The 55,234-nt window shown below is 63.8% G+C and carries 63 protein-coding genes and 1 pseudogene; 59 read left to right on the top strand and 5 right to left on the bottom strand.

Translation table 11 applies throughout. The annotated features are described in order from the left end of the window. Window positions 1–280: 280 nt before the first annotated feature. From rpoB to ASC68_RS08830, 5 genes are all read left to right on the top strand, one after another. Entirely contained in the window at window positions 281–4,429 is a 4,149-nt protein-coding gene (gene rpoB, locus ASC68_RS08850; RefSeq protein WP_055877950.1) for a DNA-directed RNA polymerase subunit beta, read from the top strand. Between the two features lie 81 nt (window positions 4,430–4,510). Next, window positions 4,511–8,713, top strand: coding sequence for a DNA-directed RNA polymerase subunit beta' (rpoC, locus tag ASC68_RS08845; RefSeq protein WP_055877948.1), 4,203 nt, complete (start codon window positions 4,511–4,513; stop codon window positions 8,711–8,713). A 190-nt stretch (window positions 8,714–8,903) separates the two neighbouring features. Beyond that, a complete protein-coding gene (locus ASC68_RS08840) occupies window positions 8,904–9,803 on the top strand; it encodes an SPFH domain-containing protein (RefSeq protein WP_055877945.1) in 900 nt (299 codons plus the stop codon). 145 nt (window positions 9,804–9,948) lie between these two features. Continuing rightward, a complete protein-coding gene (locus tag ASC68_RS08835; protein ID WP_055877943.1) occupies window positions 9,949–11,259 on the top strand; it encodes an esterase-like activity of phytase family protein in 1,311 nt (436 codons plus the stop codon). Between the two features lie 120 nt (window positions 11,260–11,379). Then, the gene (locus tag ASC68_RS08830; RefSeq protein WP_055877940.1) at window positions 11,380–12,045 is read left to right on the top strand and encodes an O-methyltransferase; all 666 of its coding nucleotides are present in this window, start codon (window positions 11,380–11,382) and stop codon (window positions 12,043–12,045) included. Between the two features lie 21 nt (window positions 12,046–12,066). On the opposite strand, the gene ASC68_RS08825 is transcribed toward ASC68_RS08830, so the two are convergent. Next, window positions 12,067–12,543: a YbjN domain-containing protein gene (locus tag ASC68_RS08825; RefSeq protein WP_055877938.1), complete on the bottom strand. Its 477-nt coding sequence runs from the start codon at window positions 12,541–12,543 to the stop codon at window positions 12,067–12,069. A gap of 521 nt (window positions 12,544–13,064) precedes the next feature. On the opposite strand from ASC68_RS08825, the gene rpsL reads away from it, so the two are divergent. From rpsL to dld, 33 genes are all read left to right on the top strand, one after another. Next, window positions 13,065–13,436 carry a 30S ribosomal protein S12 gene (gene rpsL, locus ASC68_RS08820; RefSeq protein ID WP_055049779.1) on the top strand — a complete coding sequence of 124 codons (372 nt, stop codon included), beginning with the start codon at window positions 13,065–13,067 and terminating at the stop codon, window positions 13,434–13,436. Window positions 13,437–13,448: 12 nt separating this feature from the next. Beyond that, window positions 13,449–13,919, top strand: coding sequence for a 30S ribosomal protein S7 (rpsG, locus tag ASC68_RS08815; protein ID WP_055877935.1), 471 nt, complete (start codon window positions 13,449–13,451; stop codon window positions 13,917–13,919). Between the two features lie 16 nt (window positions 13,920–13,935). Continuing rightward, window positions 13,936–16,026 carry an elongation factor G gene (gene fusA, locus ASC68_RS08810; RefSeq protein WP_055877934.1) on the top strand — a complete coding sequence of 697 codons (2,091 nt, stop codon included), beginning with the start codon at window positions 13,936–13,938 and terminating at the stop codon, window positions 16,024–16,026. Window positions 16,027–16,105: 79 nt separating this feature from the next. Continuing rightward, window positions 16,106–17,296: an elongation factor Tu gene (gene tuf / locus ASC68_RS08805; protein ID WP_055877931.1), complete on the top strand. Its 1,191-nt coding sequence runs from the start codon at window positions 16,106–16,108 to the stop codon at window positions 17,294–17,296. A gap of 73 nt (window positions 17,297–17,369) precedes the next feature. Continuing rightward, entirely contained in the window at window positions 17,370–17,678 is a 309-nt protein-coding gene (gene rpsJ / locus ASC68_RS08800) for a 30S ribosomal protein S10 (protein ID WP_055049780.1), read from the top strand. Between the two features lie 86 nt (window positions 17,679–17,764). Next, window positions 17,765–18,469, top strand: a complete 705-nt coding sequence (rplC, locus tag ASC68_RS08795; RefSeq protein ID WP_055877928.1) for a 50S ribosomal protein L3 — start codon at window positions 17,765–17,767, stop codon at window positions 18,467–18,469. Then, window positions 18,469–19,089 carry a 50S ribosomal protein L4 gene (rplD, locus tag ASC68_RS08790; RefSeq protein WP_055877925.1) on the top strand — a complete coding sequence of 207 codons (621 nt, stop codon included), beginning with the start codon at window positions 18,469–18,471 and terminating at the stop codon, window positions 19,087–19,089. Before rplC ends, rplD begins: the two co-directional genes overlap by 1 nt. Further along, entirely contained in the window at window positions 19,086–19,379 is a 294-nt protein-coding gene (locus ASC68_RS08785) for a 50S ribosomal protein L23 (RefSeq protein ID WP_055877922.1), read from the top strand. Before rplD ends, ASC68_RS08785 begins: the two co-directional genes overlap by 4 nt. Before the next feature lie 14 nt (window positions 19,380–19,393). Beyond that, the gene (gene rplB, locus ASC68_RS08780) at window positions 19,394–20,233 is read left to right on the top strand and encodes a 50S ribosomal protein L2 (protein ID WP_055877921.1); all 840 of its coding nucleotides are present in this window, start codon (window positions 19,394–19,396) and stop codon (window positions 20,231–20,233) included. A gap of 3 nt (window positions 20,234–20,236) precedes the next feature. Then, window positions 20,237–20,515 carry a 30S ribosomal protein S19 gene (gene rpsS, locus ASC68_RS08775; RefSeq protein ID WP_055049075.1) on the top strand — a complete coding sequence of 93 codons (279 nt, stop codon included), beginning with the start codon at window positions 20,237–20,239 and terminating at the stop codon, window positions 20,513–20,515. A 1-nt stretch (window position 20,516) separates the two neighbouring features. Next, window positions 20,517–20,897, top strand: coding sequence for a 50S ribosomal protein L22 (rplV, locus tag ASC68_RS08770; RefSeq protein ID WP_055877918.1), 381 nt, complete (start codon window positions 20,517–20,519; stop codon window positions 20,895–20,897). Next, complete coding sequence (gene rpsC, locus ASC68_RS08765; RefSeq protein WP_055877916.1) at window positions 20,897–21,658, top strand: 30S ribosomal protein S3; 762 nt, start codon at window positions 20,897–20,899, stop codon at window positions 21,656–21,658. Before rplV ends, rpsC begins: the two co-directional genes overlap by 1 nt. 16 nt (window positions 21,659–21,674) lie before the next feature. Further along, entirely contained in the window at window positions 21,675–22,088 is a 414-nt protein-coding gene (rplP, locus tag ASC68_RS08760; RefSeq protein WP_055877912.1) for a 50S ribosomal protein L16, read from the top strand. A 5-nt stretch (window positions 22,089–22,093) separates the two neighbouring features. Further along, entirely contained in the window at window positions 22,094–22,330 is a 237-nt protein-coding gene (gene rpmC / locus ASC68_RS08755; RefSeq protein WP_055877910.1) for a 50S ribosomal protein L29, read from the top strand. A gap of 10 nt (window positions 22,331–22,340) precedes the next feature. Next, window positions 22,341–22,574, top strand: coding sequence for a 30S ribosomal protein S17 (gene rpsQ / locus ASC68_RS08750; RefSeq protein ID WP_055877908.1), 234 nt, complete (start codon window positions 22,341–22,343; stop codon window positions 22,572–22,574). A gap of 58 nt (window positions 22,575–22,632) precedes the next feature. Further along, a complete protein-coding gene (gene rplN, locus ASC68_RS08745; protein ID WP_055877905.1) occupies window positions 22,633–23,001 on the top strand; it encodes a 50S ribosomal protein L14 in 369 nt (122 codons plus the stop codon). Next, on the top strand, window positions 23,001–23,315 hold the full coding sequence (rplX, locus tag ASC68_RS08740; protein WP_055877903.1) for a 50S ribosomal protein L24: 315 nt from the start codon (window positions 23,001–23,003) through the stop codon (window positions 23,313–23,315). The genes rplN and rplX overlap by 1 nt, the downstream gene beginning before the upstream one ends. Continuing rightward, window positions 23,308–23,865 (top strand): 50S ribosomal protein L5, encoded by a 558-nt coding sequence (gene rplE / locus ASC68_RS08735; RefSeq protein WP_055877900.1) that lies wholly within the window; start codon window positions 23,308–23,310, stop codon window positions 23,863–23,865. Before rplX ends, rplE begins: the two co-directional genes overlap by 8 nt. A 21-nt stretch (window positions 23,866–23,886) precedes the next feature. Beyond that, complete coding sequence (rpsN, locus tag ASC68_RS08730; RefSeq protein ID WP_055877897.1) at window positions 23,887–24,192, top strand: 30S ribosomal protein S14; 306 nt, start codon at window positions 23,887–23,889, stop codon at window positions 24,190–24,192. A 13-nt stretch (window positions 24,193–24,205) separates the two neighbouring features. After that, the gene (gene rpsH / locus ASC68_RS08725; RefSeq protein WP_055877895.1) at window positions 24,206–24,604 is read left to right on the top strand and encodes a 30S ribosomal protein S8; all 399 of its coding nucleotides are present in this window, start codon (window positions 24,206–24,208) and stop codon (window positions 24,602–24,604) included. Between the two features lie 56 nt (window positions 24,605–24,660). Next, entirely contained in the window at window positions 24,661–25,194 is a 534-nt protein-coding gene (gene rplF / locus ASC68_RS08720) for a 50S ribosomal protein L6 (RefSeq protein WP_055877892.1), read from the top strand. Between the two features lie 12 nt (window positions 25,195–25,206). Beyond that, on the top strand, window positions 25,207–25,569 hold the full coding sequence (gene rplR / locus ASC68_RS08715) for a 50S ribosomal protein L18 (RefSeq protein WP_055877891.1): 363 nt from the start codon (window positions 25,207–25,209) through the stop codon (window positions 25,567–25,569). 22 nt (window positions 25,570–25,591) lie between these two features. Continuing rightward, on the top strand, window positions 25,592–26,119 hold the full coding sequence (gene rpsE / locus ASC68_RS08710) for a 30S ribosomal protein S5 (RefSeq protein ID WP_055877888.1): 528 nt from the start codon (window positions 25,592–25,594) through the stop codon (window positions 26,117–26,119). A gap of 22 nt (window positions 26,120–26,141) precedes the next feature. Then, window positions 26,142–26,330, top strand: a complete 189-nt coding sequence (gene rpmD, locus ASC68_RS08705) for a 50S ribosomal protein L30 (protein ID WP_055877885.1) — start codon at window positions 26,142–26,144, stop codon at window positions 26,328–26,330. Window positions 26,331–26,342: 12 nt separating this feature from the next. Beyond that, window positions 26,343–26,828: a 50S ribosomal protein L15 gene (gene rplO, locus ASC68_RS08700; protein WP_055877882.1), complete on the top strand. Its 486-nt coding sequence runs from the start codon at window positions 26,343–26,345 to the stop codon at window positions 26,826–26,828. Between the two features lie 32 nt (window positions 26,829–26,860). Continuing rightward, window positions 26,861–28,195, top strand: coding sequence for a preprotein translocase subunit SecY (gene secY / locus ASC68_RS08695; RefSeq protein WP_055877880.1), 1,335 nt, complete (start codon window positions 26,861–26,863; stop codon window positions 28,193–28,195). Then, entirely contained in the window at window positions 28,192–28,761 is a 570-nt protein-coding gene (locus ASC68_RS08690) for an adenylate kinase (protein ID WP_055877877.1), read from the top strand. The genes secY and ASC68_RS08690 overlap by 4 nt, the downstream gene beginning before the upstream one ends. A gap of 175 nt (window positions 28,762–28,936) precedes the next feature. Next, a complete protein-coding gene (gene rpsM, locus ASC68_RS08685) occupies window positions 28,937–29,305 on the top strand; it encodes a 30S ribosomal protein S13 (RefSeq protein WP_055877873.1) in 369 nt (122 codons plus the stop codon). 82 nt (window positions 29,306–29,387) lie between these two features. Further along, the gene (gene rpsK / locus ASC68_RS08680; protein WP_055877870.1) at window positions 29,388–29,780 is read left to right on the top strand and encodes a 30S ribosomal protein S11; all 393 of its coding nucleotides are present in this window, start codon (window positions 29,388–29,390) and stop codon (window positions 29,778–29,780) included. Window positions 29,781–29,883: 103 nt separating this feature from the next. Next, on the top strand, window positions 29,884–30,903 hold the full coding sequence (locus ASC68_RS08675; protein ID WP_055877867.1) for a DNA-directed RNA polymerase subunit alpha: 1,020 nt from the start codon (window positions 29,884–29,886) through the stop codon (window positions 30,901–30,903). A gap of 145 nt (window positions 30,904–31,048) precedes the next feature. Then, window positions 31,049–31,477, top strand: a complete 429-nt coding sequence (gene rplQ, locus ASC68_RS08670; protein ID WP_055877864.1) for a 50S ribosomal protein L17 — start codon at window positions 31,049–31,051, stop codon at window positions 31,475–31,477. Window positions 31,478–31,593: 116 nt separating this feature from the next. Continuing rightward, window positions 31,594–32,637, top strand: coding sequence for an NAD-dependent epimerase/dehydratase family protein (locus tag ASC68_RS08665; protein WP_055877861.1), 1,044 nt, complete (start codon window positions 31,594–31,596; stop codon window positions 32,635–32,637). 1 nt (window position 32,638) lies between these two features. Then, window positions 32,639–34,354: a D-lactate dehydrogenase gene (gene dld / locus ASC68_RS08660; RefSeq protein ID WP_055877857.1), complete on the top strand. Its 1,716-nt coding sequence runs from the start codon at window positions 32,639–32,641 to the stop codon at window positions 34,352–34,354. A gap of 124 nt (window positions 34,355–34,478) precedes the next feature. Here the strand turns inward: dld and ASC68_RS29425 are convergent, their stop codons facing one another. The 3 genes and pseudogenes from ASC68_RS29425 to ASC68_RS08650 form a co-directional block, all read right to left on the bottom strand. Continuing rightward, entirely contained in the window at window positions 34,479–35,582 is a 1,104-nt protein-coding gene (locus ASC68_RS29425; RefSeq protein ID WP_349236240.1) for an autotransporter outer membrane beta-barrel domain-containing protein, read from the bottom strand. A 198-nt stretch (window positions 35,583–35,780) separates the two neighbouring features. Continuing rightward, a pseudogene (locus tag ASC68_RS29315) lies at window positions 35,781–36,053 on the bottom strand (putative Ig domain-containing protein); the annotation flags it as partial. A 45-nt stretch (window positions 36,054–36,098) separates the two neighbouring features. Beyond that, on the bottom strand, window positions 36,099–36,635 hold the full coding sequence (locus tag ASC68_RS08650) for an AAA family ATPase (protein WP_248310514.1): 537 nt from the start codon (window positions 36,633–36,635) through the stop codon (window positions 36,099–36,101). Between the two features lie 484 nt (window positions 36,636–37,119). Between ASC68_RS08650 and ASC68_RS08645 the strand changes: the two genes are divergently transcribed. The 21 genes from ASC68_RS08645 to ASC68_RS08545 all read left to right on the top strand — a co-directional run bounded on the left by ASC68_RS08645 (window position 37,120) and on the right by ASC68_RS08545 (window position 53,959). Then, a complete protein-coding gene (locus ASC68_RS08645) occupies window positions 37,120–38,313 on the top strand; it encodes an ATP-binding protein (protein WP_055877853.1) in 1,194 nt (397 codons plus the stop codon). Further along, entirely contained in the window at window positions 38,313–38,906 is a 594-nt protein-coding gene (locus ASC68_RS08640) for a response regulator (RefSeq protein ID WP_197421194.1), read from the top strand. Before ASC68_RS08645 ends, ASC68_RS08640 begins: the two co-directional genes overlap by 1 nt. Window positions 38,907–39,012: 106 nt before the next feature. Continuing rightward, window positions 39,013–39,498 (top strand): heme-binding protein, encoded by a 486-nt coding sequence (locus ASC68_RS08635; protein ID WP_055877847.1) that lies wholly within the window; start codon window positions 39,013–39,015, stop codon window positions 39,496–39,498. Window positions 39,499–39,585: 87 nt separating this feature from the next. Beyond that, a complete protein-coding gene (locus ASC68_RS08630) occupies window positions 39,586–40,551 on the top strand; it encodes an NAD-dependent epimerase/dehydratase family protein (RefSeq protein WP_055877843.1) in 966 nt (321 codons plus the stop codon). Between the two features lie 45 nt (window positions 40,552–40,596). Continuing rightward, complete coding sequence (locus tag ASC68_RS08625) at window positions 40,597–41,424, top strand: AraC family transcriptional regulator (protein WP_055877840.1); 828 nt, start codon at window positions 40,597–40,599, stop codon at window positions 41,422–41,424. Window positions 41,425–41,426: 2 nt separating this feature from the next. After that, window positions 41,427–41,828, top strand: a complete 402-nt coding sequence (locus ASC68_RS08620) for a hypothetical protein (protein WP_055877836.1) — start codon at window positions 41,427–41,429, stop codon at window positions 41,826–41,828. A 103-nt stretch (window positions 41,829–41,931) separates the two neighbouring features. Next, the gene (gene eno / locus ASC68_RS08615; RefSeq protein WP_055877832.1) at window positions 41,932–43,206 is read left to right on the top strand and encodes a phosphopyruvate hydratase; all 1,275 of its coding nucleotides are present in this window, start codon (window positions 41,932–41,934) and stop codon (window positions 43,204–43,206) included. 48 nt (window positions 43,207–43,254) lie between these two features. Beyond that, on the top strand, window positions 43,255–43,860 hold the full coding sequence (locus ASC68_RS08610) for a nucleotidyltransferase family protein (RefSeq protein WP_055877829.1): 606 nt from the start codon (window positions 43,255–43,257) through the stop codon (window positions 43,858–43,860). Window positions 43,861–44,082: 222 nt separating this feature from the next. Further along, window positions 44,083–44,478: a septum formation initiator family protein gene (locus tag ASC68_RS08605; protein WP_055877826.1), complete on the top strand. Its 396-nt coding sequence runs from the start codon at window positions 44,083–44,085 to the stop codon at window positions 44,476–44,478. Between the two features lie 127 nt (window positions 44,479–44,605). Beyond that, window positions 44,606–45,616, top strand: coding sequence for a pyruvate dehydrogenase (acetyl-transferring) E1 component subunit alpha (gene pdhA, locus ASC68_RS08600; protein WP_055877824.1), 1,011 nt, complete (start codon window positions 44,606–44,608; stop codon window positions 45,614–45,616). A 10-nt stretch (window positions 45,617–45,626) separates the two neighbouring features. After that, on the top strand, window positions 45,627–45,962 hold the full coding sequence (locus tag ASC68_RS08595) for a hypothetical protein (RefSeq protein ID WP_055877821.1): 336 nt from the start codon (window positions 45,627–45,629) through the stop codon (window positions 45,960–45,962). Then, entirely contained in the window at window positions 45,963–47,357 is a 1,395-nt protein-coding gene (locus tag ASC68_RS08590; RefSeq protein WP_055877818.1) for a pyruvate dehydrogenase complex E1 component subunit beta, read from the top strand. 4 nt (window positions 47,358–47,361) lie between these two features. Then, window positions 47,362–47,808 carry a nucleoside deaminase gene (locus ASC68_RS08585; protein WP_055877817.1) on the top strand — a complete coding sequence of 149 codons (447 nt, stop codon included), beginning with the start codon at window positions 47,362–47,364 and terminating at the stop codon, window positions 47,806–47,808. A gap of 6 nt (window positions 47,809–47,814) precedes the next feature. Continuing rightward, a complete protein-coding gene (locus ASC68_RS08580) occupies window positions 47,815–49,182 on the top strand; it encodes a pyruvate dehydrogenase complex dihydrolipoamide acetyltransferase (protein WP_055877812.1) in 1,368 nt (455 codons plus the stop codon). A gap of 16 nt (window positions 49,183–49,198) precedes the next feature. Further along, a complete protein-coding gene (locus tag ASC68_RS08575) occupies window positions 49,199–49,843 on the top strand; it encodes an SGNH/GDSL hydrolase family protein (RefSeq protein ID WP_055877811.1) in 645 nt (214 codons plus the stop codon). Continuing rightward, window positions 49,840–50,442, top strand: coding sequence for a GNAT family N-acetyltransferase (locus ASC68_RS08570; protein WP_055877807.1), 603 nt, complete (start codon window positions 49,840–49,842; stop codon window positions 50,440–50,442). Before ASC68_RS08575 ends, ASC68_RS08570 begins: the two co-directional genes overlap by 4 nt. Then, window positions 50,435–51,877, top strand: a complete 1,443-nt coding sequence (lpdA, locus tag ASC68_RS08565; RefSeq protein WP_055877804.1) for a dihydrolipoyl dehydrogenase — start codon at window positions 50,435–50,437, stop codon at window positions 51,875–51,877. The genes ASC68_RS08570 and lpdA overlap by 8 nt, the downstream gene beginning before the upstream one ends. A 59-nt stretch (window positions 51,878–51,936) precedes the next feature. After that, window positions 51,937–52,194 carry a GlsB/YeaQ/YmgE family stress response membrane protein gene (locus ASC68_RS08560; protein ID WP_055879759.1) on the top strand — a complete coding sequence of 86 codons (258 nt, stop codon included), beginning with the start codon at window positions 51,937–51,939 and terminating at the stop codon, window positions 52,192–52,194. Window positions 52,195–52,314: 120 nt separating this feature from the next. Next, window positions 52,315–52,566, top strand: a complete 252-nt coding sequence (locus ASC68_RS08555; protein ID WP_055877802.1) for a GlsB/YeaQ/YmgE family stress response membrane protein — start codon at window positions 52,315–52,317, stop codon at window positions 52,564–52,566. A 9-nt stretch (window positions 52,567–52,575) separates the two neighbouring features. Then, window positions 52,576–53,532 carry a lipoyl synthase gene (gene lipA, locus ASC68_RS08550; protein ID WP_055877799.1) on the top strand — a complete coding sequence of 319 codons (957 nt, stop codon included), beginning with the start codon at window positions 52,576–52,578 and terminating at the stop codon, window positions 53,530–53,532. Then, window positions 53,525–53,959 (top strand): type II toxin-antitoxin system RatA family toxin, encoded by a 435-nt coding sequence (locus ASC68_RS08545; RefSeq protein WP_055877795.1) that lies wholly within the window; start codon window positions 53,525–53,527, stop codon window positions 53,957–53,959. Before lipA ends, ASC68_RS08545 begins: the two co-directional genes overlap by 8 nt. A 186-nt stretch (window positions 53,960–54,145) precedes the next feature. Here the strand turns inward: ASC68_RS08545 and ASC68_RS08540 are convergent, their stop codons facing one another. Continuing rightward, window positions 54,146–55,063: a transposase gene (locus ASC68_RS08540; RefSeq protein ID WP_156387292.1), complete on the bottom strand. Its 918-nt coding sequence runs from the start codon at window positions 55,061–55,063 to the stop codon at window positions 54,146–54,148. Window positions 55,064–55,234: the final 171 nt, after the last annotated feature.

Genomic DNA, 55,234 nt, shown 5'->3' with positions numbered 1-55,234 from the left:
TATAGTGTTTGGGACGCGTTCCACCCGCGCGATTGGATGGCCGGGCAGGATAATCAAAATTTCGGAGTTCGGATGGCGCTCATCGAGCGCAGATGAATTCGAGTGCAGTTGCGACGGGGGCAGAAGTGGCCCCGCGCAAACGAGTGCGTAATGACCGGGGCTCTCTCCCTCTCACCGGGCCCCGATGAAAATAACAAGGCTGATGTCCTGATGCCCGACGGCTGATAGTCGGGCCTTTGGACATCTGCCTCCGAGACATCGAGAAATTTGAGGAGCTGGTATGGCTACCACTTTCAACGGCCGCCGCAAGGTACGCAAATCTTTCGGCAGCATTCGCGAAGTCACGGAGATGCCCAATCTGATCGAGGTTCAGAAGGCCTCCTATGATCAGTTCCTCATCGTCGACGAGCCCAAGGGCGGTCGTAACGATGAGGGGCTTCAGTCCGTTTTCCGGTCGGTTTTCCCGATCACCGACTTTTCCAACACTGCCTCCCTCGAGTTCGTGAAATACGAGTTCGAGCAGCCCAAGTATGACGTCGACGAGTGCCGTCAGCGCGACATGACGTTCGCAGCGCCGCTCAAGGTCACGCTTCGGCTGATCGTGTTCGAAGTTGATGAAGAGACCGGCGCTCGCTCCGTCAAGGACATCAAGGAGCAGGACGTCTATATGGGCGACATGCCGTTCATGACCATGAACGGTACTTTCATCGTCAATGGCACCGAGCGCGTCATCGTTTCGCAGATGCACCGTTCGCCGGGCGTGTTCTTCGATCACGACAAGGGCAAGACCCACTCTTCGGGCAAGCTCCTGTTCGCCGCCCGCATCATCCCGTATCGCGGTTCCTGGCTCGACATCGAGTTCGACGCCAAGGACATCGTGTTCGCCCGTATCGATCGTCGCCGCAAGATTCCGGTGACCTCGCTGCTCAAGGCGCTCGGCATGGATGCCGAGGAGATCCTCGACACCTATTACACGACGCTGCAGTTCGAGAAGACCAAGACCGGCTGGCAGAAGCCGTTCGACGCCGACAAGATGAAGAACGCCAAGCCGACGTTCGACCTCATCGACGCCAAGACCGGCGACGTCGTGCACGAAGGCGGCAAGAAGCTCTCGCCGCGCCAGGCCAAGAAACTCGCCGAGAACGGCCTGACCCATCTCGCCGTGGTGGAAGAGGACCTTTACGGTCAGTTCATCGCGCAGGACCTGGTCAACCTCAAGACCGGTGAGATTTTCGCCGAAGCCGGCGACGAGATCGACGAGAAGCTGCTCAACAAGCTCAAGGACGCCGGCTTCGACGCGCTGCCGATCCTCGACATCGACCATGTCACCGTGGGCGCATACCTGCGCAACACGCTGGCCGTCGACAAGAACGAGTCGCGCGAAGACGCGCTGTTCGACATCTACCGCGTGATGCGTCCGGGCGAGCCCCCGACCGTCGAGACCGCCGAAGCCATGTTCAAGTCGCTGTTCTTCGACAGCGAGCGCTATGACCTGAGCGCCGTCGGCCGCGTCAAGATGAACATGCGTCTCGACCTCGACGTCGAGGACACCGTCCGTATCCTGCGCAAGGACGACATCGTCGAGGTGGTTCGCACCCTCGTCGACCTGCGCGACGGCAAGGGCGAGATCGACGACATCGACAACCTCGGCAACCGCCGGGTGCGTTCGGTCGGCGAGCTGATGGAGAACCACTACCGTCTCGGGCTGCTCCGCATGGAGCGCGCGATCAAGGAGCGTATGTCGTCGGTCGAGATCGACACCGTCATGCCGCAGGACCTGATCAATGCGAAGCCCGCGGCTGCCGCGGTGCGCGAGTTCTTCGGCTCGTCGCAGCTCAGCCAGTTCATGGACCAGACCAATCCGCTGTCGGAAGTCTCGCACAAGCGTCGCCTGTCGGCGCTCGGGCCTGGCGGTCTCACCCGTGAGCGCGCCGGCTTCGAAGTCCGTGACGTGCATCCGACCCACTATGGCCGTATCTGCCCGATCGAGACGCCGGAAGGCCCGAACATCGGCCTGATCAACAACCTCGCGACCTACGCCCACGTCAACAAGTACGGCTTCATCGAGACCCCGTACCGCAAGATCGTGGACGGCAAGGTGACGGACGACGTCGTCTACTTGTCGGCAATGGAAGAGGCCAAGCACTACGTCGCCCAGGCCAACGCCAAGCTCACCGCCAAGGGTGAGTTCGCCGACGACCTGGTCGTGGCTCGCCACGCCGGCGACAACGGCCTGACGCCCAAAGAAACCATCGACCTGATGGACGTTTCGCCCAAGCAGGTCATCTCGGTCGCGGCTTCCTTGATCCCGTTCCTCGAGAACGACGACGCCAACCGCGCCCTGATGGGCTCGAACATGCAGAAGCAGGCCGTGCCGTTGCTGCGTGCCGAGGCGCCGTTCGTCGGCACCGGCATGGAAAAGATCGTCGCCCGTGACTCGGGCGCCGCGATCGTCGCCAAGCGCAAGGGCATCGTCGACCAGGTGGATGCGACCCGTATCGTTATCCGCGCCACCGAAGAGACCGATGCGTCGAAGTCCGGCGTCGACATCTACAACCTGATGAAGTTCCAGCGTTCGAACCAGTCGACCTGCATCAACCAGCGTCCGCTGGTGGTGGTGGGCGACCATGTCGATGCCGGCGACATCGTTGCCGATGGTCCCTCGACCGACCTGGGCGATCTGGCTCTCGGCCGCAACGTGCTCGTCGCGTTCATGCCGTGGAACGGCTACAACTTCGAAGACTCGATCCTGCTCAGCGAAAAGATCGCCATGCAGGACGTGTTCACCTCGATCCACATCGAGGAATACGAAGTGATGGCCCGCGACACCAAGCTTGGTCCCGAGGAAATCACCCGCGACATTCCGAACGTTTCGGAAGAAGCGCTGAAGAACCTCGACGAAGCCGGTATCGTCCACATCGGTGCGGAAGTCGCTGCCGGCGATATCCTCGTTGGCAAGATCACCCCGAAGGGCGAAAGCCCGATGACGCCGGAAGAAAAGCTCCTCCGCGCCATCTTCGGCGAGAAGGCCTCGGACGTCCGTGACACCTCGCTCCGCGTTCCGCCGGGCGATGCTGGTACCGTCGTTGAAGTGCGCGTGTTCAACCGCCACGGCATCGACAAGGACGAGCGCGCCATGGCCATCGAGCGCGAGGAAATCGAGCGCCTGGCCAAGGACCGTGACGACGAGCAGTCGATCCTCGACCGCAACGTCTATGCGCGCCTGAAGGAAATGCTGTTCGGCAAGACCGCGACCGCTGGCCCCAAGGGCTATGTCAACGGCACCAAGCTGAACGACGCGACCTTCGACGCCCAGCCGCGGTCCAAGTGGTGGCAGTTCGCCCTCGAGGACGACAAGGTGATGGCCGAGATGGAGGCCCTCCACGCTCAGTACGAGGAGAGCCGCAAGCTGCTCGAGCAGCGCTTCATCGACAAGGTAGACAAGCTGCAGCGCGGTGACGAACTTCCGCCGGGCGTGATGAAGATGGTCAAGGTCTTCGTGGCGACCAAGCGCAAGATCCAGCCGGGCGACAAGATGGCCGGCCGGCACGGCAACAAGGGTGTGGTTTCGCGTATCACCCCGATCGAAGACATGCCGTACCTGGAAGACGGTACGCACGTCGACATCGTGTTGAACCCGCTCGGCGTGCCGTCGCGCATGAACGTGGGCCAGATTCTCGAGACGCATCTTGGCTGGGCCGCGCGCGGCCTGGGCAAGAAGATCGACGAGATCATGAAGACCTACCAGCAGAAGGGCGACATGACGCCGCTCAAGAAGGAGATCAGCGCCCTCTACGAAGGCGACGAGTACGTCTCCCAGCTTGACGACGACAGCCTGCTCCGCCTCGGCGAGCATCTCTCCAAGGGCGTGCCGATCGCCACGCCGGTGTTCGACGGCGCCAAGGAGAGCGATATCGTCGAGCTGCTGACGCGGGCAGGGCTGAACTCCACCGGCCAGTCCATCGTCTTCGATGGCCGTACCGGTGAGCAGTTCGATCGCCGGGTGACCGTGGGCTACATCTATATGCTGAAGCTCCACCACCTCGTGGACGACAAGATCCACGCCCGCTCGATCGGCCCGTACTCGCTCGTTACCCAGCAGCCGCTGGGCGGCAAGGCGCAGTTCGGTGGCCAGCGCTTCGGCGAAATGGAGGTGTGGGCGCTCGAAGCGTACGGTGCCGCCTACACGCTGCAGGAAATGCTGACCATCAAGTCGGACGACGTTGCTGGTCGCACCAAGGTCTACGAGGCGATCGTCAGAGGCGACGACACCTTCGAGGCGGGCATCCCCGAGAGCTTCAACGTTCTCGTCAAGGAAATCCGCTCTCTCGGCCTCAATGTCGAGCTGGATACGTTTGAAGGCGATGCGCTGCCCCAGGGCGGCCCTGCCGACAACCAGCTCGCACCTCCTCAGAACGCGGCGGAATAAGGCTGCCGAGTTCAACCCACATTCACTTCGGACGCTTCCCGGCCCGAGCCGCCGGGGAGCTCCGATAAGAGGAGTCTACCGATGAACACTCATCACCACGTCATGGACCCGTTCAACCCGCAGGTCCCGGTTCAGATGTTCGATCAGATGAAGATCAGCATCGCGAGCCCGGAAAAGATCCTGAGCTGGTCCTACGGCGAGATCAAAAAGCCCGAGACCATCAACTATCGTACCTTCAAGCCTGAGCGCGACGGCCTGTTCTGCGCGCGCATCTTCGGGCCTGTGAAGGACTACGAGTGCCTGTGCGGCAAGTACAAGCGCATGAAGTTCAAGGGCGTCATCTGCGAGAAGTGCGGTGTCGAAGTCACCCTGAGCCGCGTCCGTCGCGAGCGCATGGGCCACATCGAGCTCGCCGCCCCGGTTGCCCATATCTGGTTCCTCAAGTCGCTGCCGTCGCGTATCGCGCTGCTGCTCGACATGACGCTGAAGGATATCGAGCGCATCCTGTACTTCGAGCAGTACGTTGTGCTGGACCCTGGCCTGACCCCGTTCGGCGTGAACGAGCTGGTCACCGAGGAGCAGTATATCGACGCCCAGGACCAGTATGGTGCCGACAGCTTCACCGCCAAGATCGGCGCCGAGGCCATCCGTGACCTGCTGCTCTCGCTCGACCTCGAGAAGATCGCCGCGGACCTCCGCGTCGAGATCGCCGAGGCCACCACTGAGCTCAAGCCCAAGAAGCTGGCCAAGCGCCTGAAGATCGTCGAGCAGTTCATCGTCTCGGGCAACAAGCCCGAGTGGATGATCATGACCGTCATCCCGGTCATCCCGCCCGAGCTCCGCCCGCTGGTCCCGCTGGACGGCGGCCGCTTCGCCACGTCCGACCTCAACGACCTCTACCGTCGTGTGATCAACCGCAACAACCGCCTGAAGCGCCTGATTGAGCTGCGCGCTCCGGACATCATCATCCGCAACGAGAAGCGCATGCTTCAGGAAGCGGTCGATGCGCTGTTCGACAACGGCCGCCGTGGCCGCACCATCACCGGTGCGAACAAGCGTCCGCTGAAGTCGCTCTCCGATATGCTCAAGGGCAAGCAGGGCCGGTTCCGCCAGAACCTGCTCGGCAAGCGCGTGGACTATTCCGGCCGTTCGGTGATCACCGTGGGTCCGGAGCTCAAGCTCCACCAGTGCGGCCTGCCCAAGAAGATGGCGCTCGAGCTGTTCAAGCCCTTCATCTACTCGCGCCTTGAGGCCAAGGGCCTCTCGTCGACGGTGAAGCAGGCCAAGAAGCTGGTCGAGAAGGAGAAGCCCGAGGTCTGGGATATCCTCGATGAAGTGATCCGCGAGCACCCGGTTCTCCTGAACCGCGCTCCGACCCTTCACCGTCTGGGCATCCAGGCGTTCGAGCCGCACCTGATCGAAGGCAAGGCTATCCAGCTGCACCCGCTCGTCTGCGCGGCGTTCAACGCCGACTTCGACGGCGACCAGATGGCCGTGCACGTGCCGCTCTCGCTCGAGGCGCAGCTCGAAGCCCGTGTGCTGATGATGTCGACCAACAACATCCTGCACCCGGCCAACGGCCAGCCGATCATCGTGCCGAGCCAGGACATCGTGCTGGGCCTCTACCACCTCTCCCTGATGAACGAGGGTGAGCCGGGGCAGGGCATGGCGTTCTCGGACATGGGCGAGCTGGAGCACGCGCTGGCTTCCGGCGTCGTCACCATGCACACCAAGATCAAGGGGCGCGTCGACGTCTATGATCTGGAAGGCAACCGCACGACCGAGATCGTCGAGACCACGCCGGGCCGCATGTTGCTGGGCAAGCTCCTGCCCAAGCATCCGGCGGTGCCGTATGCGACGGCGAACCAGCTGATGACCAAGAAGATGATCTCCAAGATGATCGACACCGTGTATCGCGGTTGCGGTCAGAAGGAGACGGTCATCTTCTGCGATCGCATCATGGATATGGGGTTCAAGCACGCTGCCCGCGCCGGCATCTCGTTCGGCAAGGACGACATGGTTATCCCGGCCTCGAAGTACAAAATCGTCGAGGACACGCGTAAGCAGGTCGAAGAGTTCGAGCAGCAGTACAATGACGGCCTGATCACTCAGGGCGAGAAGTACAACAAGGTGGTCGACGCCTGGGCCAAGTGCGGTGACAAGGTCGCCGAAGAGATGATGAAGGGCATTGCTGCCGTTCAGTTCGACAAGGAGACGGGTCGTCAGAAGCCGATCAACTCGGTTTACATGATGAGCCACTCCGGTGCGCGCGGTTCGCCGGCGCAGATGAAGCAGCTCGCCGGTATGCGCGGCCTGATGGCGCGTCCGGATGGCTCGATCATCGAGACCCCGATCACGGCCAACTTCAAGGAAGGCCTGAACGTTCTCGAGTACTTCAACTCGACCCACGGTGCTCGTAAGGGCCTCGCGGACACCGCGCTGAAGACCGCGAACTCGGGTTACCTGACCCGTCGTCTCGTCGACGTGGCGCAGGACTCGATCATCACCGAGCTCGATTGCGGTACCGAACGCGGCCTCACCATGGAGCCGATCGTCGATGCCGGCCAGGTCGTGGCTTCGCTGGGCCAGCGCATTCTCGGCCGCACCGCGGCTGACGATGTGGTGAACCCGGAGAACGGCGACGTCATCGTTCCCAAGGGCACGCTGCTCACCGAAAAGGACGTGGAGCTCATCGAGAGCTACAAGGTCCAGTCGATGCGCATCCGTTCGCCGCTGACCTGCGATCTCCGCCAGGGCTGCTGCGCCGCGTGCTATGGTCGCGACCTCGCTCGCGGTACGCCGGTCAACATCGGTGAAGCTGTCGGCGTTATCGCCGCTCAGTCGATCGGTGAGCCGGGCACCCAGCTGACCATGCGTACGTTCCACATCGGTGGCACCGCGCAGGTGGTTGACTCGTCCTATCTCGAGGCTGGCGCCGAGGGTAAGGTCGAGATCCGCAACCGCAACGTCGCCAAGGTCGAGGGCGGCCAACTGGTCGCCATGGGCCGTAACGTGACCATCGCCATCCTCGATCCCGAGGGCAAGGACCGCGCCACGCACCGCGTGACGTACGGCGCCAAGCTCCGTGTCGATGACGGCGCCGAGGTCAAGCGCGGCCAGCGTATCGCCGAATGGGATCCCTACACCCGTCCGGTGCTGGCCGAAGTCGATGGCGAAGTCGGCTTCGAGGATCTGGTCGACGGTGCATCGGTGACGGAAAACACCGACGAGACCACCGGCTTCACCAAGCGCGTCGTGGCTGACTGGCGGACCAGCCAGCGCAGCGACGGCCTGAAGCCGGCGATCACGATCAAGCGTGGCGACGCCGTCGTCAAACTGGATCGCGGCGGTGAAGCCCGGTACCTGCTCTCGGTCGACGCGGTCATCGCGGTCGAGCCGGGCGAGAAGGTGTCGCCGGGTGACGTTCTGGCCCGTATTCCGCTGGAAAGCGCCAAGACCAAGGACATCACCGGCGGTCTGCCGCGTGTGGCCGAGCTGTTCGAGGCCCGTCGTCCCAAGGATCACGCGATCATCGCGGAGATCACCGGCACGATCAAATTCGGTCGCGACTACAAGAACAAGCGCCGGATCATCATCGAGGCCTCGGAAGAGGGCGCCGAGCCCGTCGAGTACCTGATCCCGAAGGGCAAGCCGTTCCACCTCCAGGAAGGCGACACCATCGAGAAGGGTGAGTACATCCTCGACGGCAACCCGGCACCGCACGACATCCTGGCGATCAAGGGCGTGGAAGAGCTTGCTCGTTACCTCGTCAACGAGATCCAGGAAGTCTACCGGCTGCAGGGCGTGCTGATCAACGACAAGCACATCGAGGTGATCGTTCGCCAGATGCTGCAGAAGGTCGAGATCGTGAACCCGGGCGACAGCGGCATGCTCAAGGACGAGCAGCTCGACAAGCTGGACTTCGACGAGCTCAACGACCAGCTGGTTGCCGACGGCAAGAAGCCGGCGACGGCCAACCCGGTGCTGCTTGGCATCACCAAGGCGTCGCTGCAGACCCGCTCGTTCGTGTCGGCCGCGTCCTTCCAGGAAACCACCCGCGTCCTCACCGAGGCGGCAGTTTCCGGCAAGGCCGACCTGCTCGAAGGTCTCAAGGAGAACGTCATCGTCGGCCGCCTGATCCCGGCCGGCACCGGTGCGGGTATCAGCAAGGCCAAGGCGATCGCCACTCGTCGCGACGACATGATCCTCGACGAGCGTCGCCGCCAGGCCGAGACCGCCGCCATCCCGGCGCCGACCCCGACCCCGGTGGAGCCGGCCGAGTAATCGGCAGGACATCGCAGAACTTCGAAAGGGCCCTCCGGGGCCCTTTCTTTTTTCTGGCAGCAGGAAACTGCCGACAACCGCGCCGGCGACGTGGACAAACTCCGATCGCTGCATGACATGCTGCGGCCATCGTCGTTCGTCCGCGATTCAGCGTGTCAGCCGGGCGGCGACTTGAGCACCAGGAGATACAATGCGTATTCCGCCGCTTGCCATCGCCGTTGCCGTGATCGCCGTCGTCGCTGTCATCCTGTTCGGCTCCTGGTACCAGATCGACCAGGGTGAAGAGGGCGTCGTGCTCCGCAACGGGGCGGTCACCGGCACGGTTGGACCGGGCCTCCACTTCAAGTTGCCGATCGTCGACGAGGTGAAGGAGGTGTCGCTGCAGTCCCACACCAAGACCTTCGAGTCGATGGAGTCCTACAGCCGCGACCAGCAGCCGGCGCAGATCCGGCTGTCGGTGAGCTATCACGTCATTCCGGGTAGCGGCGCTGAGGTCTATGCCGAGTATGGTGGCGTCGACAACATGATTGCCCGGCTGGTCGAGCCGCGCGTGCCGGCATTGTTCAAGAACGTCTTCGGCCAGTATGACGCACTGGGTGTCATCCAGCAGCGCGCCAAACTCAACCTCGATGCGCTGGCCGCCCTGCAGGCCGGCATCGGCGACCCGATCATGGTGGAGAGCGTGCAGGTTGAGGACATCAAGTTCTCCGCTGCCTACGAGAACTCCATCGAGCAGAAGCAGCTCGCCACCGTCGAAGTGCAGAAGCGGCAGCAGGAACTGGCCCAGCAGGAAGTGCAGGCCAAGATCACCGTCACCCAGGCTCAGGCGGAAGCGGACTCGGTCGTCGCCACGGCCACCGCCAACGCTCAGGCTGTGCGACTTGCCGCGGAAGCCGAGGCCTACTCGATCGAGATCAAGGGCCGGGCCGAAGCGACGGCGATCGACCAGCGTGGGCAGGCGCTGAAGGACAACCCGGGTGTCGTGGCGCTCGTGCAGGCCGAAAAGTGGGACGGCGTCCTGCCATCGGTGATGCCGCCCGGCGGTACGGTGCCGTTCCTCAACCTGACGCCCACGCCCACGATACCCTGAGCCTGCGTGCTCGGCACCGTATGAAAGGGCCCTCCGGGGCCCTTTCGCATTTCCGTCGTCGCTCCGACGCAAATCTGCAACCGCTCTGTGAGGCAAGCGACACACGGCATCAGTACCTGAGGCGCGCAACCCAAAGGAGCATCTCATGTTGCGCAAAGCCTTTATCGCCGGCGTCAGCCTTGCCGCGCTCGCCAGCGCCGCCATTGCCCAGGACGTCGCGCCCAAGCAGTTCGACGCGGGGCTTAAGGCGCATGCCCAGCTGCCGGCCCAGTCCTTCATTCCGGCGCCGGCAGATGCCCCGGCCTACTTCAACCTGTCCGGCCGCTTCACCAATGGTCCGAAGACCGAGGCGCTCTACTCGGTCTACGACCCGAAGACCGGGCTGTCCCGCCCCTATGCCGGGCAGGCGATCCAGGGTTTCTCGGGCATTCGCTCGCTCGGCGGCGACCGCTTCCTGGTGCTGACCGACAATGGCTTCGGCTCCAAGCTCACGTCGACCGACTCGCTGCTGATGTTCCACGAGCTGAAGCTCGACTGGGCCAACGGCCGGGTAGGGGTGACGAACACCACCTTCCTCAAGGACCCGAACGGCGTTGTGCCGTTCCGCATCGTCAACGAAGCCACCAAGGAGCGCTATCTCACGGGCTCCGACTTCGACATCGAGTCGATCCAGCCGGTCGGCGACACCTATTGGCTCGGCGACGAGTTCGGCCCCTGGCTGATCAACGTCGCCGCCGACGGCACAGTGCTCAAGGTCGTTGCCACCAAGATCGGCGATGTCGACTACAAGTCGCCGGACAACCAGACGGTCGTCACCCCCAATCCGGGCACCCCGCTCGCCGGCGTCAACACCCAGCGTTCCGGTGGCTACGAGGGCATGGCCCAGTCGGCCGACGGCAAGACGCTCTACCCGCTGCTCGAAAAGACCTTCTTCGACGAGACGGCCGGCGCGGCGGAACTGGTCGACGGCAAGCCGGCGATCCGCATGCTGGAGTTCCACCTCGACAGCAACAGCTGGGGCGAGCAGCTCCGCTACTACCCGCTGGAGGACGCTGCGAACTCGATCGGCGACTTCAACATGATCGACGATCACCGCGCACTGATCATCGAGCGCGACCAGGGCTCGGGCGGCGCCTGGGCCGACAAGCCGGCCAAGCTGAAGCGCATCTATCTGGTCGATCTCAACAAGACCGATGCCGATGGCGTGCTGCACAAGCTCGCCTATATCGACCTGCTCGCCATCAAGGACCCGAACGGCGTCGCGCCGCGCGGTACCGAGAGCGGCGTCTTCACCTTCCCGTTCGAGACCATCGAGGATGTCGACCTGGTCGATCCGACCACCATCGTCGTCGCCAACGATAACAACTATCCTTACTCGGTGGGCCGTCAGCAGGGCCGGGCCGACGACAACGAGTTCATGCTGCTCGACGTCGCCGACTTCCTGAAGGCCGAGTAAGTAAGGCCCAGCCAGAACCGGAAGGGGCCGATACCGGCCCCTTCCTTTTGTCTAGTCCAGGTGTCATGCAGTCGTCATACGTCGCGCCATAGAAGCCGACCGGACAAGCGGAGACCGCCGATGAGTGCCGAACTGTGGGGCAGGGTGGATGACTACATCGTCGACCGGCTGGTCGATGAGGATGCAGCACTGGCCGAGGCGCTGCAGGCCAACGCGGCCAGCGGCTTGCGGCCGATCGATGTGTCGGCGGCGCAAGGCAAGTTCCTGCACCTCCTGGTACGGATGAGCGGGGCGAGGCGCGTCCTTGAGGTTGGCACGCTCGGTGCCTACTCGACCATCTGGATGGCCAAGGCGCTGCCGGCCGGCGGCTCGATCATCACGCTGGAATACGAACCGCACCATGCCGAGGTGGCCCGTCGGAACATTGCGCGCGCGGGGTATGCCGGTCGGATCGAGGTTCGCGTCGGCGCCGCGGCGGAGACACTGCCGCTGCTGGCCGCCGAGCAACCCGAACCGTTCGACTTCGTCTTCATCGATGCCGACAAGCCGAGCAACACCGTCTACCTCGACTGGGCCATCAAGCTCGGCCGGCCGGGTACGGTGATCGTGCTCGACAATGTGGTGCGGGATGGCCAGGTGGCCAATGCGGAGAGCCGCGACCCCAACGTGCTGGGCAGCCGCGGTGCGTTCGAACTGATCGCCGCCAACCCCCGGCTCTCGGCCACGGCGCTGCAGACGGTCGGCGCCAAGGGCTATGACGGCTTCGCGGTGATGATCCTCGACTGAAGCCCGAGGAACAGGCGGAGCTCAGGGAGCCGGCTTGTAGCCGACATACTCGGTGTACTGCTCGAGCAGCACCGACCACACCCCGAACGCGGCGTCGAGGTTCTCGCGGGTCACTCCGTACTCGAGATTCACGTCATACTCGATCGCCGCGTCGAGATCGGCATCGAGATAGGCGTTGCCGAAGCGCTTATCGCGATTCCAGGCGTTGAGCGCGTCCATGGTCGGCTTGATGTTGGCAAAGCCCGCGTAGAAGTTGATGTCCTCGCACGCCGCCTCGTCGGTGCAGTTCATGAAGAACACATAATACGGCACACCCTTGATGTTACCGGCGATGCGCGGGTTGCCGTCACCCTGGTTCTCGAGCGTCGCCGCGCCGTAGCCGCGGGCGATCGTCACGATCTCGTCGACCTTGGAGCCATCGACAACGCTTTGCCCGAGCGCCGATGTCGCGGCGAGGGTCCCCAGCGTAACGGTGGCCAAGAGGCGTCCCAGCTTCATCGATTGCTCCCCAACTTGGCTCCGGTGTCGCGCCGACTGTTACACCTTTGTCCCAAGGGGGCCAATGCAGGGCAGGGGGCGCTGCCCCCCGATTCCCGAAAATCGAGGAAAACTACATCGACGATCTGGCGCCAGCCATGCGCTCGCGGCAGATTAGCTCTGCCCTCCGACCCCATCCTGCCCGTGGATGGAAATTCCCCGGATTTCCGGCAGCGTGAGCATCACGTTCCGCTGCAAAGAATCCTTGACGGGGGGACTCACTGACCATATAGAGGCGCAACCTTAGCGGTCGGTCGTGAAGTTCACGCGGGTATCTGCCACCTTGTGCGGGCATCCAGGAACTTCAAACACATCGCCAAAGGCAAGAGACGACGACAAATCTTCGTGCGCATGAACGCCTGGCCAACGCCGGGCGGTCCGCTGCAATGAGAGGCGCTGCTGCCCCGTTAGGGGTGGAATTGGCGCCCTATTGGTTTGTCATCGTCTTTCGCAACGAACTTCGGACCGATGGAAAGAGCGCAATGCCGACCATTAATCAGTTGATCCGCAAGCCTCGGGTATCCAAGCCCAAGCGGAACAAAGTACCGGCGATGGAAGCAAACCCGCAGAAGCGCGGCGTGTGCTCTCGCGTTTATACGACGACCCCGAAGAAGCCGAACTCGGCTCTCCGCAAGGTTGCGAAGGTCCGTCTGACCACTTCGCGTGAAGTCATTTCCTATATCCCCGGCGAAGGCCACAACCTGCAGGAACACTCCGTGGTGCTGATCCGCGGCGGTCGTGTTCGCGATCTGCCGGGCGTTCGCTACCACGTGCTGCGCGGCGTCCTCGACACCCAGTCGGTGAAGGATCGCAAGCAGCGCCGTTCGAAGTACGGCGCGAAGCGGCCGAAGTAAGGAGCATTCCAGATGTCCCGTCGTCACTCCGCTGAAAAGCGCGTCGTCAATCCCGATCCGAAGTTCGGCGATCTCGTTGTCTCCAAGTTCATGAACTCGCTCATGAAGGACGGCAAGAAGTCGGCTGCCGAGTCGATCGTCTATGGCGCCTTTGACATCGTACAGACCAAGCTGAAGCAGGATCCGATCGGCGTGTTCCACACCGCCCTCGACAACATCCGCCCGGCCGTCGAAGTCCGCTCGCGCCGCGTTGGTGGTGCGACCTACCAGGTTCCGGTCGAGGTTCGTACGGACCGTCAGCAGGCCCTGGCCATTCGTTGGCTCATCGAGTCGGCCCGCAAGCGTGGCGAGCACACCATGAAGGAGCGCCTGTCGGGCGAGCTCATGGATGCCGTCAACGGCCGCGGCCAGGCCGTCAAGAAACGCGAAGACACGCACCGTATGGCTGACGCCAACCGTGCCTTCTCGCATTACCGCTGGTAACGGAAGGCTCGCCCAGATGGCCCGCGAATACCCGATCAATCACTATCGTAACTTCGGCATCATGGCTCACATTGATGCTGGCAAGACGACCACGACCGAGCGTGTTCTCTACTACACCGGCAAGTCCCATAAGATCGGCGAAGTCCACGACGGCGCCGCGACCATGGACTGGATGGAGCAGGAGCAGGAGCGCGGCATCACCATCACGTCCGCCGCGACCACCACGTTCTGGAAGGGCCGTGACGGCACCCAGTACCGCTTCAACATCATTGACACCCCCGGCCACGTTGACTTCACCATTGAAGTCGAGCGTTCGCTCCGCGTGCTCGACGGCGCCATCGCGCTGCTCGATGGCAACCAGGGCGTCGAGCCGCAGACGGAAACCGTCTGGCGCCAGGCCGACAAGTACAACGTTCCGCGTCTGATCTTCGTCAACAAGATGGACAAGATCGGTGCCGATTTCTATTTCTGCCTCGATACGCTGGACAAGCGCCTCGGCATCAAGCCGGTCGTCATGCAGCTGCCGATCGGTGCCGAAAGCGACTTCCGTGGCGTTGTCGACCTGATCGAAATGAATGCGCTCGTCTGGCGCAACGAAGAGCTGGGCGCCCAGTGGGACGTCGTCGAGATCCCCGAGGACCTCAAGGCCAAGGCCGCTGAGTACCGCGAGAAGATGATCGAGACCGCCGTCGAGATGGACGATGCGGCCACCGAAGCTTACCTGAACGGCGAAATGCCGGATAACGACACGCTGCGCCGGCTGATCCGCAAGGGCACCTGCGAAGTGAAGCTGTATCCGGTGTTCTGTGGCTCGGCCTTCAAGAACAAGGGCGTGCAGCCGCTGCTGGATGGCGTTATCGACTTCCTGCCGGCTCCGACCGACATTCCCGCGATCCAGGGCATCGACGTCAAGACCGAGGCTCCGATCGAGCGTCACGCGTCTGACGCCGAGCCGCTGTCGATGCTGGCCTTCAAGATCGCCAACGACCCGCACATGGGCTCGCTGACCTTCTGCCGCATCTACTCGGGTCACCTCGAGGCCGGCGCCATGCTGGAAAACACGGTCAAGGAAAAGCGCGAGCGCGTTGGCCGCATGTTCCAGATGCACGCCAACAGCCGTGAGCAGATCAACGAAGCCTACGCCGGCGACATCGTCGCCATCGTTGGCCTCAAGGATACCACCACTGGCGACACGCTGTCTGATCCGAACAACCGGGTCATTCTCGAGCGCATGGAATTCCCGGAGCCGGTTATCGACATCGCCGTCGAGCCGAAGTCCAAGGCCGACCAGGAAAAGATGGGCCTCGCGCTCGCTCGCCTGGCTGCCGAGGATCCGTCGTTCCGCGTCAAGACCGACGAAGAATCCGGCCAGACCATCATCTCGGGCATGGGCGAACTGCACCTCGACATTCTCGTCGATCGCATGCGCCGCGAGTTCAAGGTGGAAGCCAATATCGGCGCGCCGCAGGTGGCGTACCGCGAGGCGATCACCCGCACGGTCGAGCACGACTACACCCACAAGAAGCAGTCGGGTGGTTCGGGCCAGTTCGCGCGCATCAAGTTCCGCATCGAGCCGAATGAGCCGGGCAAGGGTTTCGAGTTCGTCTCGGAAGTCGTCGGCGGCAACGTGCCGAAGGAATACGTGCCGGGCGTGCAGAAGGGCGTGGCTTCCGTCATGGGTTCGGGTCCGATCATCGGCTTCCCGATCGTCGACGTGAAGTTCGCACTGACCGACGGCGCCTACCACGACGTCGACTCCTCGGTCCTCGCCTTCGAAATCGCCGGCCGCGCGGGTTTCCGTGAAGCCATCGAGAAGGCCGCACCGAAGATCCTCGAGCCTATCATGCGGGTTGAAGTTCTGACCCCGGAAGACTATGTGGGCGACGTCATCGGTGATCTGAATTCACGTCGCGGCCAGATCCGCGGCACTGAAGCCCGCGGTATCGCGCAGGTGATCGACGCCATGGTGCCTCTTGCCAACATGTTTGGCTACGTGAACTCGCTCCGCTCGATGAGCCAGGGGCGCGCTCAGTACACCATGACTTTCGACCACTATGAGCAGGTTCCGCAGGCGGTCGCCACCGAAGTCCAGGCAAAGTACGCTTAACGTTTACCCGCTAAGCAAGCGCTTGAATTAAAACTGAAAACTCACGTCGGCTGTTGGCTGACGCATACGGAGAGAAGCGATGGGCAAGGAAAAGTTTTCCCGCAATAAGCCTCACTGCAACATCGGCACCATCGGTCACGTCGACCATGGCAAGACCTCGCTGACCGCAGCGATTACCAAGGTTTTGGCTGAGACCGGTGGCGCGACCTTCAAGGCGTACGACCAGATCGACGCAGCGCCGGAAGAGAAGGCGCGCGGCATCACGATCAACACCGCCCACGTCGAGTACGAGACGACCAACCGTCACTACGCTCACGTCGACTGCCCGGGCCACGCCGACTATGTGAAGAACATGATCACCGGCGCTGCCCAGATGGACGGCGCGATCCTGGTCGTGTCGGCTGCCGACGGCCCGATGCCGCAGACCCGCGAGCACATCCTGCTCGCCCGTCAGGTCGGTGTGCCGGCGCTCGTCGTGTTCCTGAACAAGTGCGACATGGTCGATGATCCGGAGCTCCTCGAGCTCGTGGAACTCGAAGTTCGCGAGCTGCTGTCGTCCTACGAATTCCCGGGCGACGACGTTCCGATCATCAAGGGCTCGGCCACCGAAGCTCTGAACGACGGCAACAAGGAGCTCGGCCATGACGCCGTGCTCAAGCTGATGGCCGCCGTTGACGAGTACATCCCGCAGCCGGCTCGTCCGATCGACCAGCCGTTCCTGATGCCGATCGAAGACGTGTTCTCGATCTCCGGCCGTGGCACCGTGGTGACCGGCCGTGTCGAGCGCGGCATCGTGAAGGTGGGTGAGGAAGTCGAGATCGTCGGCATCAAGGCGACGCAGAAGACGACCGTGACCGGCGTTGAAATGTTCCGCAAGCTGCTCGATCAGGGCCAGGCTGGCGACAACATCGGCGCGCTGATCCGTGGTATCGACCGCACGCAGGTCGAGCGCGGCCAGGTGCTCTGCAAGCCCGGTTCCGTGACCCCGCACACCGATTTCGTGGCTGAGGCTTATATCCTCACCAAGGAAGAGGGTGGCCGTCACACGCCGTTCTTCGCCAACTACCGTCCGCAGTTCTACTTCCGCACCACCGATGTGACCGGCGTCGTTACGCTGCCGGAAGGCACCGAGATGGTGATGCCGGGCGACAACGTGAATATTTCTGTCCAGCTGATCGTGCCGATCGCCATGGAAGAGAAGCTCCGCTTCGCTATCCGTGAGGGTGGCCGTACCGTCGGTTCGGGCGTCGTCGCCAAGATCCTGAAATAAGACCTGGTAATCCAGGGCGCGGCGCGCCGCTACAAACAGCGCGCCGCGTTCCATTTTTCGCTGGGAAAGCAAGATGAACGGTCAAAACATTCGCATCCGGCTCAAAGCCTTTGACCACCGTGTGCTCGACACCTCCACTCGGGAGATCGTCAACACGGCCAAGCGTACGGGTGCGCAGGTGCGCGGGCCGATCCCGCTGCCCACACAGATTGAGAAGTTTACGGTCAACCGCTCGCCGCACATCGACAAGAAGTCGCGCGAGCAGTTCGAGATCCGGACCCACAAGCGTCTTCTGGACATCGTGGATCCGACCCCGCAGACCGTCGATGCTCTGATGAAGCTCGATCTCGCCGCCGGCGTCGACGTCGAAATCAAGCTCTGAGTGACTGAGTTTTCGCGCTGACCATCCAAAGGGTCCTCTTGGACACAATGACCCGGTCAAGCGCCAAAGAGAGAAGGTAACAACCGATGCGTTCTGGTTTGATCGCACAGAAGCTGGGCATGACCCGCCTGTTCTTGGATGATGGCACACACGTCCCCGTGACCGTGCTCGACCTCAAGAATTGCCAGGTGGTTGGCCAGCGCACGCAGGAGAAGGACGGTTACACCGCCCTCCAGCTCGGCGCGGGCACTGTCAAGGCAAAGAATGTCACCAAGGCGGAGCGCGGCCAGTTCGCCGTCGCCAAGGTCGAGCCCAAGCGTCAGGTAACTGAGTTTCGTGTCGATCCTGCGAACCTCATCGAAGTTGGCGCCACCATGCAGGCGGACCACTTTGTCGAAGGTCAGCTGGTCGACGTGACCGGTACCTCGATCGGTAAGGGTTTCGCCGGCGGCATGAAGCGCTGGAACTTCGGCGGCCTGCGTGCCACGCACGGTGTGTCCGTGTCGCACCGTTCGCACGGTTCGACCGGTCAGCGCCAGGACCCCGGTAAGGTGTTCAAGGGCAAGAAGATGGCCGGCCACATGGGCGACCGTCGCGTCACTACCCAGAACCTGAAGGTCGTGCGCACCGATGTGGAGCGCGGGCTGATCATGGTCGAGGGCGCTGTCCCGGGTGCCAAGGGCGCCTGGATCCAGATCAAGGACGCGGTCAAGAAGGCCGCTCCGAAGGGCGCTGCTGTGCCCGGTTCGTTCAAGGCGGCTGTCGCAGCCGTGGCCGAGGAGGCGAAATAATGGAACTCCAGGTCACTACTCTGGACGGCAAGGCCGACGGTTCGGTCACCCTGAAGGACGAGATCTTCGGTCTTGAAGTCCGTCAGGACATCCTGCACCGCATGGTCCGTTACCAGCAGCTCAAGGCGATGGCCGGCACCCACAAGGTGAAGCACCGCTCCGAGATCGCGTACACTTCGAAGAAGTCGATCAAGCAGAAGGGCTCGGGCGGCGCTCGTCACGGCGCCAAGTCTGCTCCGCAGTTCCGCGGCGGCGGCCGGGCCTTTGGCCCCGAGCCCCGCAGCCATGCGATCGAGCTGCCCAAGAAGGTCCGCGCCCTGGCGCTGAAGCATGCGCTTTCGGCCAAGGCCAAGGCTGGCGAACTGGTCATCGTTCCGACCGTCGCCACCAAGGAGCCCAAGACTGCCCAGCTGGTTGCCAAGTTCGGCAAGCTGGAATGGTCGAGTGCTCTGATCATCGACGGCGCCGAGGTGGACAAGAATTTCGCCAACGCGGCCCGCAACATTCCGCAGATCGACGTGCTGCCGGTGCAGGGGATCAATGTCGCTGACATTCTCCGTCGCCATAAGCTCGTTCTGACCAAAGCAGCGCTCGAAGCGCTCGAGGCCCGGTTCGCATGAGCAAGTTCAGCAACTACGACGTGATCCGTAACCCGGTCGTCACCGAAAAGTCGACGATGGCGTCCGAGCACAGCCAGGTCGTCTTCGACGTCGCGATCGATGCCACCAAGGCCGACATCAAAGCCGCCGTCGAGGCGCTCTTTTCGGTCAAGGTCAAGGCGGTCAACACCCTGGTCCGCAAGGGCAAGGTGAAGCGTTTCCGGCAGGAACTTGGCACCCGTAAGGATGTCAAGAAGGCCATTGTCACCCTGGCCGATGGCCAGTCGATCGATATTTCGACCGGCATCTGAGGGGAGAGAGAAGAATGGGTCTAAAAACTTACAATCCGACCTCCCCGGGCCGCCGCCAGCTCATCACGACCGATCGGTCGGAGCTGTGGAAGGGCAAGCCGGTCAAGTCGCTGACCGAAGGTCTGAACCAGTCTGGCGGTCGCAACAACGCCGGCCGTATCACCGCGTACCATCGCGGCGGCGGTCACAAGCGTTCGTACCGTATCGTCGACTTCCGTCGCGTGCGCTTCGAAGAGACGGCGACCGTCGAGCGGCTGGAATATGATCCCAACCGCACCGCCTGGATCGCGCTGATCAAGTACGCGGACGGCGAGCTCGCTTACATCATCGCGCCGCAGCGTCTGTCTGCCGGCGACAAGGTGATCTCGACGCTCGGCACCGCCGACGTGAAGCCGGGCAACGCCATGCCGCTCGAGCGCATGCCGGTCGGCACCATCGTCCACAACGTCGAGATGAAGCCCCGCAAGGGCGGTCAGATCGCCCGTTCGGCCGGTGCCTATGCGCAGTATGTCGGCCGCGACGCCGGTTGGGCGATCCTTCGCCTCAACTCTGGCGAGCAGCGCCGGGTCCACGGTTCGTGCCTCGCCACTGTCGGCGCGGTGTCGAACCAGGATCACTCGAACACGTCGATCGGCAAGGCCGGTCGTAATCGCTGGCTCGGCCGCAAGCCGGTCAACCGCGGTGTGACCATGAACCCGGTCGATCACCCGCATGGTGGTGGTGAAGGCCGTACCTCTGGTGGCCGTCACCCGGTGACCCCGTGGGGCAAGCCGACCAAGGGTAAGAAGACCCGCAGCAACAAGTCGACGGACAAGTTTATCGTCCGCTCGCGTCACGTGAAGAAGGGCCGCTAAGCCATGTCGCGTTCAGTCTGGAAAGGCCCGTTCGTCGACGGCTATCTGCTCAAGAAGGCAGAGACCAGCCGTGCGAGCGGCCGCAACGAAGTCATCAAGATCTGGAGCCGTCGTTCCACGATCCTGCCGCAGTTCGTCGGTCTCACCTTCGGCGTGCACAACGGCCACAAGCATGTGCCGGTGAACGTCCAGGAAGAGATGATCGGCCACAAGTTTGGCGAGTTCGCTCCGACCCGTACGTACTACGGTCACGCGGCCGACAAGAAGGCCAAGAGGAAGTAACATGGGCAAGCCGAAAACTCAGCGGTCGCTCAAGGACAACGAGGCCAAGGCGGTTCTCCGCATGCTTCGTACCTCGGGCATCAAGCTCAACCTCGTGGCTGCGATGATCCGCGGCAAGAAGGTCGACAAGGCTCTCGCCGAGCTGACCTTCTCGCGCAAGCGCATTGCCGGCTCGGTCAAGAAGACGCTCGAGAGCGCCATCGCGAACGCCGAGAACAACCACGGCCTCGACCCGGACAGCCTGGTCGTTGCCGAGTGCTATGTCGGCGACTCCCTGGTGATGAAGCGCTTCATGGCCCGTGGCCGTGGTCACGCTGCCCGCATGGAGCGCCCGTTCTCGAACCTCACCATTGTGGTTCGCCAAGTTGAGGAGACCGCATAATGGGTCAGAAGATCAACCCGATCGGTCTGCGCCTCGGCATCAACCGCACCTGGGACTCGCGTTGGTACGCGAACAAGGGTGAGTACGGTTCGCTGCTCCAGGAAGACCTGAAGATCCGTGAGACGCTGCTTGAAGACCTGAAGCAGGCTGCGGTCTCGAAGATCGTCATCGAGCGTCCGCACCGCAAGTGCCGCGTGTCGATCCACACTGCCCGTCCGGGCATCGTGATCGGCAAGAAGGGCGCTGACATCGACAAGATCCGCGCCAAGGTGAAGAAGTTCACCGACAGCGAAGTGCACATCAACATCGTTGAAGTGCGCAAGCCCGAGACCGATGCCAACCTCGTGGCTCAGGGCATTGCCCAGCAGCTCGAGCGTCGCGTGGCGTTCCGCCGTGCGATGAAGCGTGCAGTGCAGACGGCGATCCGCATGGGCGCCGGCGGCATCCGGGTGAACGTGGGCGGCCGTCTCGGCGGCGCCGACATCGCCCGCACCGAGTGGTACCGCGAAGGTCGCGTGCCGCTGCACACGCTGCGCGCCGACATCGACTACGGCACTGCCGAGGCGAAGACCACCTACGGCATCATCGGCATCAAGGTGTGGGTCTTCAAGGGCGAAGTCCTTGAGCACGATCCGTCCGCTCACGAGCGTCGCGCCACTGAAGGCGGCGGTTCGAACGAGGGTGGTCAGCGTCGCGAGCGTTCCGATCGGGACGATCGTGGTGAGCGCGGCGATCGCCGCGATCGCGCGCCGGCGAACTGAGAAGGCATAGACAAAAATGCTGCAACCAAAACGTACCAAGTTCCGCAAGGCGCATAAGGGCCGCATCCATGGCAATGCCAAGGGTGGCACGGAGTTGGCTTTCGGTCAGTTCGGCCTGAAGTCCCAGGAGCCCGAGCGCGTTACGGCTCGCCAGATCGAGGCGGCTCGCCGCGCGATCACCCGCGAGATGAAGCGCGCCGGCCGCGTCTGGATCCGTATCTTCCCGGACCTGCCGGTTTCCAAGAAGCCGACCGAAGTCCGCATGGGTAAGGGCAAGGGTTCGGTGGAATTCTGGGCGGCTCGCGTCAAGCCGGGTCGCATCCTGTTCGAAATCGACGGCGTCCCCGAGGACGTCGCCAAGGAAGCCCTGCGCCTCGGCGCGATGAAGCTTCCGATCATCACGCGGGTCGTCACCCGCATTGCGGATTGATCGCCATGGCACGTGCACCGAAGAAAAAAGTTGAGGCCAAGAGCGCCAACGGCGCCGCCGACCTCCGCGCCAAGACCCCCGATGAGCTGAAGGATCAGCTGCTCGGCCTGAAGAAAGAGCAGTTCAACCTGCGGTTCCAGCGCGCTACCCAGCAGCTGGAAAAGCCGACCGAGGTCAAGAAAGTCCGCCGCGAAATCGCGCGGGTGAAGACCATCCTCGGCGAAAAAGCCGCAGCGAAGTAAGGAGCAACCGATGCCCAAGCGCGTTTTGCAGGGGACTGTGGTCTCCGACACCAATGACAAGACCGTGGTGGTGCGGGTCGACCGTGCGTTCACCCACCCGGTGATGAAGAAGACCGTGCGCCGGTCCAAGAAGTACCACGCTCACGACGAAGCCAATGTGGCCAAGGTCGGGGACGTCGTCTGGATCGAAGAGTCGGCGCCGATTTCGAAGAACAAGCGCTGGGTCCTGAAACCCTCCGCGTAAACCGGAATTTAGGGCTCGCCGAGTAGGCAGACCCCGAAACTGAAAAAGGCATCAAGCCATGATCCAGATGCAGTCCAATCTCGACGTTGCCGATAATTCCGGCGCGCGTCGTGTCATGTGCATCAAGGTACTCGGCGGTTCGCACCGCAAGTACGCCTCGGTGGGCGATATCATTGTTGTCTCGGTCAAGGACGCGATCCCGCGTGGCCGTGTCAAGAAGGGCCAGGTGATGAAGGCCGTCGTTGTGCGCACCGCATTCCCGGTTCGCCGCGCCGATGGCACCGTCATCCGCTTCGACCGCAACGCGGCCGTGCTGATCAACAACCAGGCCGAGCCGATCGGTACCCGTATCTTCGGGCCGGTGCCGCGCGAGCTGCGTTCCAAGAACCACATGAAGATCATTTCGCTTGCGCCGGAGGTGTTGTGATGGCGGCCAAGATTAAGAAGGGCGACAAGGTCGTCATTCTCGCCGGCAAGGACAAGGGCAAGACCGGTCAGGTCACCCAGGTGTTCCCCGATGCGACCAAGGCCACCGTGCAGGGTCTGAACCTTGTGCGTCGCCACACCAAGCAGACCGCGAGCCAGGATGCGGGCATCTTCACCAAAGAAGCCCCGATTCACCTGTCGAACCTCGCGATCGCCGATGCGAACGGCAAGCCGTCGCGCGTCGGGTTCAAGATCAACGCCGACGGCACCAAGGTGCGCGTCGCCAAGTCGACCGGGGACACGATCGATGGCTGATACCGTCTATATCCCGCGTCTCCGTGCTCAGTACGACGAGACCATCAAGGCGAACCTGATCAAAGAGTTCGGCTACAAGAACGTCATGCAGGCCCCCAAGCTCGACAAGATCGTGCTGAACATGGGTGTCGGCGAGGCGGTGAACGACACCAAGAAGGTGAAGTCGGCAGCTGCCGATCTCGAGAAGATCGCCGGCCAGAAGCCCGTCATCACCCACGCTCGCAAGTCGATCGCAGGCTTCAAGGTCCGCGAAGAGATGCCGCTTGGCGTGAAGGTGACGCTCCGCAAGGCGCGCATGTATGAGTTTCTCGACCGCCTGGTGAACATCGCTCTGCCGCGAGTTCGCGACTTCCGCGGCCTGAACCCGAATTCCTTTGATGGTCGTGGCAACTACGCCCTGGGCATCAAGGAACACATCATCTTCCCCGAGATCAATTTCGATCAGATCGATCAGACCTGGGGCATGGACATCATCGTGTGCACGACCGCGCGCACCGACGACGAAGCCCGGGCGCTGCTCAAGGCTTTCAATTTCCCCTTCCGGCAGTAACGGAAGAGAGAAGGACGAGACATGGCAAAGACCAGCTCCATCGAAAAGAACAACAAGCGCAAGCGCCTTGCCAAGCAGCTGGGTCCCAAGCGGGCCAAGCTCAAGGCAGTGGTGATGAACCAGAGCGTCTCGCTCGAGGAGCGCTTCGCGGCGCAGCTCAAGCTTGCCGCGCTGCCGCGTAACTCGGCTGAGAACCGCGTGCATAACCGCTGCGAGCTCACCGGTCGTCCGCGTGGCTACTATCGCAAGCTCAAGCTCAGCCGTATTGCCCTGCGTCAGCTCGGCAACCTCGGGCTGATCCCGGGCCTTGTGAAGTCGAGCTGGTAAGGAGACGAAGACAATGAGCCTTACTGATCCGATCGGCGATATGCTGACCCGCATCCGCAACGCGCAGATGCGCCGTCGCGATGTCGTCCAGACCCCGGCGTCCACCCTGCGTGGCCGTGTGCTCGACGTGCTGAAGTCGGAAGGCTTCATCCGCGGCTACTCGGAAAGCAAGATGGACAACGGCGTTGCCCAGTTCGACATCGAGCTGAAGTATTCCGACAACGCTCCGGTGATCCGCACCATCGAGCGCGTCTCGCGTCCTGGCCGTCGCGTCTATGCGTCGGTCAAGAACATCCCCTCGGTTGCCAATGGCCTCGGTGTGTCGATCCTGTCGACCCCCAAGGGCGTGATGGCCGATCATGAAGCTAAAGCCCAGAACCTGGGTGGCGAGGTACTCTGCCGCGTCTTCTAAGGCTCGTTGCCTTGAAGGCGTCGGTGTGACGATTACTCCGAAGGAAGTAGAAAAGAATGTCCCGTACAGGCAAAAAGCCGATTGCTCCGGTCAGTGGCGTCACCGTCACGATCAGCGATCGCCAGGTCACCGCAAAGGGGCCGAAGGGCGAGCAGTCGCTGACGCTCATGGATATCGTGAACGCCAAGCAGACCGATGACGGCATCGTCATCGAGCCCGCTAACGAGAGCAAGGAAGCTCGGGCTGCCTGGGGGACCACCCGCGCGCTGATCAACAACATGGTGATCGGCGTCAGTGCTGGCTTCGAGAAGAAGCTGCAGATCCAGGGCGTTGGTTATCGCGCCGCCATGCAGGGCAAGGATCTGAAGCTGTCGCTCGGCTTCAGCCACGAAGTGGTGTTCAACACGCCGGCTGGCATTACCCTCGCGGCGCCGACGCAGACCGAAGTGGTCGTGACCGGCTCGGACAAGCAACTGGTTGGCCAGGTGGCCGCCGACATTCGCGGTTGGCGTCCGCCGGAGCCCTACAAGGGCAAGGGTGTGCGTTATGTGGGCGAGTACATCGCCCGCAAAGAAGGCAAGAAGAAGTAAGGAGCGCACGAGATGCCCATCAGCCTCAAAGGTGCGGACCGCCGCAAGGCCCGAGTTCGCAAGGCGCTCAAGGCTAACGCCAATGGCCGCCCGCGTCTGTCCGTGCACCGTTCGGACAAGAATATTTACGCCCAGATCATCGACGACGCATCCGGCCGCACGCTTGCTGCCGCTTCGACCGTCGATAAGGACGTCAAGGCCAAGGTCAAGAACGGCTCGACCGCCGAGGCCGCAGCCACTGTCGGCAAGCTGATTGCCGAGCGTGGTCTCGCTGCCAAGGTGTCGACGGTCGTGTTCGATCGTGGTGCCTACCTCTACCATGGCCGCGTCAAGGCCCTTGGTGATGCGGCCCGCGAAGGCGGCCTGCAGTTCTGATCCGGCGACAAAGGAAAATTCGATGAGAGACGTTCAAGAGCGCGATAGCGAATTCGTCGACCGGCTGGTTCACATCAACCGCGTCGCCAAGGTTGTGAAGGGTGGCCGTCGTTTCGGCTTCGCCGCCCTGGTTGTGGTTGGTGATCAGAAGGGCCGCGTTGGCTTTGGTCACGGCAAGGCGCGTGAAGTGCCTGAGGCCATCCGCAAGGCGACCGAGCAGGCCAAGCGCCAGATGATCCGCGTTCCGCTGCGCGAAGCCCGTACGCTGCACCACGATGTGGTCGGCCACCACGGCGCCGGCAAGGTCATCCTGCGTGCCGCCGTTCCCGGCACCGGCATCATCGCCGGCGGCCCGATGCGCGCGGTGTTCGAGACCCTTGGGGTCAACGACATCGTGGCGAAGTCGCAGGGCACCGCCAATCCCTACAACATGGTGCGGGCCACCTTCGATGCGCTGAAGCGTGTTGATAGCCCGCGTTCGGTCGCCGCCCGTCGCGGCCTGAAGGTCTCGGACCTCCAGGCTCGCCGTGGCGAGACCGTCGAAGCCTGATTAGGGCTTGGGAGTTAGAACTATGGCCGACAAGACCGTCACCATCGAGCAGATCGCCAGCCCGACGCGCCGTCCGCAGGATCAGCGCGCCACCCTTATCGGTTTGGGGCTGAACAAGATCCGCAAGCAGTCGACCCTCAAGGACACCCCCGAGGTCCGCGGCATGATCCGTAAGATCCCGCACCTCGTGCGCGTCGTCGACGCCAAATAAGGGACGAGAACAATGACTCGTTTGAACGAACTCCGGGACAACCCGGGCGCCAATAAGAAGCGCGTGCGCGTCGGTCGTGGTATCGGCTCGGGCGTCGGCAAGACCGGTGGTCGCGGCGGTAAGGGCCAGACGGCTCGCTCCGGCGTCGCCATCAACGGCTTCGAAGGCGGCCAGATGCCGCTGCACATGCGTATGCCGAAGCGCGGCTTCAACGCTCTGAATCCCAAGAAGTGGAACCAGCTGCGTATCGACCGCATCCAGAACTACATCGACAGCGGCAAGCTGGACATCAAGGGCGTGGTCGATGCGGCCGCTCTCGTGAAGGCCGGCGTGATCCGTCGCGAGCTCGATGGCGTGCGGCTGATCGGCAGCTCCGGTTTCACTGCCAAGAAGGTGACCTTCAAGGTTGCTCACGCGACCAAGGGCGCGCTCGCTGCTATTGAAGCAGCCGGCGGCAAGGTCGATATGCCTCAGGCAGAAGTGAAGGCTGACGCCTAAGAGCGCCTGGCCCCATTCTAAAGGGAGCGACTATGGCGTCCGCAGCCGAACAGCTGGCCAAGAATCTGAACTTCGGGACCTTCGCGAAAGCGAAGGCCCTTCAGCAGCGCATCTGGTTCACACTGGGTGCGCTTCTCGTTTATCGGCTCGGGACTTACATTCCGGTGCCCGGTATCGACCCTGATGCCTATGCCGCGACCTTCCAGCAGGCGCAGCAGGGCATTTTCGGCATGTTCGACATGTTTGCCGGCGGCGCCGTGCAGCGCATGGCGATTTTCGCGCTGAACCTCATTCCCTACATCACCGCATCCATCGTGGTGCAGGTCATCACCACGGCGTCGCCGCGCCTCGAAGCTCTCCGCAAGGAAGGCGAGAGCGGCCGTCGCAAGATCAACCAGTACACGCGCTATCTCGCCGTGCTGTTCTGCACCGTGCAGGCCTATGGCATCGCCATCGGTCTCGAGGGCAGCCAGGGCGTCGTGATCGATCCGGGTTGGTTCTTCCGTCTTTCGACCGTCATCACGCTGGTCGGCGGCACCATGTTCCTGATGTGGCTGGGTGAGCAGATCACCTCGCGCGGCATCGGTAACGGCATATCGCTGATCATCTTCGCCGGTATCGTGGCGAACTTGCCGGCGACTGTGGTGCAGACGCTCGAACTGAGCCGTACCGGCGCTCTGCCGACCCCCTGGGTCGTCGGCCTCCTGGTCATCGCGGTCGTCGTCATCGGCGTGATCGTGTTCTTCGAACGCGCCCAGCGCCGGCTGCTGATCCAGTATCCGAAGCGCCAGGTCGGCAACAAGATGTTCCAGGGCGATACCTCGCACCTGCCGCTGAAGCTCAACACCGCGGGCGTTATCCCGGTGATCTTCGGCTCGTCCCTGCTGCTGCTGCCGGCCACCATTGCGTCGTTCGCGGCGCAGGGTGATGCGCCGCAGTGGCTGTCGGTGACGGCGGCGCTGCTCGGTCGCGGCCAGCCGCTCTATCTGGTGCTGTTCGCAGTCCTGATCATCTTCTTCGCCTTCTTCTACACCTCGATCGTCTTCAACCCGACCGACACCGCGGACAATCTGAAGCGCTCCGGCGGCTTCATCCCCGGCATCCGTCCGGGCGAGCGGACGGCGACCTATATCGACTACGTGCTGACCCGCATCACGGTGATCGGTGCCCTCTATCTGACCGTCGTGGCGCTCATCCCCGAGATGATCCACAGCCAGCTCAATGTCAGCCAGTTCATCGGCGGTACCTCGCTGCTGATTATCGTGACGGTGACGCTGGATACGGTGACCCAGGTGCAGAGCCACCTGATCGCCCAGCAGTACGAAGGCCTGGTGAAGCGGTCGCGCCTTGGGGGCAAGCGTAAATGAGGCTGATCCTTCTGGGACCTCCGGGCGCCGGTAAGGGCACGCAGGCAAAGGTGCTGATCGATAGCTACGGGATCCCGCAGCTTTCGACCGGCGACATCCTGCGCTCGGCCATCGCCGCCAAGACCCCGATGGGTCTGGCCGCCAAGGAGATCATGGATCGCGGTGACCTCGTCTCGGACGAGATCGTCAACGGCATCGTCTCCGAGCGGCTCGACCAGGATGACTGCAAGGCCGGCTTCGTGCTCGACGGCTTCCCGCGGACCATCCCGCAGGCCGAGGCGCTCGACCAGATGCTGGGCGACAAGGGCATGCAGCTGGACGCGGTGATCGAGATCACCGCCGACGCCGATGTGCTCGTTGGGCGGATCGCCAAGCGGGCCAAGGAATCTGGTGTTGCTCGTGGCGACGACAACGAGGAGGTGCTTCGCAACCGCCTCAGCGTCTATCGCGAGCAGACCGCGCCGCTGGTCGAGTTCTACCGCGGCAAAGGCCTTCTGAAGTCGGTCGACGGCATGCAGCCGGTCGACGATGTCACGGCGGCCATCCGCCGGGCCGTGCATAACTAGTATACCTCGGGGCAGGGGCTCTGCAGTTGACTCTGCGGGACCTTGCCCTTATGAACCGCGCCAGTCTCATGGATTATCGGGCTGGATTCGGTTCCTCAAAGAGTGGGGAGCGGAATTCCGGTCCCTTGTCGTTATCAAACGGGCAGCCTGAGCTGCCGACTATAGGAGAGCGGACGTGGCCCGTATTGCTGGCGTCAATATTCCGACCAACAAGCGCGTGGTTATCGCGCTTCAGTACATCCATGGGATCGGCGCGAAGTTCGCCCAGGAGATCACCGAGAAGGTTGGTATCCCGGCCGAGCGTCGTGTGAACGACCTGACCGACGCTGAAGTGATCCAGATCCGTGAAGCGATCGATCGCGACTACGTCGTCGAGGGCGATCTGCGCCGTAACGTGGCGATGAACATCAAGCGGCTCATGGACCTCGGTAACTACCGTGGTCTGCGTCACCGCAAGGGCCTGCCGGTCCGTGGTCAGCGTACCCACACCAATGCCCGTACCCGCAAGGGTCCGGCCAAGCCGATCGCCGGCAAGAAGAAGTAATCCGGGTCGCGGAGCACCTCTCCGCCGTCCTGATGTAGCTGCTGGAACTACGGCAGCGTCGATATCGAACTGAGGAAACAAATTGGCAAAAGCTGAAGCCGCACGCGTTCGTCGTAAAGAGCGCAAGAATATCACCAATGGCGTTGCGCACGTGAATGCGTCGTTCAACAACACCATGGTCACCATCACCGATGTGCAGGGCAACACCATCTCCTGGTCGTCCTCGGGCGTGATGGGTTTCAAGGGTTCGCGCAAGTCGACCCCGTATGCCGCCCAGGTTGCGGCTGAAGACGCGGCCAAGAAGGCCCAGGAACACGGCATGAAGACCCTCGAGGTCGAAGTGCGCGGTCCTGGCTCGGGCCGTGAGTCGGCGCTTCGTGCGCTGCAGGCTGCTGGCTTCAACGTCACCAGCATTCGCGATGTCACCTCGATCCCGCACAACGGTTGCCGGCCGCGCAAGCGTCGCCGCGTCTAACCTCCGTTACGGTAGATCTCCCGGCGCGCCCCTCGCGCCGGGATAGGTACATTGCATAGCGGACAGGCGGTTAGGCGGACCGCCCATTTGAAAGGACACCACCGTGACCATCCAGCGGAACTGGCAGGAACTCATCAAGCCGACCAAACTGGACATCGTTTCGGGCAGCGATAGCGTGCGGACGGCCTCGGTCGTTGCGGAGCCGCTTGAGCGCGGCTACGGCCTGACGCTCGGCAACGCTCTGCGTCGCGTGCTGCTCTCATCGCTCCAGGGCGCGGCCGTTACCGCGATCCAGATTGACGGCATCCTGCACGAATTCTCGTCGCTTCCTGGCGTGCGTGAAGACATTACCGACCTCGTGCTCAACGTCAAGGAAATCGCCCTCAAGATGGGCGGCGAAGGTCCGAAGCGTCTGACCCTGACCAAGCAGGGCCCTGGTGCCGTCGTTGCCGGCGACATCAAGGTTACCGGCGATATCGAAGTGCTGAACCCCGACCTGGTGATCTGCCACCTCGACGACGGCGCCGAGATCAACATCGAGTTCACCGTCAACACCGGCAAGGGGTACGTCCCGGCCGACAAGAACCGTCCCGACGACGCTCCGATCGGCTACATCCCGGTCGACGCGCTGTTCTCCCCGGTTCGCCGTGTCTCCTACAAGGTGGATGCGACCCGTGCCGGCGAGAGCCTCGACAAGGACAAGCTGACCCTGACCGTCGAAACCAATGGCGCCATCTCGCCGGAAGACGCGGTGGCTTACGCCGCGCGTATCCTGCAGGACCAGCTGTCGGTGTTCGTCAACTTCGAAGAGCCGACCAAGGAAAAGACCCAGGACACCGTCCCGGAACTGGCCTTCAACCCGGCGCTGCTCAAGAAGGTCGACGAGCTCGAGCTCAGCGTCCGTTCGGCGAACTGCCTGAAGAACGACAACATCGTCTATATCGGCGATCTGATCCAGAAGACCGAAGCCGAGATGCTGCGCACGCCGAACTTCGGCCGCAAGTCGCTCAACGAAATCAAGGAAGTGCTGGCTCAGATGGGCCTGCACCTCGGGATGGACGTGCCGAACTGGCCGCCTGAGAACATCGACGATCTGGCCAAGCGCTACGAAGACCATTATTAAGCAGGCCAACCGGAGCGTTTTCAGGAAAAGTTGCAGACTTTTCCATCTCGAAAGCGCGACAACCCAATACGTGGATCACTTCAGCGAAGTGATCCACAGCACTAACCGCCCGTCGTGAGACGCCCGGGCCTTAGGGAGTAACAAAATGCGCCACGGTAATTCGAACCGTAAGCTCAACCGGACCTCTGCACATCGCAAGGCCATGTTCGCCAACATGTCGGCTTCGCTGATCAAGCACGAGCAGATCGTGACCACCTTGCCCAAGGCCAAGGAACTGCGTCCGATCGTCGAGAAGCTGATCACGCTGGGCAAGCGCGGCGACCTGCATGCCCGCCGCCAGGCCATCGCCCAGATGCGCGATGAGACCCAGGTGCAGAAGCTCTTCGCCACCATCGGTCCGCGCTACAAGGATCGTAACGGCGGCTATATCCGCATCCTCAAGGCCGGCTTCCGCTATGGCGACAATGCCGCTCTGGCGGTCATCGAGCTGGTCGATCGCGACGTCGACGCCAAGGGCCTCGACTCGGGTCCGGTCGAGGCGCGCGAGATCGACGACGAAGCCGCCGCGGCGTAAGCCCGAGGTATTCGGTAGAGATCAAAGGCGGTCCGGTTCTCCGGGCCGCCTTTTCGTTTGACCACGGAACGTAATCCACGCCGTAATGGCGCAAGTACTCGATTGGGGAGAGTGGAATGTCGGATCAGGGCCTCATCCTCGTCACCGGCGCGACCGGTTTCGTCGGCAAATGGACGGTGCTGGAGCTGCTGAAGGCCGGCCACCGCGTGCGCGGCACGGTGCGCTCGCTGGGGCGCTCCGAAGAGGTCCGGGCGACACTGCTGGGCGAACTGGGGCAGGAGCCGCTTGACCGCCTGGAACTGGTGGAAGCGGATCTGCTCGACGACAAGGGGTGGGCCGAGGCGATGCAGGGCGTCGCCACCGTCATGCATATCGCCACTGCCATCCGCGCCGATGAACCGAAGGACCAGAGCCTCGTGATCCGCCCGGCGCTCGAGGGCACCCAGCGGGTGTTCCGCTTCGCCAACGACGCCGGCATCAAGCGCATCATCATGACCTCGTCGATCGCCACGGTCGGCTACGGCCACGGCCAGACCAGCGGTCGTCGCGTCTACGACGAGACCTACTTCACCAATCTCGACAACATGCGCTGGACCTGGGCCTATTGCATCGGCAAGACCAAGGCGGAGCAGTTCTCCTGGGATTTCGTGAAGCAACACGGCATCAGCCTCACCACCGTCCACCCGGGTGCCATTATCGGGCCGGCGCTCGATAAGGATGCGAGCATCTCGCTGCAGATGGTGTCAGGCCTGCTCAATGGCTCGACACCGGCCATGCCCTCGAACGGCTTCTCGATCATCGATGTGCGCGACGTGGCGGCGCTGCATCTCGCCGCCCTCGACAAGCCCGAGACTGCCGGCCAGCGCTATCTCGCCACGGCCGAGTATGTGCCATTCCCCGAGGTCGGCAATATCCTGCGCGCCGCCCACCCGGCATGGAACGTCACCAGCAAGACCGTGCCGGACTGGATCATCAAGCTGATCGCCTCGTTCGGTGGGCCGGCGCGCCAGATCATCAACGACATCGGCAATGAGAAGGTGTTCGACGGCTCGAAAGGTGAGAAGCTGCTCGGCCGCAAGTTCATTTCCGCCAAGGATTCGATCCTCGCCACCGCAGACAGCGTCATCCGCCTCGGACTGGTGAAACAGAAGACCTCCTGACGTGCCCACCACAGAGCTGATCGACGATCTCCGCGCCGCCGTCGGGCGCCGCTACCTCATCACCGGCGATCGGCAGACCGAGCGCTATCGCCGCGGCTTCCGCTCGGGCGAGGGGGATGCCATCGCCGTGGCCAAGCCCGGCACACTGCTGGAGCTGTGGCGGGTGCTCGAGGCGACGGTCCGACACGACGCCATCGTCATCATGCAGGCCGCCAATACCGGCCTCACCGAGGGTTCGACGCCCAGCGGCCACTATGATCGTCCGGTGGTCGTGGTGAACACGCTGCGGCTTGCCGATATCCAGCTGCTCGACGGCGGCAAGCAGATTGTCAGCTTCCCCGGCAGCACGCTCGACAAGCTCGAGAAGCTGCTGAAGCCGATCGGCCGGCTGCCGCACTCGGTGATCGGCTCGTCCTGTCTCGGCGCCTCGATCGTTGGTGGCGTCTGCAATAACTCCGGCGGCTCGCTGGTGCATCGCGGTCCCGCCTACACCGAGCTGTCGCTGTTCGCCCAGCTTGGCGCCGACGGTCGGCTGGAACTGGTCAATCACCTCGGCATCGAGCTCGGCAATAGTCCCGAGGAGATCCTCGGTCGCCTGCAGTCGGGCGGCTACTCGGCCGAGGACGTGCAGCACAATGTCGGCCTCGCCTCGGACCGGGAGTATGCCGAGCGGGTGCGCCAGATCGATGAGCCGACCGCCGCGCGCTTCAACGCCGATCCGCGACGCCTGCACGAGGCCTCTGGCAGCGCCGGCAAGCTCGCCGTGTTCGCCGTCCGGCTCGATACGTTCGAGAAGCAGGGCGCCGAGCAGGTGTTCTACATCGGCACCAACGATGTCGCAGTGCTGACCCGGCTCCGCCGCGAACTGCTCAGCTTGAACGCGTTACCGGTGGCCGGTGAATACATGCATCGCGACATGTTCGATGTCGCCCGTAGCCACGGCAAGGATACCTTCCTCGTCATCCAGCGCTTCGGCACCGAGGTAATGCCGACCTTCTTCAACCTGAAGGGCAGGGTGGACGCCACCCTCAACAAGCTGCCGCTGCTGCCCAAGCAGCTCTCCGACCGCATCCTGCAAGGGCTGAGCCACCTGTTCCCCGAGCACCTGCCGCAGCGCCTGCTCGCGTATCGCGATCGCTACGAGCACCACCTGATGCTGCGCATGTCGGGCGACGGCATCGTCGAAGCCGAGGCGCTGCTGGACCGGGTGTTCGCCGACGGGGCCAATGGCGGGTATTTCAGGTGCACGCCCAAGGAGGGATCCCAGGCTTTCCTCCATCGCTTCGCCGCAGCGGGCGCCGCCATCCGTTATGCGCTGATGCATGAGAAGACCTCGGGCGGCCTGCTGGCGCTCGATATCGCGCTCCGCCGCAACGATCACGACTGGTACGAGCAACTGCCTCCGGCGATCGACAGCCAGCTCAAGCTGAAGCTCTACTATGGTCACTTCCTCTGCCACGTCTTCCACCAGGATTACGTGCTGGCGAAGGGCGCCGATCCGCACCAGGTGAAGGATGCCATGCTGGCCGTGCTCGACCAGCGCGGGGCGCAATATCCGGCCGAGCACAATGTCGGCCACGTCTACGCGTCAAAACCAGAGCAGCAGGCCTTCTTCCGGGCGCTCGACCCGACCAACAGCTTCAACCCCGGTATCGGCGACGACTCCAAGCACCGGCACTATGCCGACGACCATCTCCACTATGACCACGCCCATTGAGGGGTAGGCGGGCGCTCATCGGCCACCCCCGGCTAGCCCAACTCCAGGACCGCCGGGCTGCAGGTTGTCCGGGCCGATGCGGGTTCCAGCGGCCCAGGCGATGGGCGCGCCGAATACCACACCCTCAGAAATCGCCGGTGATGCCGGCCTTTGCGCCGACGGACTTCTGACCGCTACCGTCGACGTTGAACCGGATGCCGCCTTCGATCCGCCAGGCCTCCTGCGTTTGCAGCGACAGGCCCGCCGAGACCGAGCCGAAGGCGCCGGAACCGTCCAGGCCGGAGAAGCCGCCGGTCACTCCGACCTTCGAGGTAAGCACCATGTCGCCCCCCAGCGCGAAGGACCGGGCGATTTCCGCCCCGAGGCTGACCCGGAACTGTTCCTCGTTGAAGCCCTCGAGGTGGATCATGTCGCCGTCGGCATTCTTCACGGCGTAGTCGTCGACCGTTTCCGAGAAGTAGACGGCCCTGAACTTCGGGATGAGCACGGTATCCTCATCGAGTTGCAGCTGTCCGGTGAGCGAGGTGTCGAACATCCAGCGCTGCGTCTCGAAGTTGCCATCCCAGAAGGTCGTGCCGATCTCGTTGAACGAGCCGCCATAGAGCAGGCTCGTATCCCAGAACAGCCCCTCGGCGATCTCGAACGAGGCATAGGGGCCGGCCAGCCAGCCATTACCGCTCAGCTCTGCGTCCTCGTCGGTCGGGTCCGACATGTTGTCGTAGTGGAAGGAGAGACCGAGCAGTGCCTTCTCCGACAGGAGGTAGTCGGCGCCGAAGTTGATCATGGCGAAGCTGCCCCAGCGGCCGTCGTTCTCTGCGCGGTTGTGCAGCATGAACGTACCGTCGACCCAGATGTTGAAGGGCGCGGCATAATCGCCGCCTTCATTGGCTCCAGCCAGCTGCGTCAGGCTGGTGGCGAAGCTACCGGTCAAGCCGGTTTCCGACGGTGCCATGTAGGCGCTGACCGGGTCGGTGGCGGTTTCCATCCGTCGCCGGTCTATCAGGCCGGGCACCTTGATCGTCGAGGAGATCAGGCTCTGGCGTGAGCCGATGAAGCCATGCACCAGGTCATCGATTTGCTCTGCCACCTCTTGAGCGTCATAGGCAAGCGCGTAGGTCACGGTTCCGGTGTTGGAAACGCCGAGCGCACTGGTCAGCTTGAAGCCGACCTTCACGGAGCCGGAATAGGCGGGGTTCGGGACGAACTTCAGATACCAGCTGAGAGGCATCGGATCGATCGCGGCGAATTCGCCGAGAATGATGCTCGCCGTGCCGGCGTTGGGTGGCTCCACGAAGGTCAGGTCCGCCGAAGTGAACGGGCCGCCGGTTGCGCCGGCTTCCAGGTTGACGTTGACGGGCGACGAGCCCGCCGGCACGTCGACGCTCTTGTCGGTGACGCTGACAGCACGTTCCTTCACCTCGAGCGTGTAGCTTGCCGTTCCGGTCGCGCCGTTGCCATCACGGACCTCGATGGTGAAACTGTAGCCCTTCACCTCGGCATCCGCGTCGAGCGGGCCGGCGAGTTCGCCACCCGGCAGGAGCGTCATGCCCCCGGGCAAAGCGCCGGAGACAACACTGTAGGTCGTCGTCCCTGTTCCGCCTGCAGCGGAAATCAGCTGGCTATAGTCCTCGCTGGGCATGGCGTCTGCCAATGCGCCGGCGGGGGGCGAGAAGGTAAAGGTCACGGCCTGCTGGACGGTGACGCTATAGGCCGGGGAGGACGCTGGCTCATTGTTGGTATCGCCTTAGCGCGCAAGGCCCCACTCGGTGTAGAGCCGTTTGAGCTGACGCATCGAGTCGATCTCGACCAGTGGCAGTCCGACAGCCCTCAGGCGGGTCCGATCGCGCTCGCGGCGGGTCGGCTGGACGACGAGAATCCAGCGAATCATCTCCCACTTGAGGCTGTCCCTGTTGCCGGCCAGCGCCCCGACGCGCTGCTTCTGGAACAAGGTGCGCCACAGGTAGCGGCGAAAGTTCGCCCAGTGGTTGTCGTAGAGCAGGATGAGCCCGGTGGCGCGGGCGAAGCGTTGTGGCATCAGGCTCGAATAATTGCCGTCCATCACCCAGCGCTCCCCGAGGATCGCCGCATCGTGCAGCGCGTGAAACTCCTCGTCAGGCCGCTGTACCCAGTTGGTGTTGGGCAAATGCCGGAACAGGTCGACATGGAACGGCTCGGCCCCGATCTTGTTCGCCAGCGCGACAGCGAGCGTCGACTTGCCGGAGTTCGACGGGCCGCAGATCATGATGCGTTCGCCAAGCGCCGAGAGTGGCAGCACGTCCATTTTCACCCCCCAATGTTCAGTAAGCCCCGCGCGGGGGACGCGGCTTATACTGCATCCCGCCCGGCGAGGCGAGACGTCAGATCGGTGATGCTGCGGATCGCCTGCCGTGCGTCTCGCGGCTATAGATCGCAGCATGAATGACGTTTCGCGCGCCGCGACCGGAAGACCCTGAGTGCCCTCGCAGCCGCCTGGCTGCTTGGCCTCGTGGCCTTCGTGGTCATTTCGGCATGGCTCAGCATCACCGACGCGCAGCGGCAGCTCGACGCGCGCGGCGCTGAGCTGCAGCGCACCATCGGTCAGGCGACGGCGCAGCACGACGCGCACCTGACCAGCCTTGCGACCCTCGCGATCGCCAGCGACCCGCCACCGTTGGAGCTGTTCAGCCAGCTTGCCGACAGCATCATCCGGTTCTATCCGCGCATCACCTCGATTGCGCTGTTGGACAGCAGCCTCGTAGCTGGCGGTCAGTGGCGAACCGCCTGCTATGAGCCAGCTTCAGCAGTTCGAGCGCGCCGCGCCGTCGCTGCCACGCGGCACCTCCACGATGATTGCCGACCCTTCAGGTGCCGGCGGCTACCAGCTGCTGAAGCGCACCTCGGACGAGGCGGGGCGTTTCCTCATCGCGCTGAGCATCGACGCCTCCCGGCTGCTGGATGACCCGGATCTGCCGCCCGGGCTGTCACTGCAGCTGGCGAAGGGGGACATAGTCCTGGTCGATGATCGGTCGTCGGCCGCCGGCTTGGGCGAGGTGACGCTCGCCGGCTCGTGGCTGGTCCCCAGTGTGTCGCAGCCGCTCTCGCTTCGATTGCAGCAGCGGATCACCGTGGCAGAGGTGCTGGCGCTTGGCCCGCTGCTGGTGTTCGCCCTGAGCACGCTTGTGCTCGTTGCTGCCGCCTATCTGCTGCTGCAGCAGCGCCGGGCGACGGCAGAGGCGCGGGAGCGCCAGCAGGCGCAGGAGCACCAGTTGCGGCTCGAACATGCGGCCCGGGTCAATTCGATGGGCGAGCTGGCCTCGGGCATCGCCCACGAGCTGACCCAGCCGCTGACGGCACTGCTGAGCCAGAGCCAGGCCGGCCTGCGTCTGGCCGAGCACAGCCCTCCGGACAGCGCCGCCCTCGCTGGCGTGCTCGAGGCCAATGTGCGCCAGGCCCGCCGCGCTGCCGATATTCTCGGGCGGTTGCGCGCCTATGTCAGCAAGTCGCCCACGACGCCGCAGCCGAGCGACCTCAACCGCGTCGCCGCCGAAGTTGCCAGCCTGCTCGCCGCCGACCTCCGGGAGCGGGCCGTAACGCTCGAGGTCATCCCATCGAGCGAGCTGGCGATGGTCCTCGCCGACCCCATTGAGCTCGAGCAGGTGCTGCACAACCTCGTTCGCAACGCCGCAGACGCCATCGAGGCCTCCGGGCAGGGGAACCGGGTCGTGGTCACGGTCACGGCGGATGCCGAACAGGTCCGAGTCCGGGTCAGCGACAACGGCCCCGGCGTGCCGGCCGACGTGCTGCCGCACCTGTTCGAGCCGTTCTACTCCACCAAGCCCGCTGGCATGGGCCTCGGCCTGCCGCTCTGCGAAACGCTGGTCGAGCGCTTCGGCGGCAGCGTCGAGGCTGCCAACAATCCGGAGGGCGGCGTGAGCTTCACCGTGACGCTGCCGCGCCATCGCGGAGGCGCACCGAGATGATCAAGACCCCCATCTATCTCGTCGATGACGATGAGGCCGTGCGCGACGCGCTGTCGTTGCTGCTCGGGACCTACGGCTATGCCGTCAGCACCTACGCCGACCCAACGAGCTTCCTCGCCGCATCCGCAGCGCTGCAGCCTGGGTGCCTCTTGGTCGACCTCAGGATGCCGGCTGTCTCGGGTCTGCAACTGCAGGAGCGGCTCAGCGAGCGCGGCATCGCCTGGCCTTTCATCGTCATCACCGGGCACGGCGACATCCACGCCTGCCGGCGCGCCTTCAAAGCCGGCGCCGTCGACTTCCTCACCAAGCCCATCGATGAGCAGGTGCTGGTCGAAGCGGTGCAGGCAGCACTCGCGCGACTGGACACGCAGCAGGAGGACGACGAGGCGAGGCAGCTGCTGGCGACGCTCACCGACCGCGAGCGCGAGGTGCTCGACATGGTGAGCCGCGGCTGGGCGACGAAAGAAATCGCCGAGACGCTGGCCATCTCGCCGCGCACCATCGATACTCACCGCGCCCACATCGCTGAAAAGCTCGGCACCAGTTCGGTCGCCGAGTTCGTCCGCATCGTTGCGGCGGCCGCCCGTCGGTAGCGCTACCGACCTGCCTCGGGCGGCTCACCGATAGTGATCGAGGCCGGGAGCGGTCAGATTTCCGGGGTCAACGGCGCCATGCGCCACCTACCTTCCGGAGTATCCCATGCCCAAGCTCTCTCTCGCTCTCGCCGCCGTCCTCGGGCTCACGGGCGTCGCCAATGCCGCGACCCTCAACGAAAAGAACATGCCGCTCGACGTGGCCACCAGGCTCGCACAGTCGGCGGTCGAGGCCTGCGCCGCCGACAAGTACAACGTTTCGGTCGCCGTGGTTGATCGCGCCGGTAACCTCCGCGCGCTGCTCCGCGCCGACGCCGCCGGTCCGCACGCCCTCGATTCCGCTACCCGCAAGGCCTACACCTCGGCCTCGACCCGGACCCCGACGGCCGTGATGGTCGAGAACATCGCCAAGAACCCATCGGCGGCCGAGCTGACCACGCTTGAGGGCTTCCTGGTGCTCGCCGGCGGCGTGCCGGTGAAGTCGGGCGACGAGACCATCGGCGCTATCGGCGTGGGCGGTGCACCCTCGGGCGCCATTGATGAGGCTTGCGCCGTCGCGGCCATCGACGCCAATGCCGAGCTGCTGAAGTAAGCGACTTTCCTCCGCGGCTTGACTGCGGCTACAATGTGGGAAAGGCGGTGCACATGCACCGCCTTTCGTTCATTGGAGGAGAGCGTCATGGCCAAGGTCGTCATCATCGGAGGCAGCGGCCATGTCGGCACTTACCTCGTGCCCCGGCTGGTCGAGGCGGGCCACCACGTCATCAACGTCACGCGCGGCCACCGTAAGCCGTATACGCCCAATGCTGCGTGGGGCAGGGTGGAGACGGTCCTCATCGATCGCGAGGCCGCCGAGCACGAAGGCAGTTTCGGCACTGCGATTGCGGCGCTTGAGGCTGACATCGTCATCGACATGATCTGCTTCGTGCTGCCGCGCGCCCAGCAACTGGTCGAGGCGCTGCGCGGCAAGGTGCAGCATTTCATCCACTGTGGCACCATCTGGGTCTATGGCCACAACACCGCTGTGCCCGCCACCGAGGACCAGCCGCGCAACCCCTTCGGCGAGTACGGCACGCAGAAGGCGGCGATCGAGAGCTACTTGCTCGACGAGGCGCGCCGCCACGGCTTTCCCGCCACCGTCTTCCGTCCCGGCCATATTGTTGGCCCCGGCTGGGCGCCGCTGAACCCGGCCGGCCATTTCAACGCCGAGGTGTTCTCGCAGATCGCCCGCGGCGAGGAACTGGTGCTGCCGAACTTCGGGCTCGAAACCGTGCATCACGTCCACGCCGACGACCTGGCGCGGCTGATCATGGCGATCATCGCCAACCGCTCCACGGCCATCGGCGAGACCTTCAACGCCGTCTCGCCGCAGGCGATCAACCTGCGCGGCTACGCCGAAGCGATGTACCGCTGGTTCGGTCATGAGCCCAAGCTCAGCTACCTGCCGTTCGAGCAGTGGAAGGCCGGACAGGACGCCGACGAAGCCAACGCCACCTGGGAGCACATTATCCGCAGCCCCAGTCACTCGATGGAGAAGGCAAAGCGCTTGCTCGGCTTCGCCCCACACCATTCCTCGCTGGAAGCGGTGCAGGAGGCGGTTAGCTGGCTCGTCGCCAACGGCAAGGTCCAAGGTCCGCAAGACTAGTGAAATCGGCTCATGGCACACCATCGCTCACCACGAGGTAAGCCAATGACCCACAGCTACGAAGACCGCATCAACCGCGTCACCGCCTATATCTACGAGCACCTCGACGAGCCGCTCGACCTCGAGCGTCTTGCCGATGTCGCGGCGATGTCGCCCTGGCACTGGCATCGCGTTTATTCGGCGATGCGCGGCGAGACCGCGGCAGCAGCGGTCCGCCGCCTTCGCCTGATGCGCGCTGCCAACGAGCTGGCCAACTCCGATGCGCCGGTGGAGGCGATCGCCCGGCGCTCCGGCTACGACAACCTGCAGTCCTTCACCCGCATCTTCGCCGAGGCCTACGGCATGCCGCCGGCCCGCTATCGCCGCGAAGGCAGCCACACCGCATTCAACCCGGCGCAGAACGGCGCCCCGACCCCGCACTACGCGGTCGAGGTTCGCCATCTGCCGGCGATGACCATCGCCACCGAGCCGCATCTTGGCGACTACATGAACATTGGCATGGCGTTCGACCTGCTGTTCGGCCGCCTCGGCGCCGCCGGCCTGATCGACCAGAATACCCGCATGTTCGGCGTCTATGGCGATGATCCGAGCGCCGTGCCGGTGGACGAGCTCCGCTCGACGGCGGCCGCGACGCTCAGCTCTCCGCCGGCGGGTCTGCCGGTCACCGCGACCCGCGCCGGCGACTATGCCGTGCTCCGCCACCAGGGGCCCTATGCCGATATGCGCGCCGAATACAACTGGCTGTTCGGCACCTGGCTGCCGCAGTCCGGCCGCGACATTGCCGACGCGCCGGTGCTGGAGGAGTATCTCAACAGCCCGCGCGACACCGCGCCGTCCGAGCTGCTGACCATCCTCTACCTGCCGCTGGTGTGAAGATGGGAAGATCCTGGACCGAAAAGCTCAACGCTCCAGCCGAGCCGGTGGTGAAGCCGGCCCCGATCAGCATCGCCGGCATGCGCGCCGGCCAGATCATGCTGGTGCCCACGGCGCGGATGATCGCCGACTTCATGTCGGCCATCCCGCCGGGCCACAGCGTCGACACCAAAGCGATGCGCCGCGAGCTGGCGGAGCGCCACCATGCCGAGGTGACCTGTCCGATCTACACCGGCTACCACCTCCGCACCGTCGCCGAAGCCGCCCTCGAGGCCAACGCAGCCGGCGTGCCGGTCGAGGCGATCACCCCGTTCTGGCGCGTTCTCGATGCAGCGAGCCCGACCACCGGCCGCCTGCCGAACGGGCCAGCCTTCGTCGCCACCCGTCGGGCGGCCGAGCGCTGAGGGCAGGGGGACGCGAAATTTTCTCCCGGTCCCCCTTCACTGTGTCATTGCCCTTCTCTAACAAGGGCCGAGCAATCGATTGCACGGACAAGGGGTCACGCACATGTCTACCATCATCGACATCACCGGCCGGCAGGTCTTCGACAGCCGCGGCAATCCGACCGTCGAGGTGGATGTGGTGCTCGATGACGGCAGCTTCGGTCGCGCCATGGTGCCCTCGGGCGCCTCGACCGGCGCGCATGAGGCCGTGGAGCTTCGTGACGGTGGCAAGCCGTTCCTCGGCAAGGGCGTCACCAAGGCGGTCGATTTCGTCAACACCGAGATCTTCGCCGAGATCCAGGGCCTCGACGCGCTCGACCAGATCGGGGTCGACCGCGCCCTGATCGAGCTCGATGGCACCCCGAACAAATCGCGGCTCGGCGCCAACGCCATCCTCGGCGTCTCGCTCGCCGTGGCCAAGGCTGCGGCCGAATCGAGCGAACTGCCGCTCTACCGCTATATCGGCGGCCCCAATGCCCATGTCCTGCCGGTGCCGATGATGAACATCATCAATGGCGGCGCCCATGCCGACAACCCGATCGACATGCAGGAATTCATGATCCTGCCGGTCGGCGCCGAGAGCATCGCGCATGCGGTGCAGATTGGCTCGGAGATCTTCCACACCCTGAAAAAGGGCCTCGCGGCCGACGGTCACAACACCAATGTCGGCGACGAAGGCGGCTTCGCGCCCAACCTCAAGTCCGCCGAAGCGGCGCTCGAGTACATCGTCAAGTCGATCGAGAAGGCCGGCTACACCGCCGGCAAGGACGTCTATCTCGGCCTCGACTGCGCCTCGACCGAGTATTTCAAAGCCGGCAAGTACGCCATGGAAGGCGAAGGCAAGACGCTGTCGTCGGAAGACAACGCCAAATTCCTCGCCGGCCTCGTCGACAAGTTCCCGATCATTTCCATCGAAGACGGCATGGCCGAGGACGACTGGGAGGGCTGGAAGGCGCTCACTGACCTGCTCGGCAAGAAGGTGCAACTGGTGGGCGACGACCTGTTCGTCACCAACACCGAGCGCCTGCGCTCCGGCATCAAGATGGGTGTCGCCAACTCGATCCTCGTCAAGGTGAACCAGATCGGCTCGCTCTCCGAGACGCTCGACGCCGTCGATACCGCCCATCGCGCGGCCTATACCTCGGTGATGTCGCACCGCTCGGGCGAAACCGAGGACTCGACGATCTCGGATCTCGCGGTCGCCTGCAACTGCGGGCAGATCAAGACCGGTTCGCTCTCGCGCTCCGATCGGCTGGCCAAGTACAACCAGCTGATCCGCATCGAAGAGCAGCTCGGCACCTCGGCGAAATATGCCGGCCGCAGTATTTTGAAGGCCTGATCCAAAACCCTGACATGCGGCGGTAGCTGAATCGGCTACCGTCGCGTGATGACCCACCACCTCCGATTTGCCGGCCAGCCCGCCGCGACCCAGGCCGCAGCCCTCTGCGACATCATCCGCTCCACGCCGCTGCTGATCGATGTGCTCGAGCAGCTGTCGACGCTGGATCTGCCCGATACCTGGCTGGTCTCCGGTGCCATATACAACACGGTCTGGAACCAGCTGACCGGGCGGCCACCGCTGACCGGCATCAACGACATCGACCTGTTCTATTTCGACGCCTCGGACCTCAGCTATGAGGCCGAGGATCAGGCCATCAAACGCGCCGATCAGCTGTTCGCCGGCTTGCCGCTGCCGGTGCAACTGCGCAACCAGGCCCGGGTGCACCTCTGGTACCCCGAACGCTTCGGCGAAGCCTATCCGGCGCTGAGCTCGTCGCGCGAAGCGATCGACCGTTTTGCGTCGCTTACCCATGCGGTCGGTGCGCGTCTGGATGGGGCAGGGGAGATCGAGCTCTACACCCCCTTCGGTCTGGACGACCTGTTCAGCTTCCGCATCGTGCCGAACCGGCGGATGAACAATCGCGCCACGCACGAGAAGAAGGCGGAGCGGGCGAGGTCGGTGTGGCCGGAGATTGTGGTCGAGGCTTGGTAGGCGTTGACTGATAGAGACGGCCCCCTCCCGGCCTCCCCCATAATGGGGGAGGTGAAGAGCCGAGGCTCTGTCTTCGATCGTGCCAAACACGCCGGCGGGGCACCTCCCCCTTCATGGGGGAGGATGGGAGGGGGGCGTCTCTATCAGTCAGCGCCCCGCAACCACCCGTTAAGCCGCGGTGAACTATAAAGGCCATGCAAGAGAACCAGGCGAAGCTCGTCCATGCCCACCCGTTTGAAACGTCCTGCCTTCTGGCGCCATGTCGTCCTCGGTCTGGGACTCATCGCCTTCCAGGGCTACCTGGGCTACAGTGTGGTTACCGGGCAGTTCGGCATCGAGAGCCAGGATGTGCTCGAGGCCGAGATCGATGAGCTCGGCGCCAAGTCCGGAGCGCTGCAGGCCGAGATCGACTCGTTCCGCCACCGGATCGAGCTGTTCCAGACCACGCGGATGGATCCGGACCTGGTCTCGGAGCGGGCCCGGGCGCTGCTCTCGATGGCGCAGGCCGATGACATCGTGGTGATGGTCAATCCGGCCAACGGTAAACCACTTTCCAGTTCAGACACTGCATCAACCACAGATCAGTTAAGTGGAATTATCGAAGACGGTATAGACTGATAGCACCGTTTCTTCACACGCCGCGCGGATTCGCCTCCGTCACATTATTGCGCTAAGCTCCGCCGGTTCGCGGCTCCTGTGCCGTGCGACATCGATGCGGCTTATCCATATTCCGGAGCTCTCGCCCATGGCGCGTAAAGCGGTGGCCAAAACGGCCAAGTCCAATGTCCCCGAACTCAGCAAGGAACAGGAACTCGCCGCGTACCGCGAAATGCTGCTGATCCGCCGCTTCGAGGAGAAGGCGGGCCAGATGTACGGCATGGGCCTGATCGGCGGCTTCTGCCACCTCTATATCGGCCAGGAAGCCGTGGTCACCGGCGTCACCATGGCGTCGAAGAAGGGCGAGGACGCCCAGATCACCGGCTACCGCGACCATGGCCACATGCTGGTCATGGGCCTCGACCCCAAGGGCGTGATGGCCGAGCTGACCGGCCGGCAGGGCGGCCTGTCGAAGGGCAAGGGCGGCTCGATGCACATGTTCTCCAACGAGCATCGCTTCTATGGTGGCAACGGTATCGTCGGCGCCCAGGTGTCGCTCGGCACCGGCCTTGCCTTCGCCAGCAAGTACCGCGGCGACAACACCGTTTCGATTTCCTATTTCGGCGACGGCGCGGCCAACCAGGGCCAGGTCTATGAGAGCTTCAATATGGCCAAGCTCTGGAACCTGCCGGCCGTCTATATCGTCGAGAACAACCGCTACGGCATGGGCACCTCGGTCGAGCGCGCCTCCGGCCAGCCGGACTTTTCGAAGCGCGGCATCTCCTTTGGCATCGACGGTGAGCAGGTCGACGGCATGGATGTCCGCATGACCTATGACGCCGCCAAGCGCGCCATCGAGCATGCACGGTCGGGCAAGGGCCCCTACATCCTCGAGATGCTGACTTACCGGTACCGCGGCCACTCCATGTCCGACCCGGCGAAATACCGCAGCAAGGACGAGGTCTCGACCATGCGGGCCGAGCACGATCCGATCGAGCAGGTAAAGCAGCGCATCCTCGAGAAGCGCTACGGCACCGAGGAAAGCCTCAAGGAACTCGAGACCGAGATCCGCGCCATCGTCACCGAGGCGGCCGACTTTGCCACTTCCGATCCGGAGCCGGCGGCGTCGGAGCTCTGGACCGACATCTACGCGGCATGAGGCAGTTCCGGTGGCCGTCGCGCTCATCGCTATCGTTGCCGTCGCCACGGTCGGCGCCTGGCTGGTGGCGTTGATGGCGGCGCTGCAGATCGTTGCGCTGACGCCCGCCGGGCAACGGTGGAAGAGCTGGTTTGCCCTGGGCGGCTGGCGCTTCGGCGAAATTCGCGCCGCTGCCGGAGCCGCGGTCGAGCCGCATATCCGGCGCTACCGGATGGCGTTTCTGGTCTTCATGCTGGCGGTGATCGCTGGCGCGGCTGCCGGTATCCTGCTCGGTGCCGAGCAGCAGAACAATACCCATGAGGACCAAGCCGTCCTCGCCAATCCATCCTCCAGTCTGGAGAGCTGAATGCCCACGATCCTGATGCCCGCCCTCTCGCCGACCATGGAAGAGGGGAAACTCTCGAAATGGCTGGTCAAGGAAGGCGACACGGTAAAGCCCGGCGACGTATTGGCCGAGATCGAAACCGACAAGGCGACCATGGAGGTCGAGAGCGTCGATAGCGGCGTGGTGAACAAGCTTATCGTCCCCGAGGGCACCGAAGGCGTGAAGGTGAACGCCCCGATCGCCGTCGTGCTGGGTGAAGGCGAGGAGCCGGGTGACGTCAGCGCCCAGCCGGCCCAGCGTGCGCCCGAGACTGTTTCCGCCGCTGCGGTCGCGGAAGCTGTGGCGTCGCCGACGCCGACGGCGCCAGCGGGCGTCGCCCCGGTGTCGATCCTCGAAGCCGCATCCGATCCCGATCTGCCTGCCGGCGTCGAGATGGTCGAAATGACCGTCCGCCAGGCGCTGAACGAGGCGATGGCCGAAGAGATGCGCCGCGACAAGGACATCTTCCTGATGGGCGAGGAAGTGGCCGAGTATCAGGGCGCCTATAAGATCAGCCAGAACCTGCTGCAGGAGTTCGGCCCAGAGCGCGTTGTCGATACCCCGATCACCGAGCACGGCTTTGCCGGCCTCGCCGTCGGCGCGGCCTTTGCCGGCCTCCGCCCGATCGTCGAGTTCATGACCTGGAACTTTGCCATGCAGGCGATCGACCAGATCATCAACTCCGCCGCCAAGCAGCTCTATATGTCCGGCGGCCAGGTCACCGCGCCGATCGTGTTCCGTGGTCCCAACGGCGCTGCCGCCCGCGTCGGCGCGCAGCACAGCCAGGATTATTCGGCCTGGTACAGCCACGTGCCCGGGCTCTACGTCGTCGCGCCCTATAGCGCCGCCGACGCCAAGGGCCTGCTCAAGGCGGCGATCCGTTCCAACAACCCGATCGTCTTCCTCGAGAACGAAATCCTCTACGGCTCGACCGGCCTCGTGCCCAAGGTCGACGACTACGTGCTGCCGATCGGTAAGGCGCGTATCGCCCGGCAGGGCAAGGACGTCACCATCGTCTCGTTCTCGATGGGGATGCGCTACGCCACCCAGGCAACCGAGAAGCTGGTTGCGGCCGGTGTCGATGTCGAGCTGATCGACCTCCGTACCCTCCGGCCCATGGACACCAAAACCGTCATCGAGTCGGTCAAAAAGACTGGCCGCCTCGTCACTGTCGAGGAGGGCTGGCCGCAGGGCGGCATCGGCGCCGAACTCTCGGCCGTCGTCACCGCCGAGGCCTTCGACTATCTCGACGCCCCGCCGACCCGCGTCACCGGCAAGGATGTCCCGATGCCTTACGCCGCGAATCTCGAGAAGCTGGCCTTGCCGAATGTCGATGAGGTCATCGCGGCGGTGAACGCCGTGACCTACAGGAGCTGACCTGATGGTGACCGAGCTCGATCGGAAGTTCCTCGATGCAGCTTACGAAGAGGCCCAGTTGGGCCTCTCCGAGGGTGGCATCCCGATTGGCTCGGTGCTGGTGCGCAACGGCGAGATCATCGGCCGCGGCCACAACCGGCGCGTGCAGAAGGGCGATCCGATCCTGCACGGCGAGATGGACGCGATCCAGAACGCCGGCCGGCAGCGCACCTACAAGGATGTGACCTGCTACACCACGCTCAGCCCCTGCATGATGTGCACCGGCACCATTATCCAGTTCGGCATTGCGCGCGTGGTGGTAGCAGAATCGAAGAATTTCAAAGGCTTCCAGGATGTCCTGTCACTGGCCGGCGTTGACGTGGTGGACTACCACGACGAACGCTGCGAGCACATGATGGCGGATTTCATCGAGAAGCATCCGCAACTCTGGAACGAAGATATCGGCGAGTAAGGCACCATGAGCATCAACATCACCATGCCCGCGCTCTCTCCCACCATGGAAGAGGGCAAGCTCGCCAAGTGGCACGTCAAGGAGGGCGACAGCGTCTCCTCCGGCGACGTGATCGCCGAGATCGAGACCGACAAGGCGACGATGGAAGTCGAGGCCGTCGACGAGGGCAAGATCGGCAAGATCGTCGTCCCCGAAGGCACCGAGAACGTGAAGGTCAACGCGGTGATCGCAGTGATCCTCACCGAAGGCGAGACCGCCGCCGACGTGAAGACCCCGGCACCTGCCGCTGCACCCGCCAAGGCTCCGGAACCGGCGAAGGCCGAGGCTCCGGCCGCCGCGCCGGCTCCTGCCGCAGCCCCGGCGCCCGCACCTGCAAAAGCCGCAGCCCCGGCGCCCGCACCTGCAAAAGCCGCAGCCGCGCCGGCCGCCAACGGCGCCCGTGTCTTTGCCTCGCCGCTGGCCAAGCGCCTCGCCAAGGAAGCCGGCATCGAGCTCAGCGCCATCTCGGGTTCCGGCCCGCATGGCCGCGTGGTGCGTTCCGACGTCGAAGCCGCCAAATCCGGCAAGGCGCCGCTGAAGGCAGCTCCGGCCCCCTCGGCTGCCGCTGCATCGGGTGGCGCGGCTCTCGCCGGTGGCATGAGCAAGGCGCAGGTTATGGCCCTCTATCCCGAGGGCAGCTACGACATCGTCCCCAATGACGGGATGCGCAAGGTGGTGGCGGCGCGCCTCACCGAGGCCAAGCAGACCATTCCGCATTTCTACCTGTCGCTCGACTGCAAGATCGACGCGCTGCTCGAAGCCCGCGAACAGATCAATGCCGCGGCGCCCGTCAAGGACGGCAAGCCCGCCTACAAGCTCTCGGTCAACGACTTCGTCATGAAGGCCTGGGCCGCAGCGCTGATGAAGGTGCCGACCGCCAACGCCACCTGGGCCGGGGACTCGATCCTCTACCACAAGCACGCCGACGTGGCCGTTGCGGTGGCCGTGCCGGGCGGGCTGTTCACCCCGGTGGTCAAGGCCTGCGATACCAAGTCGCTGCGGCAGATCTCCGATGAGGTGAAAGATCTCGCCGGTCGCGCCCGTTCCAAAAAACTGATGCCGCAGGAATACCAGGGCGGCACCTCCTCGGTCAGCAACCTCGGCATGTACGGCATCAAGAACTTCCAGGCCGTCATCAACCCGCCGCATGGCACCATCCTCGCCGTCGGTGTCGGCGAGGAGCGGGTCTACGCCGAGAAGGGGCAGGTGAAGGTCGCCAACTTCATGACCGTCACCTTAAGCTGCGATCACCGCGCGGTCGACGGCGCGCTCGGCGCCGAAGTGCTGGCGGCATTCAAGGGCCTGATCGAAAACCCCGTGATGATGCTGGCTTGAGGGCAGGGGCTTCGCGATGAAGACCATCCTCGCTTTCGGCGACAGCCTCACCTTCGGCGCCAACCCGATCCCGGGCGGTCCGCGCCATCCGTACGAGGACCGCTGGCCGACGGCGCTCGAGCGCGCTCTCGATGGCAAGGCTCGCGTCATCGCCGAAGGACTGGGTGGCCGGACCACGGTGCATGATGACGGCTGGGCTGCGGCCGATCGCAACGGCGCGCGGCTGCTGCCGACGCTGCTCGAGTCGCATTCGCCGCTCGACCTGGTGATCATCATGCTGGGCACCAATGACCTGAAGCCGTTCCATGGCCGTACGGCGCAGGAAGCCGCCAACGGCATGCGCCGGCTGGTGCAGATCACCCGCGGGCACTACCAGAAGCCCGGCGACGTGGCGCCGAAGATCATTCTCGTCGCGCCGCCGCATATCAGCGACACCGACCATCCGGAGATGCTGCTGCATTTCGGCGATGCGGCGATCGGCCAGTCCAAGCTCTTCGCGCAGTGGTACAAGCTGCGCGCCGATGAATACGGCGCCGGCTTCTTCGATGCCTCGACCGTCGCCCAGCCACACCCGGCCGATGGCGTGCATCTCGATGCTGCCAACACCCGCGCCATCGGCGAGGGTCTCGCACCGCTGGTCAAACAGGTATTGGGCCTGTGACCGCCGCAATCGCCATTCGCCCGGCGACCAAGGCTGACGCGAGTGAGATCGCGCTCCTGGTCAACATTGCGACGCATGGCGGCATCGGCATGGGCTGGGCGTACGATGCGCGCTCGAACGGCACCTACGACCCGATCGAGGTTGGTCGGCTGGATATGCTCGACGAGCGCGATGAGCTGAACTGGCGCAATGCCACGATCGCCGAGAGTGATGGCGAAGTGGTCGGCATGCTGCTCGGCTACCCGGAGCCTGACGACATGGGCCCGTTTCCCGACGACCTCGAGGACTTTCTGGTGCCGATCGTCGAGCTCGAGTGGCTGTCTGGCGGGCACTGGTTCATTTCGATGCTGGCGGTGCATGCGCCGTGGCGTGGGCATGGCGTTGGCAGCCTGCTGCTCGAGCTGGCCGAGACGAAGCGCGCCGAAGCCGGCAGCGTCGGCCTGGCGCTGATCACCGAAGACGTGAACGTACGGGCAAGAGAGCTCTACGAGCGCGAAGGTTTCAAGGTTTCCGCGTCGCGGCCGATGCGCAACTACCCAAACGGGCCGGCCCGTGGCAGCGACTGGCTATTGATGATGAAGGACCAACAACATGGCTGACTCATACGATCTCATCGTCATCGGCGCCGGTCCGGGCGGCTATATCGCCGCGATCCGCGCGGCGCAGCTGGGTTTGAAGACCGCCATCGTCGAGCGCGAGCACATGGCCGGCATCTGCTCCAACTGGGGCTGCATCCCGACCAAGGCGCTGCTGCGCTCCGCCGAGATCTACGGCCATATGGGCCACGCCAAGGATTATGGCCTTTCGGCCGGTGAGTTCGGCTTCGACATTGCCGCGATCGTCGATCGCTCGCGCAAGATCGCCGGGCAGATGAACAACGGCGTCCAGTTCCTGATGAAGAAGAACAAGGTCGACATCATCTGGGGCGAGGCGCAGCTTACCGCGCCCGGCGAGATCGTGGTCAAGAAGATGACCAAGAAGCCGGTCGAGCCGCAGTGGCCGCAGCCGAAAACCGTGTTGCCCGAAGGCACCTACAAGGCCAAGCACATCATCATCGCCACCGGGGCGCGGCCGCGCGTCCTGCCCGGCATCGAGCCCGATGGCGAAAAGATCTGGACCTACTTCGAGGCGATGAAGCCGGCCAAGTTCCCGAAATCCCTTGTCATCATGGGGTCGGGCGCTATCGGCATGGAGTTCGCCTCGTTCTACCGCTCGCTCGGCGCCGAAGTGACGGTGGTCGAGCTGCTGCCGACCATCCTGCCGGTCGAGGATGCCGAGATCGCCGCGCATGTGAAGAAGCGCTTCGAAAAGCGCGGCATCAAGATCATTACCGATGCCAAGGTGGCCAAGGTCGATAAGACCAAGGACGGCATCACTGCCCATATCGAACCCAAGACCGGCGACAAGCTGACGATTTCGGCCGATGCGCTGATCTCGGCCGTGGGCGTCCAGTGCAATACCGAGAATCTCGGGCTCGAAAAGCTCGGGGTGAAGATCGAGCGCGGCGCCATCGTCATCGACAATTACGGCCGCACCAATGTGCCGGGCGTCTGGGCCATCGGCGACGTCGCGGGCCCGCCGATGCTGGCTCACAAGGCCGAGCACGAGGCGGTGATCACCGTCGAGACCATTGCCGGCCTCAAGGGCGTGCATGGCCTCGACAAGCTGAAGGTCCCGGGCTGCACCTATTGCGAGCCGCAGGTGGCGAGCGTCGGGTTGACCGAGGCTAAGGCCAAGGAAGCTGGGCGCGAGATCAAGGTCGGCCGCTTCCCGTTCGTCGGCAATGGCAAGGCCATCGCCCTCGGCGAACCCGAGGGGCTGGTGAAGACCATCTTCGACGCCAAGACCGGCGAGCTGCTCGGCGCCCACATGGTGGGTGCGGAAGTGACCGAGCTGATCCAGGGTTTCGTCGTCGCCATGGGCCTCGAGACCACTGAGGAAGAGTTGATGCACACCATCTTCCCGCACCCGACCCTTTCTGAGACCATGAAAGAGTCGGTACTCGACGCCTACGGCCGCGCGCTCAACATCTGAGAAGCGCGTAGCGGCCAAACCAAATGAATCACCCGGTTCCACCCGAGGACATTCCGTTCATGTCGCCAGAAATCACCTCGCTGCTCATCTTCCTTGGCATCGGCCTCGTCGCCGGCTGGATCGCCAGCCTGATCCTGGGCGGCGGCGGGCTGCTGCGCAACCTGATCGTCGGCGTCATCGGCTCGGTCGTCGGCGCCTACCTGCTGACGCTGGCCAAGGTCGAGCTGCCGATCGGCAATGCCCTGGTCAGCCAGATCGTCACTGCCACCATCGGCGCCATCGTGGTGCTGCTGATTGCACGGCTGATTACCAAATAGAGCAGGCCGGCCGGGGTTGAACCTGCCATGTCGAGACGCGATATCGAAATCGGGTCAAACGGGGGTAAGACAATGGGTCTGCCGGAAAAGCAATTTGGGGGAGAGTCTCAAATGGGTCGTATGGACACGCGCTCGCTGGTCATCTTTCTCGTCATCGGTCTCGTCGCTGGCTTCCTTGCCAGTCTCGTGGTCGGCGGCGGCGGGTTGATCACCTATCTGGTGAGCGGCGTCATCGGTTCGTTCGTGGGCGGTTATCTGTTCACTGCCCTCAATATCAACCTCGGCATCAAGAGCCCGATCGTCACGCAGATCATCACTTCGACGGTTGGTGCTATTATCGTTGTCGTCATTGCCAGGCTCATTGCCGGCTAGGAACGCCTCTTGGTTACGCTGATCGACAGCTTAGACACCCGCCCGCGGCACCCGGAAAAGGCCAATCGGCCCGAAAACGAGATGCTGCGAAAGCCGGACTGGATCCGGGTCAAGGCACCGGGCTCTCCCATCTACAAGGAGACCCAGCAGATCGTGCGCGAGAACGGTCTCGTCACCGTCTGCGAGGAAGCCGGCTGCCCGAATATTGGCGAGTGCTGGAGCAAGAAGCACGCCACCATGATGATCATGGGCGAGATCTGCACCCGCGCCTGCGCCTTCTGCAATGTGCGCACCGGCCTGCCGACCGCCCTTGATCCGATGGAGCCGGAAAAGGTCGCCAACGCGGTCGAAAAGCTCGGCCTTGCGCATGTGGTGATCACCTCGGTCGATCGCGACGACCTGCCGGATGGCGGCGCCGAACACTTCGCCCAGGTGATCCGCGCCATTCGCGCCCGCACGCCCAAGACCACCATCGAGATCCTGACGCCGGATTTCCTCCGCAAGGACGGCGCGCTCGAGATCGTCGTCGCGGCCAAGCCGGACGTCTTCAACCACAACCTCGAGACGGTGCCGTCAAAGTACCTCAAGGTCCGTCCCGGCGCCCGCTACTTCCATTCGATCCGCCTGCTGCAGCGGGTGAAGGAACTCGATCCGACCATGTTCACCAAGTCCGGTATCATGGTCGGGCTCGGCGAGGAGCGGAACGAAGTCCTGCAACTGATGGACGACCTGCGCTCGGCCGACGTCGATTTCCTGACCATCGGCCAGTACCTGGCGCCGACCAAGAAGCACCACCCGGTGCAGCGCTTCGTCACCCCGGAAGAGTTCAAGTCGTTCGCCACGGTGGCGACGACCAAGGGTTTCCTCCTGGTCTCGTCGAGCCCGCTCACCCGCTCGTCGCATCACGCCGGCGAAGATTTCGAACAGCTTCGCGCCAACCGGATGGCCAAACTCGCCCATGGCTGATCTCTTCCTCGAGCGGCATTCGCCGCATTTGCCGCAGCGCATGTTCGATCTGGTCTCCGACCTCGAGGCCTATCCGCGCTTCATCCCCAACTGCAAGGCGATGGAGGTGCGCGACGACGCCACCGGCGAGGGCATCCTGGCGCGGATGACCATCCAGTTCGGCCCGATCACCCAGGCCTATACCAGCCGGGTGGTCGCCGATCCGCAGGCGCTGACCATCACCGCCAAGGCGGTCGACGGGCCATTCGCCTATCTCGACAGCAAGTGGAGTTTTGAAGCGGAAGGCGAGGGCACCCGCATCCGCTTCGACATCGACTTCAAGATCGCCAACCCGCTGGTCGCCGCGGTGGCTGAGCCGGCCTTTGCCGCCAAGCAGACCGAAATCATCGACGCGTTCGAAGACGAGGCCGACCGGCGGTTTGGTTAGGGGTTGGGAGCTTCCGGCTACGGACTTGCCCCGTTAGCTCACCCACATACTCGATGTCATCCCAGCGAAAGCTGGCAACTGTGTTGTTCAGGCTTTGAAGGGCTGTCCGGTCTTGAGGATGGCGTTGGCTGTGACGAGGAGCTTTCTAGCGANTGTCATCCCAGCGAAAGCTGGCAACTGTGTTGTTCAGGCTTTGAAGGGCTGTCCGGTCTTGAGGATGGCGTTGGCTGTGACGAGGAGCTTTCTAGCGACGGCGATGAGGGCAAGCTTTGCGGCTTTGCCTTTGGCAGTGAGCCCTTTGTAGGTCTCGGCGAACCGAGAGCTTGAGCGGGATGCGGTGACGGCGGCCATGTAGAGAAGCTTGCGAACCTCAGCGCGGCCACCGGCGATTGATCGCTGGCCGCGGAACTGGCCGGAGTCCCGGTTGATCGGGGCGAGCCCACCGAGTGCGGCGATGGTCTTGCCGGAGCGCTGACCAAGCTCCGGCATCAGCGCGATAAGCGCCGCCGCATTGACCGGGCCGATGCCCGGGATGGAGCGCAGCAGGCTGGCGGCCAGCGTCAGGGCTGTGGACCGGCGGATCAGCATCTCGATCTGCTGCTCGAGCTGCTTGATCACGGCGTCGAGCCAGTCCAGGTGGCTGACGATGCTGGGGGCGATACTCGGGATGGCGGTGTGCAGCCGGGTGCGTTCCTGCTGGCGGCAGCTGACCAACTGAGCCCGCCGACGGTGCAACTCGGCCAGTTCCATCCGCTCTGGATCGTCCGGCGGCTGTGGCGCCGGGTTGAACGCCTGAGCCATGGCCGCGAGCAGTCGGGCATCGATCGCGTCGGTCTTGGCCAGTTGCCCGGTGGCACGGGCGAAAGCTCGAGCATGCAGCGGGTTGACCCGAACCAGGTCAATGCCGGCGGCGTGCAACTGCTGCTTCAGCTGCCGGTCGTAGGTACCGGTCGCCTCGAACAGGACCAGCCGGGGAGCGGTCAGTTCCGCCAGCCAGGCGGCGATCGCCTCCCTCTCGTTGGCGATCCGATGCGTGCTGCCGTCGAAGATGTCGAGATGGTTCTTGGAGACGTCGATACCGATGAAGCCAGGTGCTATGATCATGAGGCCTGTCCCTGTGCTGCGAGGTCCGATGCAACCGGCCTCGTTCAACTGTTCAGGTGCATAAGCAGTCGGGAGGCGACCCGAGCCAGCTTACGGTCGCTTCGACCTGGGACCCAACGGTCTGCCTCCCGACACCCATCTAACCACAAGCTCGACACACAGGGACCCATC

This window comes from Devosia sp. Root105 (assembly GCF_001424865.1).
GTDB lineage: Bacteria > Pseudomonadota > Alphaproteobacteria > Rhizobiales > Devosiaceae > Devosia_A.
The sequence above is the reverse complement of the archived record's forward strand: the minus strand, read 5'-3'. Positions and strand labels throughout refer to the sequence as shown.

Coding starts and splice junctions, on each gene's coding strand:
- rpoB (WP_055877950.1), top strand. CDS start 281: ATGGCTACCACTTTCAACGGCCGCCGCAAGGTACGCAAATCTTTCGGC.
- rpoC (WP_055877948.1), top strand. CDS start 4,511: ATGAACACTCATCACCACGTCATGGACCCGTTCAACCCGCAGGTCCCG.
- ASC68_RS08840 (WP_055877945.1), top strand. CDS start 8,904: ATGCGTATTCCGCCGCTTGCCATCGCCGTTGCCGTGATCGCCGTCGTC.
- ASC68_RS08835 (WP_055877943.1), top strand. CDS start 9,949: ATGTTGCGCAAAGCCTTTATCGCCGGCGTCAGCCTTGCCGCGCTCGCC.
- ASC68_RS08830 (WP_055877940.1), top strand. CDS start 11,380: ATGAGTGCCGAACTGTGGGGCAGGGTGGATGACTACATCGTCGACCGG.
- ASC68_RS08825 (WP_055877938.1), bottom strand. CDS start 12,543: ATGAAGCTGGGACGCCTCTTGGCCACCGTTACGCTGGGGACCCTCGCC.
- rpsL (WP_055049779.1), top strand. CDS start 13,065: ATGCCGACCATTAATCAGTTGATCCGCAAGCCTCGGGTATCCAAGCCC.
- rpsG (WP_055877935.1), top strand. CDS start 13,449: ATGTCCCGTCGTCACTCCGCTGAAAAGCGCGTCGTCAATCCCGATCCG.
- fusA (WP_055877934.1), top strand. CDS start 13,936: ATGGCCCGCGAATACCCGATCAATCACTATCGTAACTTCGGCATCATG.
- tuf (WP_055877931.1), top strand. CDS start 16,106: ATGGGCAAGGAAAAGTTTTCCCGCAATAAGCCTCACTGCAACATCGGC.
- rpsJ (WP_055049780.1), top strand. CDS start 17,370: ATGAACGGTCAAAACATTCGCATCCGGCTCAAAGCCTTTGACCACCGT.
- rplC (WP_055877928.1), top strand. CDS start 17,765: ATGCGTTCTGGTTTGATCGCACAGAAGCTGGGCATGACCCGCCTGTTC.
- rplD (WP_055877925.1), top strand. CDS start 18,469: ATGGAACTCCAGGTCACTACTCTGGACGGCAAGGCCGACGGTTCGGTC.
- ASC68_RS08785 (WP_055877922.1), top strand. CDS start 19,086: ATGAGCAAGTTCAGCAACTACGACGTGATCCGTAACCCGGTCGTCACC.
- rplB (WP_055877921.1), top strand. CDS start 19,394: ATGGGTCTAAAAACTTACAATCCGACCTCCCCGGGCCGCCGCCAGCTC.
- rpsS (WP_055049075.1), top strand. CDS start 20,237: ATGTCGCGTTCAGTCTGGAAAGGCCCGTTCGTCGACGGCTATCTGCTC.
- rplV (WP_055877918.1), top strand. CDS start 20,517: ATGGGCAAGCCGAAAACTCAGCGGTCGCTCAAGGACAACGAGGCCAAG.
- rpsC (WP_055877916.1), top strand. CDS start 20,897: ATGGGTCAGAAGATCAACCCGATCGGTCTGCGCCTCGGCATCAACCGC.
- rplP (WP_055877912.1), top strand. CDS start 21,675: ATGCTGCAACCAAAACGTACCAAGTTCCGCAAGGCGCATAAGGGCCGC.
- rpmC (WP_055877910.1), top strand. CDS start 22,094: ATGGCACGTGCACCGAAGAAAAAAGTTGAGGCCAAGAGCGCCAACGGC.
- rpsQ (WP_055877908.1), top strand. CDS start 22,341: ATGCCCAAGCGCGTTTTGCAGGGGACTGTGGTCTCCGACACCAATGAC.
- rplN (WP_055877905.1), top strand. CDS start 22,633: ATGATCCAGATGCAGTCCAATCTCGACGTTGCCGATAATTCCGGCGCG.
- rplX (WP_055877903.1), top strand. CDS start 23,001: ATGGCGGCCAAGATTAAGAAGGGCGACAAGGTCGTCATTCTCGCCGGC.
- rplE (WP_055877900.1), top strand. CDS start 23,308: ATGGCTGATACCGTCTATATCCCGCGTCTCCGTGCTCAGTACGACGAG.
- rpsN (WP_055877897.1), top strand. CDS start 23,887: ATGGCAAAGACCAGCTCCATCGAAAAGAACAACAAGCGCAAGCGCCTT.
- rpsH (WP_055877895.1), top strand. CDS start 24,206: ATGAGCCTTACTGATCCGATCGGCGATATGCTGACCCGCATCCGCAAC.
- rplF (WP_055877892.1), top strand. CDS start 24,661: ATGTCCCGTACAGGCAAAAAGCCGATTGCTCCGGTCAGTGGCGTCACC.
- rplR (WP_055877891.1), top strand. CDS start 25,207: ATGCCCATCAGCCTCAAAGGTGCGGACCGCCGCAAGGCCCGAGTTCGC.
- rpsE (WP_055877888.1), top strand. CDS start 25,592: ATGAGAGACGTTCAAGAGCGCGATAGCGAATTCGTCGACCGGCTGGTT.
- rpmD (WP_055877885.1), top strand. CDS start 26,142: ATGGCCGACAAGACCGTCACCATCGAGCAGATCGCCAGCCCGACGCGC.
- rplO (WP_055877882.1), top strand. CDS start 26,343: ATGACTCGTTTGAACGAACTCCGGGACAACCCGGGCGCCAATAAGAAG.
- secY (WP_055877880.1), top strand. CDS start 26,861: ATGGCGTCCGCAGCCGAACAGCTGGCCAAGAATCTGAACTTCGGGACC.
- ASC68_RS08690 (WP_055877877.1), top strand. CDS start 28,192: ATGAGGCTGATCCTTCTGGGACCTCCGGGCGCCGGTAAGGGCACGCAG.
- rplQ (WP_055877864.1), top strand. CDS start 31,049: ATGCGCCACGGTAATTCGAACCGTAAGCTCAACCGGACCTCTGCACAT.
- ASC68_RS08665 (WP_055877861.1), top strand. CDS start 31,594: ATGTCGGATCAGGGCCTCATCCTCGTCACCGGCGCGACCGGTTTCGTC.
- ASC68_RS29425 (WP_349236240.1), bottom strand. CDS start 35,582: ATGCCTCTCAGCTGGTATCTGAAGTTCGTCCCGAACCCCGCCTATTCC.
- ASC68_RS08650 (WP_248310514.1), bottom strand. CDS start 36,635: ATGGACGTGCTGCCACTCTCGGCGCTTGGCGAACGCATCATGATCTGC.
- ASC68_RS08645 (WP_055877853.1), top strand. CDS start 37,120: ATGAGCCAGCTTCAGCAGTTCGAGCGCGCCGCGCCGTCGCTGCCACGC.
- ASC68_RS08635 (WP_055877847.1), top strand. CDS start 39,013: ATGCCCAAGCTCTCTCTCGCTCTCGCCGCCGTCCTCGGGCTCACGGGC.
- ASC68_RS08630 (WP_055877843.1), top strand. CDS start 39,586: ATGGCCAAGGTCGTCATCATCGGAGGCAGCGGCCATGTCGGCACTTAC.
- ASC68_RS08625 (WP_055877840.1), top strand. CDS start 40,597: ATGACCCACAGCTACGAAGACCGCATCAACCGCGTCACCGCCTATATC.
- ASC68_RS08620 (WP_055877836.1), top strand. CDS start 41,427: ATGGGAAGATCCTGGACCGAAAAGCTCAACGCTCCAGCCGAGCCGGTG.
- eno (WP_055877832.1), top strand. CDS start 41,932: ATGTCTACCATCATCGACATCACCGGCCGGCAGGTCTTCGACAGCCGC.
- ASC68_RS08610 (WP_055877829.1), top strand. CDS start 43,255: ATGACCCACCACCTCCGATTTGCCGGCCAGCCCGCCGCGACCCAGGCC.
- ASC68_RS08605 (WP_055877826.1), top strand. CDS start 44,083: ATGCCCACCCGTTTGAAACGTCCTGCCTTCTGGCGCCATGTCGTCCTC.
- pdhA (WP_055877824.1), top strand. CDS start 44,606: ATGGCGCGTAAAGCGGTGGCCAAAACGGCCAAGTCCAATGTCCCCGAA.
- ASC68_RS08590 (WP_055877818.1), top strand. CDS start 45,963: ATGCCCACGATCCTGATGCCCGCCCTCTCGCCGACCATGGAAGAGGGG.
- ASC68_RS08585 (WP_055877817.1), top strand. CDS start 47,362: ATGGTGACCGAGCTCGATCGGAAGTTCCTCGATGCAGCTTACGAAGAG.
- ASC68_RS08580 (WP_055877812.1), top strand. CDS start 47,815: ATGAGCATCAACATCACCATGCCCGCGCTCTCTCCCACCATGGAAGAG.
- ASC68_RS08575 (WP_055877811.1), top strand. CDS start 49,199: ATGAAGACCATCCTCGCTTTCGGCGACAGCCTCACCTTCGGCGCCAAC.
- lpdA (WP_055877804.1), top strand. CDS start 50,435: ATGGCTGACTCATACGATCTCATCGTCATCGGCGCCGGTCCGGGCGGC.
- ASC68_RS08560 (WP_055879759.1), top strand. CDS start 51,937: ATGTCGCCAGAAATCACCTCGCTGCTCATCTTCCTTGGCATCGGCCTC.
- ASC68_RS08555 (WP_055877802.1), top strand. CDS start 52,315: ATGGACACGCGCTCGCTGGTCATCTTTCTCGTCATCGGTCTCGTCGCT.
- ASC68_RS08545 (WP_055877795.1), top strand. CDS start 53,525: ATGGCTGATCTCTTCCTCGAGCGGCATTCGCCGCATTTGCCGCAGCGC.
- ASC68_RS08540 (WP_156387292.1), bottom strand. CDS start 55,063: ATGATCATAGCACCTGGCTTCATCGGTATCGACGTCTCCAAGAACCAT.